Genomic DNA, 57,671 nt, shown 5'->3' with positions numbered 1-57,671 from the left:
CGGGCATCGCGGCCGACTCGGACGCGGAGAAGAAGTTCCCGGTCTCCCACCGCTGGGGCCACGCCCTGATCCACCAGGCGACGTGGAACGCCGAGTTGGACAAGCGGCCGGGCGGCGCGGGCACGGTCCCGCCCCAGTCGATGCTCCAGGAATGCCTGAACCGGACGGAGGCCCACCTGTGGGGCGTGCTGACGAACGGGCGTCAGGTGCGACTGCTGCGGGACTCCAGCGCGCTGGCCACCGCGTCGTACGTCGAGTTCGACCTGGAGGCGATCTTCGACGGCGAGCTGTTCAGCGAGTTCGTCCTGCTGTACCGGCTGCTGCACGTGTCGCGGTTCGAGGTGACGGAGGGGGCGGCGCCGTCCACGTGCTGGCTGGAGGCGTGGCGGACGGCCGCGATCGAGACGGGCACCCGTGCCCTGGAGAACTACCGCGACGGCGTCCAGCAGGCCCTCGCCGCACTCGGCACCGGCTTCCTGCGCCATCCCGACAACACGGAACTGCGCGAGAACCTCGATTCGGCGGCACTCCAGTCGGCGCTGCTGCGGCTCGTCTACCGGCTGATCTTCCTGTTCGTGGCGGAGGACCGTCGGGCGCTGCCCTCTCCGAACGCCGACGAACAGGCCCGCGATCGCTACACCCGATACTTCTCCACGACCCGGCTGCGTGAGCGGTCCCTGCGTCGGCAGGGCACCGCGCACAGTGACCAGTACGAGGCCCTCCAGCTCGTGCTGACCGCCCTGGGCGACGAACAGGGGCACCCGGAACTGGGCCTGCCGGGTCTCGGCGGCCTGTTCAACGACACGGCGGCCGACGCACCGCTCGCGGGCGCCCGGCTCGCCAACCGGCACTTCCTGGAAGCGGTGCGGCACCTCGCCCGGGTCCGGGACGCCGACGCCGCGCGCTGGCGGGCCGTGGACTACCAGCACATGGGCGCCGAGGAACTCGGCTCGGTGTACGAGGCCCTGTTGGAGCTGGTACCGAAGTACAGCGCGTCCGACCGCACGTTCGCGTTGGTGGACCGGGCGGGCAACGACCGCAAGAAGACCGGGAGTTACTACACCCCCGCAGCGCTCACCGAGACACTTCTCGACTCGACGCTGGACCCGGTGATCGACGCCGCCGTGAAGCGCGGCGAGCAGCGGGCTTCCGCTGAGGGCCGCCCCGATCCCGCCGACACCATCGTCGAGGAGCTGCTGTCCCTCACGGTGTGCGACCCGGCCTGCGGTTCGGGCCACTTCCTGGTGGGCGCCGCCCGCCGCATCGCCAAGCGGGTCGCCTCCGTGCGCGAGCGCAACCCGGAGCCCACGGCCGAGACGGTGCAGCACGCCCTGCACGAGGTCGTGGCGCGGTGTGTCTACGGCGTGGACCTCAACCCCATGGCGGTGGAGCTGGCCAAGGTCTCCCTGTGGCTGGAGGCCATGGAGCCGGGCCGTCCTCTGGGCTTCCTCGACGCCCACATCCGCCACGGCAACGGTCTGATCGGCGCGACTCCCGCGCTGATGCGGGACGGAATTCCCGACACGGCCTTCAAGAAGGCCGAGGGCGACGACGAGGCTTGGGCGAAGATGTTGCGCGCCCGCAACGAGCAGGAGCGCGCGGGGCAGGGCGGCCTCTTCGACGTCGAGTCGGAGACCCGGGTCGCCAACACGGCCTTCGCGTCCGGGCTGCGCCGCATCACATCCGCGCCCGCCCACACCCTGGCCGATGTACGCCGCAAGGAGGCCGCGTTCGAGGCGTGGGCGGCCTCCGGTGAGTATCTGCATGCGCTCCACCTGGCCGACGCGTGGTGCGCCGCGTTCGTCTGGGTCAAGCGGGAGGACGCGCCGCCGGCCATCACCCACAAGGTCTTCCGGGGCCTTGAGGATCCCGAGGCCGACGCGGCTCCGCAGTCGACACACGACGAGATCGCCCGTCTGCGCGACCAGTACACCTTCTTCCACTGGCACCTGGAGTTCCCGGAGATCTTCACTGTCCCGGACGAGAGCTCGGCGGAGGCGGCGAAGGTCGACACCGCGACGGGCTGGGCCGGCGGGTTCTCATGCGTCGTGGGCAACCCGCCGTGGGACCGGTCAGAGTTCGAGGACAAAAAGTACTTCAGTGTCGTAGAGCCCTCCATCGCAGAATTGGCTGGGTCCGCACTCCGTAAGGGGATCACTACGTGGCTCGAAGAAAACCCTGAAGGCGCAACTCGGTACTGGGAGGTACGTCGCAAGCTGAAGTGCACCTTCATGTTCGCCGCAAACTCAGGTGTATTTCCACTTTGCGCCAAAGGACTCACGGCCGGAGGCGTCACAAAACTGCAGACAGATCAACTGTTCACTGAATTGTTCGCAGCCACATGTAGCCCGGAGGGACGTTTCGGGTCCATCATCCCGACAGCCATCGCAACAAACGCAGGCGGCCAGTTCCTTTTCGGCGACTTCACCCAGAGGGGGGTTTTGTCATCCCTCTACGATTTCGAAAACCGACGCCCAAAGAGTTCTGCACTACCAAAGGGTGGCCGGTGGTTCGAAAGTGTGGACTCCCGCTACAAGTTCTGCTTGCTCTCCCTCACAGGCCGGGCTGCACGGGAACCCGCCGCACGCTTCGGTTTCTTCCTCTCCGAGGTCACGGATCTTGACGACACGAACCGCGTTTTCGCACTCACTCCAGAAGACCTCGCACTGATCAATCCGAACACCGGAACGCTGCCGATCTTCCGAAATCGTAAGGACGCTGATCTCACCTCCGAGATTTACCGCCGTCTCCCCGTGCTGCAAAACGAGAGTTCACCCGGTGGCGACCCTTGGCACATCACCTTCAAGTACCTCTTCCGCAGCACCAATGATGGCGACGTATTCCGCTCACGGACCGAGCTGGAGCAAAGGGGATGGGAACTCTCCGGTAACGTGTTCACACGGGGAGCCGACCGCATGGTCCCTCTCTACGAGGCGAAAATGGTGGACTTCTTCAACCACCGAGCCGCCGACGTCGTCAAGAGCGAAACAGCCGTCAGTCGCCAAAATCAGCCTCAGTACCTGACAGGCGAAGAATTGGGCTCTGCGGATCGGTCACCTCAGCCACTTTCCTGGGTGCAGGATTCAGGACTCATCAGCACCACACGCAATGGAAAAGCGGTCAAAGTACCGGGAGTACGGTTGAGGCTGGAAGAAGCAGGCTGGGACCGTGCCTGGTTGTGTGGCTGGTGCGACGTAACTGCGTCGACGAACGAACGCACTTCCATCCCGGCCTTCCTTCCGCGAATGGCTGCACTTCACACGTATCCCCTCATGTTCCCGGGGGTGGCGCCGGGTCTGGTCGCCGGGCTCATCGCCACCCAGTCCTCGCTGGTCTTCGACTTTGTCAGCCGCCAGAAGATCAGCGATGCCCATATGAAGCTGTTTGTCTGGAAGCAACTGCCCGTCCCCACCCCCACATCCCTCGAACCTCACATCCCCTATCTCCTCCCTCGCGTCCTGGAACTCGTCTACACGGCATACGACATGAGCCCTCTCGCTCGCGATCTGGGTGACGAGGGCGAGCCGTTCTGTTGGGACGAGCCCCGTCGGACGCAGCTGCGCGCGGAGCTGGATGCCTACTTCTTCCACCTGTACGGCATCTCGGCCAAGGACACGGACTACATCCTGGAGACGTTCCAGTCGGAGTCGGGCGGGCTCAAGAACAACGAGATCGCCAAGTACGGCGAGTACCGCACCAAACGCCTGGTCCTCGCCGAATACGACCGCATGGCACGGGTCGGCCTCACCCTTGAAAACCCCCTCGTCGACGGCGAGACCTACACATCCACCCTCACCCCGCCCCCGGGCCACGGCCCCCGCCACCCGGCGAAGACCTCGGACGGAACCACAGCATGAAGTACAAAGACGAAGACCAGATCAAGCAGGCGCTTGGAATCGAATCCTGGAGAAATCTCTCCAAGGACAAGATGGTCAAATTCGTGGCCATGATGCCGGACATGGATACTGAGGTTGCGCTAAAAATCGTTGAACAGTTTCCTGAGTTCAAGGATTTTGCCCTGAATGTTATGGATGTGATCAAGAAATCACATGAATCCACCCTCTCGGCCAACAAGCAGAGCCAAGAGTACGTCCACTTGGCCTTTCAGGACCTCAGGGAGACCCTCAAGAGGGAGCTCGACAGGGGTGAGTTGACCTGGGAGCAGCGGAGGGAAATCCTCGAAAAAATGCAGCAGGCCGTGAGGGAAGAATCTCAGAAGGACAGCGAAAACAAACGTTTCCTGGACGAGGCACTCAAGAAAGTTGTGGTGGTCGGCGGTGCCGCAATCGCCCTGGGTGTGGCTTTTGTTGGTGGTCGAATAATGGCCCAAAGCCAGGACGATTCCGAAGACGAGTTGGAAAATTGACCTCAAGGATGGAGCGGCCTCAACGCAGTCGCTTCCCCAAGGTACCGCTTAGCTCGACATGAACCAGGCGAGTCCCGTCGGCACTCATGATGCTCCTCTCAGTCGAGATGAAGGGGAGCCCGCTCGGGTCTCCGACCGAGGCAGGCGCCCCCAACGTCCACTGAAGCGGTGTCCCGGCGGTGAGCGTGACCACGCCACCGCCGGGAGGAACGCGACTCAGGCCCCGGCCGCGAACCCAACGAACCACGACCACTCCTCACGGCCGACGGCGAAGTGAGGTCGTTTCACGTCCTTGGAGTCCCGTACGTGGATGGCCTGTTCGGTAATGGCGACCTCGATGCAGCTGTCACCTTGTGCACTGCTGTAGCTGGACTTGTACCAGTCGAGTTCAGGCGTGCTCATAGCGCTCCTCGCATCCGCTCCAGCAGGCCCCTGGAGTCCTTCGGGGTAAGGGCCTGCGAGCGCAGTCTCGCATAGCGCATGTGGAGCTTGCTGACCTGTTTCAGGTCAGCGATCAGGCGGCCGTTCTCCTGTCCTTCCGCGTAGGCGCGCCAGCTGGCGTCCGGGGTCTCCAACAGTTGGATCGGTCCAGCCATGCATGCGTGATACTCGCTGTCCGCCGGCATGACCTGAAGCGTGACGTTCCTGGGCGCAACGAGCTCCAGCACGTAGTCGATCAGCTCACGCGTCACCTCGGCACCGCCGAGACGTCGCATGAACAAGGACTCTTCCACGATGAAGTCGAACGTCGTGTTGGGCCGCTCCTTGAGCAGACGTTGGCGCTCCAAGCGCGCCTGCACCGTAGCCTCCAAGTCATCGTCGGCCATGGGCGGGATGTCGTTTTCGCAAAGAGCCCGCATGTAGCCCTCCGACTGCAGCAGCCCGGGAACCAGCCGACACTCATACGTGCACAGGCTCACCGCCGTACGCTCCAGCCTGGCCCACCGCCGAAACCAAGCCGCCAGCCCCGCCTCCCCCCGCGTCAGAAACCTCGCCGAGTGCCGCAGCGCCCCCGTGTTCCCCAGCGCCTCCTCCGCCCGCTCGACGAACGACGCGTCCGGCATGCGCCGCCCCAACTCCACCGATTCCACCGTGTGCTTGGAGAACCGCACCAGCTCCCCGAACTGCGCCCGACTCAGCCCCGCGTGCTCGCGCAGCGCCTGGACGACGGCCCCGAACGTCCGCAGACTGTCCGACGGATCCGGCTCCCGCTCGCACTCCCCGCCCGGCACCGCCGGTTCGACATGGTCGGTCGTCATTCGAGGCCCACCTCCAGGTACTCGCACACCAGGTCCCTCTGTGGAAACGCCCGGGACGAATCAAAGGACACTCGTACAACCCACCCGCCACGCCCGTACGCTGACGCACCGTACGGGCCACACCAACGGGCCGCGCGCACCGGCAACGCGTCGAATCGTTGGCGTAACGGTGGCGAAGCGACTGCTGTTGAACATGGCGCGCGCACGGAATGAGATCCGGGCTCGCCTCCATCCGCACCAGAGAACAAGAGCGCCTCCGTGAACCCGTACAACACCACCCCGCTCGCACCCCCGTCCCGGCCCTGGTGGAAGACCACTCCCGCCCTGCTCGGCCTCCTGGCCCTGGTAGCCCTGATCGGGGCACTGAGCTTCGGGCTCGGCCTTCTCGTGATGATCGCCGCCATGGTGGCGGTATGGGTCCTGCCCGCATGGCGCTGGTACGCCCGGCTCGGGGCCACGGTCGGCGCGTTCTTCCTGCTGCTGATCAGCGCAAGCGTGAGCGGGCAGCTCGACGACAACGGGGCCGACAAGTCCGAGGCCAGGGCGCAGGACGCGAAGCCCGCGGACGTCGCGAACTCCGAAGGCACGCCGTCCCCGGATGTGTCCAAGACCCCTGAGTTCGCCGACTACACGGGCAAGCCACTGGACGAGGCCGAGAAGCGGGCACGTTCGGCAGGCCTCGCCCCCGACCATCATGACGCCGCCGATGAGGACCGGGTGATCATCATGCGGTCCGGCTGGACGGTGTGCTTCCAGAAGGCCGGCACCGTGGCGAGGAGCATCGAGTTCGCCGCCGTCAAGACCGGCGAGCCCTGCCCCGCCAAGGACGGTGGCCCACTCCCGTGGCCGACGATGCCGGACCTCGTAGGCGACACCTACAACACGGCCGTCAAGGAGCTGGACCAGGCGGGCATCGACCTCGACCGCGTCACGCTCGACGACGTCTACCTCGACATCGACGCTCCCACGGCCGAGGAGGCCGCCGAGGAAGGCGACGAGTGGCGGGTGTGCTTCCAGGCCCCTGACGAGGACGCCAAGGTCACCTCCTCGACCACGGTCCGCCTCGACCTCGGCAAGTGGACCGACGTCAATCTCGTACGGGACTGTCCGTCTGTGAAGGACACGACGTACAAGATTCCCGCCAACGACCCTGAGTACAACGACAGTGACGACAACAGCACCACCGGGGGCGGCGACTCGGCCGACGACAACTCCTCGTCATCCGGCGGCTCCACCGGCGGTAGCGGCGGCGTCGGCGTCGTCCACCCCGGCTCGTACTGCTCCCCGCCCGGAGCCACCGGCGTCACCAAGAAGGGCACCCCGATGGTCTGCGGCCCCGGCTCGGACGGCCGCGACCGCTGGCACTCCTGACCCGTACACCCACGAGCGGCGCCCGGACGGCCCGAATACAGGCACACCGTGAGGGAGGGTGAAGCCCGGCCGGGCTTCACCCTCCCCACAGCCTCAAGGCCTGGCACATCGCCCAGACCGATGCCGCAGACCCGCACAGACCCTGTTGAGGGAGCTGAAGCTGCCCGGGGTCAGCTCGTCCCATTCCAGTGAACACCGGAGTCAAAGCCACTCCACCGGTTACAGCGATCGCCAAGGGTCTTACACGCGACGGGCAACCGACTCCGTAAACCGGACCATCGCCCGGTGGTACGTCGCCTTCCCCGGGTTCGGGAACCGGACATTGTGGCGGTGGTAGCGGTGGAAGGCGATGATCAGCGCCGCGTGCTCGATCTCGAGGGGGAGGATCGCGCGGTCCACTGCGGTGAGGGGGCGGCTCTTCTCGTAGCCGCCGAGGAGAGCGTGGAGACGGTCGGTGGCGAGAAGGCCTGCTTCGTCCTGGGCAAGGCCGACAGCTGCCATGCCCAGGTCGAGCAGGGGGTCGTCGAGAGAGATCGTCTCCCAGTCCAGGACGGAGAGTCCGCCGTCGTCACGGACGATGACGTTGTCGTCGAAGAGGTCTCCGTGAATCAGGCAGGGCGCGCGGAGGTTGCCGGCCTCGGCGTCGCGGACGCGGTCGAGCCGGGACGTCAGCCACTGGGCGAACTCCTGGTCGGCGAAACCGGGAATCGCAGCCAGGTGCTCCGAGGAGAGGCGACGAGCGCTGAGCGGGACGTCGTCCAGCCCTTCGGCGTCCGGGGCAAGGGCGTGCAGACGGGCGAGGAGGTCACCCGCCTCGGCGAGGAGAGCGAGCGGCAGTGGTTGCTGAACGGCGCCGGCGATCCACTTCTTCAGAACGAGGAGGCGGTCGCCGATCGGGGCGATGAGTGAGCCGTCCGTGGTGGGGACGACCTCGCTGGTCGGCAGGCCGAGCCGGTGGAGGGCCTGGGTATGACGGGCGAGGGTGGTCGCGGTTTCCTCGTCGTGGTTGTCGAGCGAGGTCAGCACATACTCACCCTCCTCGGAGGCGAGCCTGAAACTGGAGTTCGCGGCGCCACCGGAGAGCGGGGTGATGGACGCGCCCGTCAGTCCGTACCTGCCGGCAACGGCGGTGAGGTCGATCTGGTCGGCCGTGGTGTAGTGAGCCACAGGTTCAAGCTCCTTGACGTGCTGCTGCTGACTCTCGTCGGCGGTCCTCGACGAGGCCGACCCAGCGTGCCCGTACCTGAGCGGTGGCGTCCAGCCATTCGGCGCGGGGGAGACCAGCGGGCGGTTCCTCGTCGGCCATCAGGTAGGTGAGTTCTGCGAGGTACGCGAACTCGACCCCGTTGACGCAGTCCTCCGTCAGGCGCTCCCGTGCCCGGGCGAGCGCGTCCGGGGCGCCGGCGACGAGGGCGTGCAGGCACTCGGCGAAGCGGACGTAGGCGACGGACGACGTCATTCCGGCCTCCACGGCCTCCACCGCCACGGCCTCGGCACGCGCCGGCAGATCGCGCGCGATGCCCGCGTCCCTCACCAGTCCTGCGATGCGGGTCTGCGCCTCGGCCCACCGGATCGAGACACCTGCGAGGAGTTCCTCGGCCCGGGCGATCTGCTCGGCCGCCCGGGGGCGGTCCTGGAAGGCCGCGGCGAAGGCGAGACATGCCTGCGACAGGGCGGCTTCGCCGACCTGCCCGGCGGCCAGGGCCTGGTCACGGCCGGCAGCGTAGGCGGAGCATGCCAAGGCGATGGATCCCTGCGGCCACCACAGGTCGCCGAGGACACGGTCCTGGCGGCCCTCAGTTCCCAGGTGAAGTGCCGCTTCCCTGGCCTGTGGGAAGTCGCCGATCCGGCGGGCAAGGTGGATCAGCCCCCGGCGGGCGGTCGCGGCGAGGCGGCCTCCCAGGTCGGCGACGCGCTGCATACCGTTCAGGGACTCCTGGAAGTTGCCCAGATCCCGGTCGCACTCGGCCAGGAAGTAGCGCGGCAGTTCCTCCAGACTCGGCGGCAGGACGTCGGCCCGCAGCACGTCGCGGAGCTGCTGCGCAGTGCTGCTGCGGTGTCGGCGCTGCCGCTGGGCGATGGCGGAGAGAGCCGTGGCGAGTGCCTGCGCCGGAGTGGGAGTGGCACCGCCCAGCACGCCGGCGGGCGGTTCGAGGGGTTCCCAGACGAAGTCGTCGACGTACTGGAAGGCGGCGTCCTCGAGCCAGCCGAGCGGAAGACCGAACTGGTGCGACAGGGACAGGCCTTGGCGGAGAGCCGAGACAAGGCGCGCGCGGTGGGATTTGTCCTCATGGCCGAGGGCGTCGAACGCGCGTTGCGCTGCGCGCTGCCAGTCAGCACTGGTCCACCGGTCGTCGCTGGTCGAGTCCGCCTCCCGCACCGCCTCCCGGACCAGGGCGTGCAGGCGGTAGGGCCACGGAGCGCCGGGATCGTGGTCGATGAACGGCCGGTCCACCAGGTTCTGGGCCGGAGCGTCGTGGTCGAAGCCCGCGGCGGCCGAGGCAAGCGGTACGGAGAAGGTCTCCAGGAGACTGACGGACCGCACGACGCGTCGCGCCTCCGGGGGCAGGTCGCGGAAAGTCCGGGCGACCAGAGCGGGAAAGTCGAAGTTGAAGTCGTGCACGGAGGGAGCGTTCCCCGAGCGACGGTACAGATCAAGGAACCGCATCGCCGCCAGGTCGAGGTAGAGCGGCAGTCCGTGCGAGTTCGCCGTGACGAGACGGCGGGTCGCGTCGTCCATCATCGGTCGGCCGTCACGTGTCAGACGCTGCGACAGGTACGTCTCGCAGTCACCGGCGGACAGGTATCCGACCGTGTGCTGCCGGGGCTCCCGCGTCGCGCCCCCGACGAGCTGGGGCCAGCACTGCGGGCCTGCCCAGTCGAGCTGGCCCTCGAGCTTCGGGTCGTCCCACTGCAGGCGGTTGCGGCCCGTGATGACGAACAGGACGTTCGGCATCAGCCACACCACCCGCTGGACAAGGCGCTCCAGGTCGCGGTGCACCCGGTCCCCCACGTCCTCGAAGGTGTCGAGCAGCACCACCAGGGTCGCCCGGTGCTTCGCGGGAAGGCTCGCGAGGTCCCAGGCGAGGAGATGCGGGTAATAGCTGAGCGCATCCTGATCGGGAGCGGCCTCCAAGAGGTCGGCGAAGCGGTTGCACTCCGCAAGCGCCCTGATCCGGTGATGCCTTTCCCTCAACGCACGGACGACGGTCCGTAACCCCTGGCCGACCACCTGGCCCACCGTGCCCGGAAGAGCCACCGCCTGCGCCACGTCCGCCAACGCCGACTGCATCTGCCCGGACAGGTTCCGAGCACCGGGAAGGGAACTCAACCGGGTACGGCGACGGACGTAGTCGTCGAGCGGTTCACCGGCGTGGTTGTGCTCCCAGTACCGCTGCAGGGTCAGGTCGAACGTCGGCATCGGCTGCCCGATCTCCGCCGCGGCCAGCCGGACGGCGAGGATCAGCGACTCGAAATCCATGCCGGAATCGCGCGACAGATCAACACGCACTGGTACGACGGGGCCGATCCTCTCGTCCAGCGGCGGCCAGTGGCCCTCGACGGGAAGTCCTCCCGTCAGATGTCTGGCCACGCACCGGGACAACGTCGACTTGCCGATGCCGCCGACACCGTAGAACGTGAGCACATTACGGCGGGACGCCTCAAGGTCTTGGACGTCGAAGCCGTCGGAACGGACGGCATGGACGTGATGGGAGAGACTGCGCGCCACCGAGTCCCACTCATCACGCCTGTCCGCGAAATAGTCGATCGCCTTGACTTCGCGATCGTTCGAGCGGAACAGCGCCCTCAGATCCGAGCTACTCACCAGCGCCCCTCCGCGTCGACGACGATGACAGAAGAGCAGCATGCCTGACTTACCGTCAAGTCCCGGTGACTCCGGGCAACCACTTCCGGACTGTCCACCTCGGCCTGGACCGCTGGTCCGACGCCGACACGGTGGTCAATCGGGCACGCACTCAGGTCGGCAGCCGCCAGCAAGGCCCGTCCGGATCTCCCAGCCAGACGACCTGATCCCACTCGGTGACGGTCATGCCGAACGCGCTCTGGTCGGGCGAGCCCGCCTTCTGCCAGGTGTCGAGCGCTTCCTCGACCTGGTCCCACAGGCGCAGGGGGCCGTCCTGGTGAACCCTCCAGCCGCTGCCGTCGCCGTCGGGCTCGGTCCATGCCTGCGAGCCGGTCGCCACGTCGACCAGGGCGACGCCGTCCGCAGTACGCACCAACTCGGCGGACGGGGCGCCGAGCTGCGCGACGAACAGTCCGGTCCAGTCGTCCAGCAGGTCCGGGCCGACCCGCGCTTCACGCGTGCGGCCCGGGTGTGCGTAGAACGTGGGGCGAGGCGGCCGCTCGTGCGGACGGGCGAGCATGTACGACACCGGGTCGGCCGTGAAACGGCCGCGCGCGACTCCTTCCTCGTCGAGGACGAGCCGGATCAGGCCGGAGCCGAGCATCCAGCCGCTGATCGTCGTGACGATGCCGCCTCCCGCGCGGAGCTGCCACAGCCACGACGGTGGGACCGTGCGCACCGCGCACGTCGCGATCACCGTGTCGTAGTCCGCACCGTCCTGGTGGCCGAGCAGGCCGTCACCCACGGCGAGATGCGGGGAGCGGCCGGCGGCCTGGAGATGCTGTGCGGCGGCGGCTGCCAGTTCCTCGTCGTACTCGACGGAGTACACGCACTCGTCCCCGATCCGGTGGCAGAGGATCGCGGTGGAATAACCGGTGCCCGTACCGATTTCCAGCACCTTGTCGTCGTCCCGGACCTCGGCGAGTTCGAGCATCCGCACGACGAGTGACGGCAGCGTGCTGGAGGAGGTCGGCCGTCCGGCCAGCGGTCCCGGGGCGTCCCGGGCGCCGGTGCCGTCGACCTGTGTCACCCAGGTGGTGTTCGAGTGGACCATCCGGAACCACTCGTCGTCGCCGAGTTGCTCGCGGCGTACGGGTTCCCATTGAGTGCCGTCGGAACGGAAGACGGCGTCGCCCAGGAACAGTTCTCGGGGCACGGCTTCGACGGCCGCGCGCCATGCCGGGTCGGTGAGCAGGCCCTGTTCGGAGAGTTCGCCGGCGAGGCCTTGGCGGAGGGATGTGGTGCTGGTCATCGGCGGTCCCGGTCGGGGTGCTGGAGTCGGTCGGCGAGGGCTGCGGTGATCCGGTCGGCGAGGGGGTCGGGGAACCATGCGAACTGTCCGTTCGGATTGCACTCGTACCAGTGCCACCGTCCGGCGGCGTCGAGCCCGAAGTCGAAGGCTCCGTAGACCAGGCCGAATGCGGCGAGGTAGTCGTGCACGGCCTTCGCCACGTCGGGCGGTGTGTCGATGAGGCTGTAGTCGAGGTCGTCGTAGTGCCGACGCCAGTCCAGTCCCGGAGAGCCGTCGATCCGCACGGCGAACAGCCGGTTCCCCACTGCGGTGAGCCGGATGTCCGCGACCTTGTCCACACGGCTCTGGAACAGGTGCATCGTGTGGCCGACACCGGCGTCGAGATCGACCATGTCGACTTCTTCGACCCACACCGTCAGGCCTTGGCCGTCCCGGCCGGTGTAGTCGCTGTTGTACAGCGGCTTGCGCGTGCTGGTGGGCGCGCACGATGGTGGAGTCCACCGAGACAGCCCAGTTGAGGTTGTCGTCGGCGTCGGCCTGTGCGACCAGCGCGGTGAACACCCGCTCCCAGGTGCCGTCGATGGTCCACATCCGCAGCCGGTTGTAGACGCCTCGCCAGTCGCTGTACTTCTCGGGGAGGTGGATCCACTGCGATCCCGTCTGGAACTTCCAGGCGATCGCGTCGATCACTTCTCGGTGATCCCGCCACCGGCCACCCCGCCGCGGTGTCCGATCTGGGAGTAACGGCTCGATTCGCGCCCACTGCGCGTCAGTCAACGGCACACACGAACAATGACTGGCGGTGCTGGTTGAAACGGCGCCGCTGTCAGGCGGTCGGCCCAGTGCAGAGCCGCCGCGCGTCCCGCACGAGCGTGTACGTAGCGCCGAGGAAGATCACGGATCCAGCTACGAGCCAGAGAACCGAGGCCCCAGAGCGGTACTCACGAACGGCAAGAACGAGCAGCATCACGCTGACAAGGACGCCGAAGGCCGAGATCAGAGCGCTGATGCGGTTAGCCACATGGACATCATCAACGACAACCTCGGCCAGTGGAAGTGATCCAAGCGAACCGGCCTAGGCGACCCCGGAAGCGTCCTGGGACCGTCGCACGACGGCCGCCCCACGCAGTGCGACGGCACACCAGACGGTTACCAGGAGCAGCGCGGCTGCGGCCAGGCCCGCGACTTCGAGGGGCTCCGGCCGCCAGCCCAGGGACAGCCGGGTGCCGATCATGACGGTGCCGAGGAGGGCCTCCGACGGGGAGTAGACCGGCACCTTGGCCGCCACGAACCGCAGGATGGCGCCCAGCCCCAGGCCGATCACGGCCCAGGCGAGCAGATAGGGCCAGAGCGCTCCCGGCGCGGCGGGCGGCAGGCCGTACTCCTCCGGGCCGATGCGGAACAGGGCGCCCAACCACCCCATCGTCACTCCGGCGGCGGTGACGAGCGCCGCCCACAGCGCATGGCGCCACAGCGGGCCGGACCGCACTCGCTCGTCCTCGTGTTCGTCCTGGGTGTCGACGGGGTTCGTGGTCTCAGGAAGATCCATCACACCCGATGAGACGCTCACCGGCCGCCGAACGTTGCAACGCGGACGGTGTCGCGAGCATGCCGAAAACACCACGGCCCGCCCCAAAGGCCGTAGCTCGTCGGCGACGAGCCCGACATGATCCGAACGAGAGGCCCTAGATCCCGGCCTCGTCCAGGACGAGGTTCTGCCGGGCGGTCGACTACTGGTCGGTCGAGACCCGCTTGTAGACCAGGTTCGCCACTGCGGACCCCTTCCGTACGGAGGATCGGACCCTGCCTGTCGTCAAACCCTGTCAGTAATCACCATCGGATCTGATGGGATTCGAGCCGCCGCGAACCCCCGGATCGCACGGGTTCATTGGACGCGGCGGCCGCCTGTCGGCAAACGATGGCGAGCTCAAGCGGTCAGCGCATCACCGCTGAGTGGAGGCGTCGCGGATATTGAGCATTGCGCGCCAGTGTCAACGTTCCGGCTTCGGGTCAGGCCGGCGGGTCGGGGCGTATCTGGCGAGCATGGTCTGGACGGCCTGTTCGACGGCGTCGTGGATGTCGAAGGCTGCGGGGTTCCAGTCGGTCAGCAGCATGCGCGGCCACAGGACGTAGTTGGCGATCATGCCGAGGAACTGGTTCGCGGCGCTCGCGGCGTCCGGGACATCAGCGTTGCCCGCCTCGTGCTCGGATTCCAAGTAGTGCTGAACGGAGGTGAAGTAGGGCAGTTTGCCGAGCTGGAACTGCATCCGTCCCAGTTCGGGGAAACGAGGCAGTTCGGCGATGACGATCCGGAACAGGGCTGTCATGCCGGGCCGGCCGACCAGGTCGGCATAGCGGTGGCCGACGGTTGTCAGTCCGGAGCGCAGATCTCCGGTCTGTGGCCGCGCGGCAGCGTCGCCGGCGTCACGCTGCCAGGACTCGGTGACGATGGCCTCGAAGAGGGCCGCCTTGGTGGGGAACCGCTTGAACAGGGTGGACTTCGAGACCCCGGCCGCTTCGGCGATCCGGGCCAGTGAGGTGCCGTCGTAGCCACGATCCAAAAACAGTTCTGTGGCTGCGGTGGTGATCGCCTCACGTTTCTGCTGAGCGAGTCTGCGGTGGTGTGCGGAGAGTTCTGCTGCCATGCGGCCAGTATGCCGCAGACCCGAGGCGAGTCACTTGACTCGCCTCGGTAGTCCTGCTTACGGTACGAGAGCAAGGCGAGTCGAGTGACTCGCCTCCTATCTGTGGCGCCGGGTGAATTCCGGTAGCCGCGCGGTGGAGGAACAGTTCATGACGATCGACAAGACCGCTTTGGTGACCGGTGCGAATCGCGGCCTCGGGCGTGGCGCGGCCATCGCTCTGGCCACCCGCGGGGTGCGGGTCCTGGTCACCCACCGCGGTGATGCGGCCGGGGCTGAGAAGACGGTGGAACAGGTGCAGGCGGTGGGTGGGACTGCCGCTGTTCTCCGGCTCGACATCAGCGACGTCTCCTCTTTCGCGTCCTTCACCTCCGAACTGAGCGAGCAGCTGGAGCGCTGGGGTACTTCGCGGCTCGACATCTTGGTCAACAACGCGGGAGTGGGGATCTTCGGACCGCTGGAGGACGTCACGATCGACGACTTCGACACGGTGATGGGCACCAACGTCCGGGGCACGTTCTTCCTCATCCAGTCACTTGTGCCGCTGCTGGCCCGAGGCGGCCGCGTCATCAACGTCTCGACGTCACTGACCCGCCACACCAGCCCCGCCACCTCGGTCTACTCCGCCTCGAAGGCCGCCGTCGAAGCCTTGAGCCGCACCCTCGCCGCAGAACTCGGCCCGCGCGGAATCCGGGTCAACTCCATCGCCCCGGGACCGACCGCCACCGATTTCAACGGTAGAGCGATGCGGGACGACGCCGAGATGCGCCAGGTTCTGGCCGGACAGACCGCGCTCGGCCGCGTCGGCGAACCTGAGGAGATCGGCGACGCCATCGCCACGCTGGCCTCCGAGGGCCTGCGCTGGGTCACCGCCCAGCGCATTGAGGTCTCCGGCGGCGCCCTCCTCTGACGACCGGGCGACGGCCTATAGAGACGCAGGCAGCGACGGCCCCGACTCACTCCCGGCCGGTCTCGTCCTCGTCCAGCTCCGGCGCATCAGGGTCCCGAAGCGGACGCAGGACGCCGGCGGCGGGGGTCGAGGCGGTGAAGCTGTAGCGGCCGAGCAGGTTCAGGTCGCGGTGCTTGAGCGGGGAGAGCCGGGCGATGTCCTCCTCGCGGAGTTCGTGGCCCTCAGCCTGGAGCTGGGCGACGGCGGCGTCGATGTAACGCGTCGTCCGGAGCACGATGGCGTCGAGGACCAGACCGAGCGCGCCGAGCCGGTCCTCCATGCCGTCGCGGTACGCCTGGTGGATGGTGCCGCGCTTGCCGTGGCACACATCGCGGGCGAGCTTGTGGCGGGACTCCTGCACGGTGAGCCGGCGGTTCATCTGCCGGCGGTAGGTGTCGTCGACCGGGTCGACCACGCGGAGCAGGTGTTCGGTCTTGGCGATGCGCCCGTATTCGGCGAACGCCTGCCCCAGCGGGGTGGGGCGTCCCTCGCGGCCGAGGCGGACTTCCCGTACGCGGTGGCCCTCCTCGTTTCCTCACCGGTGGCCGCACCGAAGGGACGGAGCTGTTCGTGGAGTCATCGTCGGCCGACGGCTCCCTTCGGGTAGTGGCGGCGCAGGTTGGCGGCGAGGATCCGGTCGAGCGTGCGGTCGGACAGGATCCGCACCAGGCGCAGGATCAGGGCGGCGTCCCGGCCGGCGGTGTAGCGGGGGCGGGGACTGCGGGTCGTCACGGTCTTCGCGATGACCCGGGCGGCGGCGTCGGCGGTGAGGCCCGATGCGGTGCCCGAGTCCATCAACTTGTTGTTCGCCTGGACCAGGCTGCCGTAGCGCTCGTCCTGCTCCGGTGTCATCCGGGCGGCCAGGTCGTTGGCCGTCGCAATCCCGCGGGCGGCCATCTCCGTGCGGACGCCGCCGGGCTCGACCACGACCACCTGTACGCCCAGCGGCGCGACCTCCCGGCGGAGCGAGTCGCTGACCGCCTCCAGGGCGAACTTCGCGCCGGCGTACGCGCCGTAGGTGGCCATGGCGACCTTGCCGCCGATCGAGCTGATGTTGATCACGCGGCCCTTGCTGCGCAGCAGCGCGGGCAGGAGGGCCTGCGTGACGGCGATGTGGCCGAACAGGTTGACTTCGAACACCCGCCTCCACTCCGCCATCGGCAGGGCTTCTACCGCGGCGTTCACCTGGACGCCGGCGTTGTTGACGAGCGCGTGCAGCGCGCGCGGGTCGCCGGAAACCCGCGCGGCGAGTGCCTCCACCTGCTCGGACTTGGTGATGTCGAGGATGACCGGCTCGATTCCGGTCGACCGGATGGCGTCGGCGTCACGGTCGCGTCGTACGCCGGCCAGGACGTGGAATCCCTGACGGGCCAGTTCGCGGGCGGCTGACGCGCCCATGCCCGTGGAGGCTCCGGTGATGACGATCAGCTTCTGGGTTTCAGATGACGTTGTCACCTTGGTGACGATACCGATTCAGATGACACTGTCAACTGTATGATGGGCGCCATGGTCACTCGTGCGGAGTCCGCCGCCGCCACCCGCCGCGCCCTGCTCGACGCGGCCGCCGAACTCCTCGACCTCGGCGGCCCCGAAGCGGTCACCTTGCGCGAGGTGGGAGCGCGGGCAGGTGTGACGCGGGGAGCGCCGTACCGGCATTTCGCCGGCAAGGACAGCCTGCTGAGCGCCGTCGTGGCCGAGACCTGGGAACGGCTCGGCGACCAGGTTCACGCCCTGCGGACCGACCTCGCCCTGTCGGCCTCCGAGAGGCTGTGCGGCGCTCTTCGCGCCCTCATCGGTGTCGGCCGGGACCAGCCGCACCTGTACCAGATGTTGTTCAGGCGGCGCGGACACCGTCCCGGGGAGCGCGGTGAAGGTATCGAGCGCGTCCGGCGTCAGCTGTGCGGACCGGAGGGTGACCCGGCCGCGGCCGTCCGTGCGGCCGGACGCTTTCAGGACGAGTTCCTGGCCATCGTCGCCGCCCTCGTGGGAGAGCGGAACGCACGGCACTACGGCGCCCTGCTGCTCACCAGCGCCCACGGCATCGCGGGCATGGAGCTCAGCGGCCACCTCGACACAGACACGTGGCGCACCACCGGCGACGAACTCGTCAACACTCTCGTCCGCATGGTCGCGGGCGACGGCGAAACGGCATAGCAACGCCCATGCCCCGTCGACGGCCGACTCCCCGCCCTCTCACACTGCCCAGTAGAGTCCGAGCGCGGTGAGCCTGTCGGCTGTGAGCTCGGCGCGCCTGCTCTTACCCACAGCGGGCGGCAACCGCCGTACGCCAACTCGACGACCTTCTCCTCACCGGCCTGCGCTCCCCCGAGATCACGGACGACATCGCGCTCCTCCCGAAGATCGAACCCCTCCCGGGCAGAAGCGTCGAGGACTGTCTCCGCATATCCGCGGGCATCTGGCCCGCCAGATCGAGAACCCTGTGCCGATGGCGCAGAACCTGCCGCGGAACAAGTGGGAGCACCGGGAGCACTTTCCCGAGCCGAACCAGTTCCTCGGCAGCTATTTCCATCAGGACTTCTCCGACGAGTACACCTCTCACCGTGAGGCCGTCGGCGACTACTTGGCGGGAGCGTCGGAGACGGACCTGGAGCAACTCGTGAGGGACATCTCGGAACTGCTTGCGCCGGCCGCCACGGACGCGGATCCGAAGCAGGCCGCCTCGGTCCTCGGTATGGACGTGTCACCCCCGCCAGGGGTCGGAATCCGGCAGTGGCTGGACGACGTGGCCGGCATCGCCTCGCGCCGCACGGGGAGGTGAGCCGGGAAGGCGTCCGTGTCGTGCGGTGAGTGCACGCTGAGACGGGGTGCGCAACGCGCTGCTTCCGGTATCGCCGATCTGCACCCAGCGTGACGCCCCACACGCGTACCTGCCACGTTTTGCGCCCGTACGCTCACGCAACGTACGGACCTCACCACTGGAACGCGCCCCCGCGCGCCCGTCACGGTGGTCCCATGAGCACAACCTCGCCCCAGCTTCCCGCCTCCGTGCGGACGTTCGCACAGCAACTGTCGTCCACCCGCCGCGGTGCCCGCCTCGCCCGGCTGCTCACCCATGAGCAGTTGCGCGCCTGGGAGACGTCACCCGACGTCACCGACCGCGCGGAGCAGATCGTCGCGGAGCTGGCGGCCAACGCCGCGCTGCACGGCCGCGTCCAAGGCCGCGACTTCCGTCTCGCCCTCACCCAGGACCCGGCCACCGGCACCCTCCGCATCGCGGTCACGGATACCCGCGGGGACCGGCTCCCTTCCCCCGTGACGGATTTCGCCACGTCGCCGCACGACGAGTCGGGACGCGGCCTGCTCATCGTCGCCGCCCTCGCCGACCGCTGGGGCACGGAACCGTATCCGCCGGGCGGCAAGACCGTCTGGGCCGAGGTGTCCGACCTGGCGGCGAGCACCGCACCACCGCATGCCGCGGAGCACGTCGCGGGCACCCCGGGGAACGTGGCGGAGTGAACAGCCTCTGGCCGGCACGCCGGGGCCCCGCCTCCAGGCTGCGCAACGCCACCTGCGCCCGACCGCGCTCGGTGTCGAACCGGGAACGGTGTCGCCCGGCCGGGGCACGGGTTCGTGAACGGCGTCCCCGTCTCCCGGAGGCACAGCCGGACGGGTCGGTCGGCGGATAGGGTCGCGCATCACGGACGATTCCATCCGGACGAGGAGTAGGTGTGAGCGAGCAGGGCGAGGCCCCCTCCGGTGCGACGCAGTACCCGGAGTTCCGGCTGCGGCTGCCCAACGACGGACCCGAGGCACGGGGGCGACTGCTTTCGGACAAGGGCACCAACGGCAGCCAGAAGTTCGTCGTCCTGGCCGGCTCGCCCGCCCGGGCGGAGGTCGTGCCCTCGTTCCCGCGGCGCATGCCCTCCTCGTACCGGCTGCGGCGGCGTCTGATCGACGAGGGCATCCTGGTCGAATCCGCGCGCCTGCCCGGCTGGCTGGAGACGACGCGGGACGTCGAGTGCAATTCACCGTCCGCTGCGGCCGAGATCCTGGTCGGGCGCAGCGCCAACGGATGGACCGAATGGAAGTCGGCCGACGGGCATCCCCTCGCCGATTTCCTCGACCAGGTCTGGTGGGGACGCACCCGCGCCTGGCTGGTGCGGGGTTCCAACGTCTCGGGTCTCGACCTCGTGCAGCGGCTGTGGCTGCCCGAGGGGGTGGTCTCCCTCTCGGCCCGCCACCTGAGGAAGGACGTCGACCAGGGAAGCAGCAAGGACCGGCTGCGCGCGGCGGTCGACGAGGACTACGCCTCCACCGCGACGTACAACCAGAAGATGCAACTGGTCGAGGACATCCACGCGTTCCTCTCCCGGATGCGGCCCGGGGACACGATGTGCACGATCTCCGGTGGCCGGCTCCACGTAGGTGAGATCTCGGGCCCCGCCGAACAGGTCGACTCCGAGGACGGGCGGTCCAATCTGCGCAGACCGGTCGACTGGGCGGGGCAGGGGCACCCTTACGACACGTTGCCGGAGGAGCTGCAGCAGCGTCTCTCCGCCCAGCATGACGTGGTCGACCTCACCGCGGTCAAGGACCTCATCGACGGCCTCGGACTGAGCGACCAGGACCTGATCGAGGAAGCCGAGGCCACCGACCGCGATCCCAGCGTGGAGATCCCGGCGATCACCGCCCGCCGCGAGCTGGAGCTGCCCCGGCCGACGGAGGAACTGGCCGCCGACCTGCTCGTGCACGACGTGGCCTGGCTCCAGGAGGTTCGCGACCTGCTCTGGGACGAGCGGCAGCTCGTGCTCTACGGCCCGCCCGGCACCGGCAAGACCTACCTCGCGCTGAAGCTCGCCGAGTTCCTCGGCGGCGGCCCCGAGCAGGTCAAGCTCGTGCAGTTCCACCCCTCCTATTCCTACGAGGACTTCTTCGAGGGGTTCCGGCCTCAGGAGGACCCGGAGACCCGCGAGGTGGCCTTCCGGCTCACCGCCGGGCCCCTGCGCGAGCTCGCGGACCTGGCGTCCCGTGAGGGCAACCGCCACATCCCGCACTTCCTGATCATCGACGAGATCAACCGCGCCAACCTCGCGAAGGTCTTCGGCGAGCTGTACTTCCTGCTGGAGTACCGCAACCGGGCAGCGAGGCTGACGTATTCCGGTGACGACTTCGCCCTGCCGCCCAATCTGTTCGTGATCGGCACGATGAACACCGCCGACCGTTCCATCGCCCTGGTCGACTCGGCGATGCGCCGGCGCTTCGCGTTCGTCGAGCTGTCGCCGCGCACCGAGCCGACGAGCGGGCTGCTGCGCCGCTGGCTGGAGAAGGAGGGCAGGGACTTCGAACCGGCCGATCTGCTGGACGCGCTCAACTCCCGTATCGACGAGGCGGACTTCCGGATCGGCCCGTCGTACCTGATGAAGAAGGGTGTCTACCGGGAGGGCGGTCTCGAGCGGACCTGGCGAACGAAGATCCTGCCCCTGCTGGAGGAGCACCACTACGGCGAGGGCCTGGACATCGAGAAGCGGTACGGGCTGGCCGCGCTGCGGGAGTCGCTGGGGTGACGTCGGTGGTGGAGCTCGTCGAGCATGCGCCGGCGGTCGGCGTCACGCTGCCCGACAGCGTGGGGCGGGCGCTCGCAACGCTGCGGATCGTGGATGCCGCGCCGGACCCGTACTCCCCCGGCCGCTGGTCACTGCGGGCGGGGAGCAAGGTCGGGACCGTCACGGTCACGGTTCCGGGACACGACGATCCGCTGACGCTCCGCATCGTTCCCAAGGTGCCGATCGTCCGCCTCTTCTTCCTCCTCGGACACAGCCTCGACCCCGCCGGTGCCTGGCGGGACGGTGAGGTCGAGGTGGCCGAGCACCGGGACCTGTTGCCGGCGCTCGCCCACGCCGTGGAGCGGCAGGTGGACCGGGCCCTGCTGCGGGGGCTGTTGCAGGGCTACCGGGTGACGGAGGAGACCTCGATGGTCGTGCGGGGCCGGATCCGGGAGGCGGAGCAGATACGGCGCCGGTTCGGGGCGACGCTGCCGGTGGAGGTGACGTACGACGATTTCACGACGGACATCGCGGAGAACCGGATCCTGCGGGCGGCCGTCGAGCGGCTGTTGCGGCTGCCGGGCGTGCCGCGCGAGGTGCGCCGGAGGCTGCTGCACCAGCGGGCTCGGCTGGCGGACGTCACGGTGCCGGTGCGCGGCCGGCCCCTGCCCGAGTGGCGTCCGAGCCGCCTCAACACCCGGTACCACCATGCCCTGCACCTGGCGCGGGCCGTGTGGGAGGGCGCCTCACCGGAACACGGGCCCGGCGGGCTGCGCATGGAGGGGTTCCTCTTCGACATGAACCGCCTCTTCGAGGACTTCGTGACCGCAGCCCTGCGCGATGCCCTGCGCGGGTCGGGCCACACCGCCCACTTCCAGGACAGTCACCACCTCGACGAGGCCGCCGCCATCCGCATGCGGCCGGACTTCGTGCTGTACGGACCGGACGGCATCCCGTGCTCCGTCGCGGACGCGAAGTACAAGGCGGAGAAGCGGAGCGGTTACCCGGACGCCGATCTGTACCAGATGCTGGCGTACTGCACCGCCCTCGACCTGAGTGCGGGGCACCTGGTCTACGCGAAGGGCAACGCCTCGCACGTGGTCCACCGGGTGCGCCACGCGGGCATCCTGATCCACCAGCATGCCCTCGATCTGGACCAGGAGCCGGCAGGGTTGCTCGCCGACGTCGCGGAGGTCGCGCGGCGCATGAGGAATGGCTGACGCGACCTCCTGGGGCGACTCCGCTGCTGCGGTAACCGCGGTTACCGCAGCTTCCACTCGCCGGTCTTGTCGGCGAACCCGGAGTCCATGGTGAACTGCACGGTGTCGACCTTCGCCGCCTCGGGAACCTCGAAGACGATCCAGCCGAGGCCCTTGGCGCCGGGCTTGAGCTTCAGAGCGGAGGCCATGGACGGCCCGGCCGTGATGTCCCCGAAGGTGGCGTCGAACTGCTGGCCCTCACTGTCCGCGACCTGGGCGCCGTTGGACGGGCTGTCACTGTAGGCCGCCTCACCGGTGTTGACGAGTTGGAACTGGACGCCGACGAACCGCTTGCCGGAAGCGGGCTCCATGAACTCGTCGGCCGACTCGGCGGGGTCGGCGACCTTGACGACGGTGACGTCGAGCTTGCTGCCCTCCTCGAAGCCCTCCAGGGTGAGGGTGTCGCCGACCTTGGCGACCTCAGGAGAGTCGGACTTCTCCTTCTTGGCGTCCTTGCCGCTGTCCGCCTGGGCGGCGGCGTTCTCCTTCGGCTTGTCGACGACGGTGCTGCCGGTGTCGCAGGCGGTAAGGGTGAGCGCGCCGACAGCGGCGGCAACGGCGGCGGTGATTCGGATACGGGCGTGCATGGTCCCCCCAAGGGTAGTGCTACATGTTCACGTGCACACCCCACCACCTTAGTCACAGCGGGGATGCATGGGTAAACCGTAGCTACCTTCCGTTAATGATGTCAACAGAACATCGGAGCGTGCCCACAAGATGAAGTGACGGTCGGACGGTGTACATCCGATGCGTATGATCAGCCCCGGATGGTCCATTCAGGGTCGGGGGGCACGTGCCGCAGCTTGCGTTCGCCAACAGCTTCTGGGAGAGCTACGACGTTCTCGAGAAGCCCGTCAAGGCCGGTGTGCGCAAGGCGATGCGGAAGTTCCAGCAGCTCACCGTGCCCGAGTTGCAGGCGGACAAGGGTCTGCACCTGGAGTCCGTCGAGAAGGCGCGCGATACGCGGATGCGAACCATCCGCATCAACGACTTCTGGCGCGGCGTGGTCCTCGCCCCGGACGACGGCAGTGACGTCTTCCTGCTGGTGAACGTCGTCCGCCACGACGACGCCTACACCTGGGCCGCCAAGCGGCTGTACACGACGAACTCCGCGACCAGGGCCCTCGAGGTCCGCAACGTGGTGGCGATCGAGCAGTTGACGCCGCAACTGGAGAAGGCCGCCGCCGCTGCCGGTTCCCTGCTGTTCGCCCGGTACTCGGACACGGTGCTGCGTGAACTCGGCCTCGACGACCAGGTGCTCCGTGCGGTGCGCACCGTCATCGACAAGCCCCAACTGGAGGCGTTCGGGACCCTGTTGCCCGAGGACCAGTTCGAGGTGCTGCAGTACCTCGCCGAGGGGTTCAGCCCCGAGGACGTCTACCGTGACGTGGTCGCCGTACGGCGGCCGGTCGCCTCCGGGCCCGACCCGGACGAGAGCCTGGCCGCCGCGATCGCGAACACCACCAGCCGCATCACGCTGGTCACCGGGCCGGAGGAGCTCGCCGGCATCCTGGAGAAGCCCTTCGCGGCCTGGCGGGTGTTCCTGCACCCCTCGCAGCGACGGGTCGCCTACCGGGTGTCCTACGGCGGTCCGGTGCAGGTCACCGGCGGTCCCGGTACCGGGAAGACGGTCGCCGCACTGCACCGCGTCCAGCATCTCCTCGGCCGCTCACCCCACACCCGCGTCCTGCTCACCACGTACACCAACGCACTGGCGGCCTCGCTGCGCGAGAACCTGTCCCTGCTCCTCGACGGCGACGAGCATCTCCTGGAGCGGGTGGACGTGACGACGGTCAGCTCCTACGCGCACGGTGTCGTGAGCCGCCTCGACGGCAAGTCACCCTCCCCCGTCGGCGACCGTGAGGAACGGCAGTTGTGGCAGCGCGTGGTCAAGAAGCTCGGCCTGCCGTGGACCGAGCAGTTCCTCGCCCAGGAGTACCGGCACGTCGTGCTCGCGCAGGATCTGCGGACACTGGACGACTACCGTGCCGTGTCCCGGCGCGGCCGGGGCACCGCCCTGTCATCGAGCAGGCGTGAGCAACTGTGGCCGGCCGTCGATTTGTTCGAGTCGATGCTGCGCGACCAGAAGGGGACCACGTACCTGAAGGTGTGCGCGCGGGCGGCCGAGTTGCTGGCCGCTTCCGCACCCACGCACGACCATGTCGTGGTGGACGAGGCGCAGGATCTGCACCCGGTGCAGTGGCGCGTGCTGCGGGGCGCGGTGGCTCCCGGCAACGACGACCTGTTCCTCACGGGCGACCCGCACCAGCGGATCTACGACTCGAAGGTGTCGCTCGGCTCGCTGGGCATCCCGGTGACCGGGCGTACCCACCGGCTGCGGCTCAACTACCGCAGCACCGAGGAGATCCTGACGTGGTCCACCGGGCTCCTGAGCCCCGTGACCGTGGAGGACCTGGGCGGCGACGGCAACGACACCCTGGCCGGCTACCGCTCGCTGCTGCACGGCCGCAGGCCTCACGTCACCGGGTACGGGGCGGAGCAGGAGGAGGTGGCGGCGCTCGTGGCACGGGTGCGGGACTGGGTGGCGCAGGGCATCCGCCCCTCGGAGATCGGGGTGTGCGCCCGGTTCAACGTCCTGCTGGACAAGGCCTACGACAAGCTCGGCGCGGCCGGTGTGCCGGTGGTCCGGGGCAGGGACAATCCCGGGCGTGACGTGGACGGGGTGCGGCTCGCCACGATGCACGCCATGAAGGGGCTGGAGTTCCGGTGTGTCGCCGTGCTGGGCGTGACGGCCGGCGCGGTGCCGTTCGGGCGGGAGGTGACGCCGGCTGCCGTGGACGCTTTGCAGCACGAGTCCGATCTGCTGCGGGAACGGTGCCTGCTGTTCGTGGCGTGCACCAGGGCCCGGGAGGCACTCGCGGTGTCGTGGAGTGGGGCGGGCAGCCCGTTCCTGCCCCGGTGACTCCGGCACGCCGGCCCTCGTGTCCCGTCAGTCGCCGGGTTCAAGGGCGCCGTTGCTGAGTCCGTCCCGCGCCAGTGCGGCGATCTGCCTGCTGAGTTCGGCCACCCTTCGCGACCGTTCCTCGAATTCCCTGAGTGCGCCGAAGACCGCTCCGTAGCGGCGCTGTGCCGCGATGTCCATCTGGGGGATGCGGGCACCCTTGCCGTCGAACCGGAAGGTGCCGCTGGCGGTGGTGGAGCGGCGGCTGTTGCCGGCGCTGTGCAGGAAGCCCTGGAGGAAGTCCGTGTCGAGCTGGTCGCTGACCGAGACCGGTTCCGGGTCCGCGTACTCGACCAGTCCGGCTTTGATGAGGTCGGCGACGCTCACGCTGGCCCCGTCGAGGGCGCCGGGTCCCTCGCCGGCGACCAGGTGGGGGAGCAGTTCGCTCAAGCGTTGCACCTGATCGGCCAACTCGCGCTTCAGGGCGTCGTATTCGGTGACGAAATCGCGGTGGGACTCGTCTACGTAGCGGCCCGGGGTGAGGTCCACCAGATCGTCCAGCAGGTCGATCTGAGCGACGTCGGTGACCTGCTCGGGGCGCGGCTCCAAGGGCCCGTCCGGGTCGTTGGCCGTGAGGTCGATCATGCGGATGGTGGTGGCGGCGTCGCCCGGTGTCCGTGGCCGCCGCAGCTGCCACAGGTGTACGGGCAGGGAGTGCGCGGCAGCCGTGCCCGGGGCCAGAGCGGTGACCTGGGTCAGGATGCCACGACGGACGAGCTCCGCACGGATGCGACGGCCGGCCTTGCGATAGGCGACCGACGCCGGCATCACCATGACGACCCGGCCCCCCGGCGCGGTGTGTGCGTAGGCGTGCTGCAGCCAGGCGAGCTCGCCCTCGGCTCGGGAAGGCGTGCCGAGTTCCCAGCGCGGGTCGAGGAGCAGTTCCTCCCGCCCCCAGTCGGTGTCGCTCACCGGCGGGTCGCAGACGACGAGGTCCGCCTTGAGGTCCGGCCACTGGTCGGCACGCAGGGAGTCCCCCTGCCTGACCTCGATGGGAGCCGGCTTCGCGAGCTCGGCCCTGCACCGCGCGAACCGTGCGCTGCGGGTGTCCATCTCCTGGCCGTACCGCCTGCTGCCGCGGTTCTTCCCGGTGGTCAGGAGGAGGGTGCCGATTCCGCATGCCGGGTCGAACAGCACCGCGTCGGCCGCAAGGTCACCGGCGCTGTGCCGGACGGCGCGGATGACGCGGGGCGAGGTCACCTGGTCCGACCCGGCCCGCCGCACGGACTCCGTGAACCTTTCGGCCAGCCCGTTCACCACGTCGGCCGGGGAACTCTCCTCCGCCATGCGACGGGCCAGGCGGACCGCCTGTCCGGGCAGTACGGACGACTCCTCGCCCCCGGGGGCGGCGAGGGCCTGCGCGACGTCCGCGAGCCCGCCGAGGATGTCGTCGCCGTAGGTTCCGCGCAGCACCTGCCACAGCTGGACCTCGTCGGTGACGTCCTGCCCCTTGCGCTGCTTGTTCAGCCACGCCTGCACCTCGGCCAGGTCGAAGAGAGGGCTGTTGGCCGCGCCTCCGGCCGGAGCGGGGAAGTCGTCGTACCGCCGCCTCCAGTTGGACACGGCGGCTCGGGTGACACCCGCGATTCGAGCGATCTCGGAACCTGTCACCAACGGGTTCGTCGGAGTGGCCGGAGTCTGTGGCATAACCTCCACCGTACACAGCCCGACTGCCTGCATCAATGCAAGATGGCCGTTGACGGCGTTAACGAGACATATGTGAATCCCTGGACGACGGGCGGAGGACCGGACGCGGGTGGTGGTCCGGTGGGTCAGGCCGCCCGCCGTATCCGGTCTCCGTGCCCGCGGATGATGTCCGCGTACCGGTGGCCGGAGCCCTTGATGGTGCGGGTCTGGGTGGCGTAGTCGACGTGGACGAGGCCGAAGCGTTTGTCGTAGCCGTACGCCCACTCGAAGTTGTCCAGCAGGGACCAGGCGAAGTAGCCGGCGAGCGGGGCGCCCTTGCGGGCGGCGGAGGCGCAGGCGGCGAGGTGCTGCTCCAGGTAGTCCTGGCGCTCCGGGTCGTCGATCGTGCCGTCGGGGCGGACCGTGTCGGGGAAGGCGGAGCCGTTCTCGGTGACGTAGAGCCTGCGGGCGCCGTACTCGTTCGTCAGGCGGAGGAGCAGCGTCTCGAGGCCGCTCGCGTCGATCTCCCAGTCCATGCCGGTGCGCGGCACGTCGGCGCGGCGGACGGTGGCGGCGTGGGGGGCCGGGCCGTCGGGGTCGGCCGCCACCACCTGCGGGAAGTAGTAGTTGAGGCCGAGCCAGTCGAGGGGGGCGGCGATGGTCGCCAGGTCACCGGGCCGCTCCGGGAGTTCGACTCCGTAGACCTCGCGCATGTCGGCCGGGAAGCCGTGGCCGTGCACGGGGTCGAGCCACCAGCGGTTGGTGTGGCCGTCCATGCGGGCGGCGGCGGCCAGGTCCTCGGGGCTGTCGGTGGCGGGGTGGATCGTGGAGAGGTTGTTGACGATGCCCACCTGGGCGTCGGGGGCGGCGGCGCGGATGGCTCGCGCGGCGAGGCCGTGGCCGAGGAGCAGGTGGTAGGAGGCGCGGACGGCCGCCGTGAGGTCGGTCAGGCCGGGCGCCATCTTGCCTTCCAGGTGGCCGATCCAGGCCGAGCACAGGGGCTCGTTGAGGGTCGCCCAGTGGTGTACCCGGTCGCCGAGGCGTGCGGCGGCCGCCGAGGCGTACGCGGCGAAGTGCTCGGCGGTGTCGCGCTCCGGCCAGCCGCCGCGGTCCTGGAGGACCTGGGGCAGGTCCCAGTGGTAGAGGGTGACGGACGGGGTGATGCCGGCGTCGAGCAGGCCGTCGGTCAACCGGTCGTAGAAGTCGAGGCCCTTGGCGTTGACCGGGCCGTCACCGCCGGGGACGATCCGGGGCCAGGCGAGGGACAGGCGGTAGGCGTTGGTGCCGAGGCGGCGCATCAGGTCGATGTCCTCGCGCCAGCGGTGGTAGTGGTCGCAGGCGGTGTCGCCGTGGTGGCCGTTGTCGATCGTGCCGGGGACGCGCGCGAAGGTGTCCCAGATCGACGGCGAACGGCCGTCCTCGGCCACGGCTCCCTCGATCTGGTACGCCGAGGTGGCCGTGCCCCACAGGAAGTCCTCGGGGAGGGCGGCATAGTCGATGGCCACGGAAGTCCTTTCAGGTGCGGGGGAATCGGTCACTTGACGGCTCCTGCCGTCAGGCCGGCGACGAGGTAGCGCTGCAGGAGCAGGAAGCCGGCGACCACGGGGATGCTCACCACGAGCGAGGCCGCCATGATCTGGTTCCAGTACACGTCGTTGAGGGTGGAGTAGCCCTGGAGCCCCACGGCGAGGGTGCGGGTGGTGTCGTTGGTCATCACCGAGGCGAAGAGGACTTCGCCCCAGGCCGTCATGAAGGCGTAGACGGCGACCGCGACGATGCCGGGGATCGCCGCCGGTACGACGACCCGGAAGAGCGCGCCGAGCGGGCCGCAGCCGTCGACCAGCGCGGCCTCGTCGAGGTCGCGGGGCACCGAGTCGAAGTACCCGATCAGCATCCAGATGGAGAACGGGAGGGAGAACGTCAGGTACGTCAGGATCAGGCCGCCGCGCGAGCCGAACAGGGCGATGCCCGTGGCGTTGCCGATGTTGACGTAGATGAGGAACAGCGGGAGGAGGAAGAGGATGCCGGGGAACATCTGCGTCGACAGCACGGTCACGGTGAAGACGCGCTTGCCGCGGAAGGAGTAGCGGCTCACCGCGTAGGCGGAGAAGACCGCGATCACCACCGAGCAGACGGTCGCCGCGCCCGCCACGATCAGCGAGTTCACGAAGTACCGGGCGAGCGGGACCGTGGACCAGATGTCGATGTACGGGCGGATGGTCACCTCGCTCGGCAGCCAGCGGAACTTTCCGGTGACGTCCGCGAGCGGCTTCAGCGAGCTGGAGACCATGACGTACACCGGGATCATCACGAAGCCGGTGAGCAGGGTGAGGAAGATCCGCCGGGACCACAGGAACGAGCGGGGCGGGGCCATGGGCGATGCCGGGGAACCCGGGGTCGCCGGAGGCACCCGGGTCGCCGTCGGTGAACTAGCCATGTGACGGCCTCCGTCGGCGCGAGGTGAGAACGAGGTAGACGCCCGTCACGACGAGCAGGAACAGCAGGAGCAGGACGGACATCGCGGAGCCGGTGCCGAAGTTCCAGGTGACGAAGGACGCCTGGTAGATGTGGACGGAGATGAGGTCCGCGGCCTCGGGGGCGGTCCTGCCGAACAGGACGAACGGCGTGTTGAAGTCGTTGAACGTCCACAGGAACAGGACCAGCACCAGTACCTGGTTGACCGGGCGCAGCGACGGCAGGGTGATGCGGCGGACCTGCTGGATCATCCCGGCGCCGTCGAGGGCGGCGGCCTCGTACAGCTCGCGGGGGATGTTCTGCAGGCCGGCCATGACGATGAGGAAGGCGAACGGCCAGCCCTTCCACACGGAGACGGTCAACAGCGCGACGAAGCTGTTGTCGCCGATCAGCCAGAAGGACGGCTTGTCGGTGAGGCCGAGCTGGTCGTGCAGGACGTGGTTCACCAGGCCGTTGTCGTGCTGGAACATGAACACCCAGGTGATGACGGCGGCGTAGACCGGCAGCGCGTACGGCACCAGGAACAGGGCGCGGAGCAGGCCGCGGCCGCGGAAGGTGTCCTGCATGTAGACCGCGGCGGCGGTGCCGATGAGCCAGCACAGGCCGACCGACAGCACGGTGAAGGCGAGGGTGACGAAGAAGGAGTGGAGCAGGGCCGCGCCCACGGGGGCGTCGAAGTCGACCGACACCTTGTAGTTGTCGAGGGCGGCCCAGGGGGCGGTGCCCCAGTCGCGGATGTAGAACTGGGTGAGCTCCTTGAAGCTCATCACGATGCCGATCACCATCGGCACCAGGTGGACGAGGAGTTCGAGGAGGAGGGCGGGCAGGAGGAGCAGGTACGGCAGTCCGATGCGGCGGATCCGCCCGGTGCGGCGGCGGGGGCCGTGCTCCGCACCGGGGGAGGTCTTCCGCGCGGCGGCCTCTGCGGTGGGGGCAGTGGCGGTCATGGCGGTGTTCGGACTCACTTCTTGGGCATCTGCTGCTGGGCCTTGGTGAGGGCGGCCTTCACCGATGCGGTGGTCACCTCGCGGCCGCCGGCGGCATCCGCGAACAGGTCCTTGACGGCCGTGCCGACGGCGGTCTCGAACTGGGACTCGTCGGGGACCTGCGGGAGGGCCACGGCGCTCTGGGCGAGGGTGTCCTTCAGGACGGAGTTGGCCGGGGAGTTGAAGGCGGGATCCTCCTGGGCCGCCTTGACCGGCGGGATGGAGCTGTAGGCCGTGTTGAGGAGCTTCTGTTCGGCGTCGCTGGTCATGAACTTCACGAAGTCGGTGGCGCCGTCGATGTTGTCGCTGTTCTTGAAGACGGCGAGGTTGATGCCGGCGACCATCGAGTTGACCTGCTTGCCCGCGCCCGGGGTGCCGGACTGCACGGGCACGGGGGCGATGCCGTAGGCGTCGTCGGCCATGCCCTGGGACTTGAGGTTGGCGGAGGCGGACTGCCAGAGCAGCATCGCCGTCCTGCCCTTGGCGAAGTCGCTGACGGACTGGTTCTGGGCGTACTCGGCGTTGCCCGGGGCGATGATCTTGTCCTTGGCCATGAGGTCGACGTACTGCTTGACCGCGGTGACCGCGCCGTCGTTGGTGAAGTCGGGCTTGCCGTCGGCGGTGAAGAAGTCGGCGCCGTGCTGCTTGGCGAAGACGAAGGCGTGGTGGATGTTCTCGGAGGGGTTCGAACCCTCCATGCCCATCCCCCACTTGCCGTCCTTGGAGACCTTCTTCCCGGCGGCGACCAGTTCGTCCCAGGTGGCGGGGGGCGCGTCGACACCGGCGTCGGCGAGCATCTGCTTGTTGTAGTAGAGGGCGTACGCCATCGAGTACAGCGGGACCGCGGCCGGGTCCTGGCCCTCGGCGCCGGTGGAGCCGAGGGCGGAGTCGACGAAGCGGTCCTTGCCGCCGATCCTGTCGAAGTTCTTCGCGTCCCACGGCAGCAGCGCGCCGGTCGCCTGGAGCGAGGCGGACCAGGTGTTGCCGATGTTGAGCACGTCCGGTCCCTGGCCGGAGGTGGTCGCGGTGAGGATCCGGTTCAGCAGGTCGGACCAGGGCACGACCTCCAGTTCGACCTTGATGCCGGTCTGCTTCTCGAACTTGTCCAGCTCGGGCTGGAGCACCTTCTTGTCGATCTCGACGCTGGCGCCCTGGTTGGAGGCCCAGTAAGTGAGTTCCCCGGGCGATTCGTTGGACCCGCCGGAGGTGGATCCGCCGCCGCAGGCCGTGGCGGTGAGGGCGAGAGACAGGATGACGGCGCCTGTGGCCGCGGCTCGGATGCTGCGCATGGCTTCTGATGGGCCTTTCCGCGAGGGCAGGGATGCGAGGGGTGCAACGGAGACGCAAGGAGGACGCGGGAGGGACGCCGGGAAGGCGGCTCATGGCTTAATTTAGGACGTGAGTTAAACCCTTGGAAGGGGCGCCGTCAAGGGTTTGGACACAGTCACCCAACTCTCGCCGCACCTCTTGACTCATCTGTTCCACGGATGAACCATCAGCGGCGAAAGAGCGCTCCCACCTCCCCCACACCGTTCACTTCCTGAACCAGGAGAGCCGCCCATGACCTCCGACTCCCCCTCCGCCCAGCCGCCCGCCGACGGCCCCCGTGCCTCCGTCCGCCGCCGGGCCGTGCTCGGAGCCGCAGCCGCCGCGCCCGTACTGGCCGCACTGACCACCACCGCCTCCGCCGCACCGGCCGCCTCCGCCACGCCGGCCGTCCCTGACACCGCGAAGAAGCGCGGGAAGCCGCGTCGGCTGCGGGCCGGCGGCGATCTCGGCCCGAACGTGATCGTCTTCGACCCGTCGACCTCGGGCATCCAGGCGAAGCTGGACGAGGTCTTCGCCCGGCAGGAGGCGGACCAGTTCGGCCCGGGTCGCTACCAGTTCCTCTTCAAGCCGGGCACCTACAACGGGCTCAACGCCCAACTCGGCTTCTACACCTCGATCTCGGGCCTCGGACTCTCCCCCGACGACACCACCATCAACGGCGACGTGACGGTCGACGCCGGCTGGTTCGACGGCAACGCCACGCAGAACTTCTGGCGTTCGGCGGAGAACCTGGCCCTCGTCCCGGTCAACGGCACCAACCGATGGGCGGTCGCCCAGGCGGCCCCGTTCCGCCGGATGCACATCCGCGGCGGCCTCAACCTGGCGCCCGCCGGCTACGGCTGGGCCAGCGGCGGCTACATCGCCGACAGCCGGATCGACGGCGAGGTCGGCCCGTACTCGCAGCAGCAGTGGTACACCCGGGACAGTTCGGTCGGCGGGTGGACCAACGCCGTGTGGAACATGGTGTTCTCGGGTGTCGAGGGCGCCCCCGCGCAGAGCTTCCCGGAACCGCCGTACACCACGCTCGACCGGACGCCGATCTCCCGCGAGAAGCCGTTCCTTTACCTGGACGGCACCGGCTACCGCGTGTTCCTGCCCGCGCTGCGCCGCAACGCACGCGGTGTCACCTGGGGCAACGGTACTCCGCGCGGCACCTCACTGCCCCTGGACCGTTTCTACGTGGCGAAGCCCGGCGACTCCGCGGCCACCCTCAACCAGGCACTCGACCAAGGCCTCAACCTGCTGCTGACCCCGGGCATCTACCACGTCGACCAGCCGGTCCGCGTCAAGCGCGCGGGCACGGTCGTCCTCGGGCTCGGCTACGCCACCCTGATCCCCGACAACGGCTCCACCGCCCTCCAGGTGGCCGACGTCGACGGCGTACGTCTGGCGGGCTTCCTCGTCGACGCCGGACCGGTCAACTCCCGCACGCTGGTGGAGATCGGCCCGAACGGCGCGTCCCGCGACCACTCCGCCGATCCGATCACCGTCCAGGACGTGTTCATCCGGATCGGCGGCGCGGGCCCCGGCAAGGCGACCACCAGCATGGTGATCAACGCCCGGCACACCATCGTCGACCACACCTGGGTCTGGCGTGCCGACCACGGCGAGGGCGTCGGCTGGGAGACCAACCGCTGCGACTACGGCGTCGTCGTCAACGGCCACGACGTCCTGGCGACCGGCCTGTTCGTGGAACACTTCAACAAGTACGACGTGCAGTGGAACGGCGAACGAGGGCGCACGATCTTCTTCCAGAACGAGAAGGCGTACGACGCTCCGAACCAGGCCGCCATCCAGAACGGCTCGATCAAGGGCTACGCCGCGTACAAGGTCGGCGACCGTGTCACCACCCACGAGGGCTGGGGCATGGGGAGTTACTGCTACTACAACGTCAACCCGACGATCGTGCAGCACCACGGCTTCGCCGCCCCGAACCGCCCGGGGGTCCGCTTCCACCACCTGCTGGTCGTGTCCCTCAGCGGCAACGGGCAGTACGAGTGCGTCATCAACGACACCGGCGCACCCACGTCGGGCACGAACACCGTGCCGTCGAAGGTGGTGTCCTACCCCTGAGCCCGGCGTCCGGTGCCCGCCACGACCGGCGCCGGCGGTCGCGGCAGGCACCGGTGTGACGCCGGTGGCGGCCCCTCCCGGGGTGAGTGACCGGGAGGGGCCGCCGTTCCTGCGTGCCTGCTACCGCGCGGATGCGGATGCGGGCGAGGGCTCCGACGCGGGCGCCGGGGCCGGCGCGTAGCCCGTGGGACGGGTGGTGAAGGTGCCGCGGCCCTGTGTCCGACTGCGCAACCGGGTCGCGTAGCCGAACAGTTCGGCCAGCGGCACGGTGGCGGTGACCGTCGCGGTGACAGCCGCGCCACCCGTCCGGGTGTCCGAACCGGTCACCCGGCCGCGGCGGGCGGCCAGATCACCGAGCACCCCGCCCACCGCGTCCTCGGGCACGGTGACGGTGACCTCGACCACCGGTTCCAGCAGCACCATCGCGCAGACCCGCAGGGCGTCCCGCAGACCGGACCGGCCGGCGGTCCGGAACGCGGTGTCCGACGAGTCCTTCACATGGGTGGCCCCGTCGGTGAGCGTGACGCGCAGACCGGTCACCTGATGACCGTCCAACGGCCCCTCGGCCAGGGCGTCCCGGCAGCCGGCCTCGACCGCACGGACGTACTCCTGCGGCACGCGCCCGCCGACGACGGCCGAACGGAACTCGAAACCGGAGTCCGGGGTGTCCAGCGGCTCGACGTCGAGCACGACGTGGGCGAACTGTCCCGCCCCACCGTCCTGTTTGACGTGCCGGTACACGAAGCCGGACACCCCACGTCCGACGGTCTCCCGGTAACCGACCCGGGGTCGGCCCACGGCGACGGCCAGGCCCTGATCGCGCCGGATCTTCTCCACCGCGACCTCCAGGTGCAGTTCCCCCATGCCGGACAGCACCGTCTGACCGGTCTCCCGGTCGGTCCGTACCACCAGCGAGGGGTCCTCCTCGACGAGCCGCGCGAGTGCCGACGCCAGACGCCCGGTGTCCGTGCCCCGGCGCGCCTCGACCGCCACGGAGACGACGGGCTCGGCGACCCCCGGAGGTTCCAGGACCAGCGGGGCGGACGGAGCGCACAGGGTGGAGCCGGCCCGGGCCGACTTCAGCCCGACGACGGCGACGATGTCCCCGGCGACCGCCCGGTCCAGCGGGGCGTGCCGGTCGGCCCGGACACGCAGGATGCGGCCGATGCGCTCGGTGCGGCGTGCGGTCGCGTCCCACACGGTGTCTCCCTTCTCGATCGTGCCCGAGTACAGGCGCAGGTAGGTCAGCCGTCCGGTGGCCGTGGCGTTCACCTTGAACGCGAGGGCGGCGAGCGGTGCCGCCGGGTCGGCGGCCCGTTCCTGCTCTCCGGCCCGTTCCTGCTCTCCGCCGTCGTCGTGCGTCCCGCGCACGGGCGGCACGTCGAGCGGCGACGGCAGGTAGGCGAGGACGGCGTCCAGCAGCGGTTCGATCCCGCGGTTGCGGTAGGCCGAGCCGCACAGCACGACGACCCCCTCACCGCTGCGGGTCAGGTCGCGCAGGGCGGCGGCGATGGTGCCGGCGCCGAGCGATCCCGTGGCGCAGAACTCCTCCAGTGCTCCCGGGTGCAACTCGGCGACGGCTTCCTCGAGGAGCCTGCGCCGACGGTTCGTCTCCTCCCGCAGGTCGTCCGGCACGGGGCCTTCCTGGGCGGCCGCGGCAGCGTCGTCGTCGGTCCAGGTCAGGGCACGCAGACGCACCAGGTCGACGACGCCGGTGAAGGCGTCCTCGGCACCGACGGGCAGCTGCACGACCAACGGCACCGGGTGCAGCCGTTCACGGATCGAGGCGACGGCGGCGTCCAGCTCGGCGCCGGCACGGTCCATCTTGTTGACGAACGCGATGCGCGGCACACCGTGCCGGTCGGCCTGCCGCCACACCGACTCGCTCTGCGGTTCCACCCCGGCGACCGCGTCGAACACCGCGACCGCGCCGTCGAGGACCCGCAGCGAGCGCTCGACCTCGTCGGCGAAGTCGACGTGGCCGGGGGTGTCGATCAGGTTGATCCGGTGACCGTCCCAGGCGCAGCTGACGGCAGCGGCGAAGATCGTGATGCCCCGGTCGCGCTCCTGCGGATCGAAGTCGGTGACGGTGGTGCCGTCATGAACCTCGCCCCGCTTGTGCGTGGTGCCGGTCGCATACAGGATCCGCTCGGTGACGGTGGTCTTGCCGGCGTCGACGTGGGCGAGGATGCCGAGGTTGCGGACGGTGGCGAGGGGGTTGGTGTGCATGGGGTTGCGCATGGCCCGTGGCCTTCCGGTGCTGTGGGACAGGGCAGCGCGATTCCGGGACGAAACGAACGGCAGGCGAGCAGGCGTGAGAACGCCTCGGACGTGAACGCGTCCACGACCCGAACCGTCAGCTGCGTCGGCTCGTCACGACATCCGGCGCCGGCCGCGCAGCGGGCACCGGACGGCCGAGGACACCAGGATCACCATGGACCGCGAGGAGGACCAGGAGGACCGGGAACGGGAAGCGACAGCAGCGGCGCGAACACGCACGGCCGAACTCCCCTCACCGGTCTCGGACATGCGGGCCCGTTACAAAGGCCCGCGCTTACCGGTTCTCGAGTGTAGGGAGGGGTGGGAGGAGGGGCCACGGCTTTTCCCACCACGGGCGAGGCCGCCATGGTTCACCGGTTCCGCTCCTCCGCCCCCACATGTCCGATCCGCGCTCGATCGTGCGAGACGAACCCTTTCCGGCCGGCCACTGCTCTGGAACGTCGGTACGGCCGATGGCAGGGCAACCGAGAAGTACACCGTGACGCTCCCCGAAGAGCCGGCCGAGGCCATCCGCGCCGGCGTAGTAGGTCCCGGTGGGTTCAGCCGCTATGTCACACACGCCATGGGGCGCCGGCGGAAGCAGGGCCGGCTGGGGGAACCTGTCGACTGGTTGGAGACGGAGTACGGCTCTGTGGCCGAGGACGAACCGGCCGCCGCCGAGGCCGAGCTCCGGGAGGACGGCCTGCGCAAGCTCTGCGGCGACCGCGTGGTCGTGTCGTCATGAGCCTGTGACGGCTCGGACGGCGACACCGTCGCGTCTATGTGCGCGAGCGGTTCGTGAGCCCCTGCCCACAGAAGCCGGGGCACACCAAGATCTCCACCGAACCCCGGGCGGTTCAGTTCCTGCGGGGCAGGACCAACAAGGCGTCTCCGACGGGGCGTTCACCGGCGGCGTCGGACGGGTCGTTGATGACACGGCCGTCGGCCACCATCGTGGTCGAGCCGCCGCCGTCGAGGTTGACCGCGTCGCGCAGTCCGAGCGCCTTGGCGACTCCGGCGCTCTCGCCGATGCTGAGCCCGAGGGCGTCGGTGCCGCGCCCGTCGGCGGTGACGAGCACGGTACGGCCGGCGGCGTCCACTCCGGCCAGTGTGCGCGGGTTGCGCTTGTGCACCCAGCCGTAGTACCAGCTCGGGTCGCCCGGGTGCACCATGCCGTCGGTGGCGGGCGTGACGTGGAGCCTTCCGTCGCGGACCAGTTCGGGGCCGGCGTTCAGGACGTCGGTGCGGGGTGAGGGCGAGAACCGGTGTCCGCGTTCGTCCAGCAGGGTCGCCTTGACGCGCAGGCGGTCGCCGACGCGCGCGAGTCCGGTCAGCTCGGCGACGTGCCGACCGGTCGCCTGGACGGAGCTGCCGCCGTCCGGGAGCGGCCCGCCACGGGGTGAGCGCAGCTCGACGACCCGGTCCCGGGCGTCCAGTACGGCCTCGAGCCCCTCGCCCTGCGGCGTGTGCCGGCCGTAGTCCGGTGTGAAGGCGACGAGTTCGTCGGGGTTGGTGCAGGTGACGTCGTGCAGGGGCAGTGCGGTCGGAAGGTCGCCTTCGGTGCCGCCGCAGTTCCTGATCAGGCCCGGTACGCGGTTGACGCCGTTCAGGCGCAGGGAGGAGTCACGACCGACGACCTGTCCTCGCCAGGTGAGCCGGGCGATCTCCGTCCGTCGGCCGTTGTCGTGGACCACCAGGCTGGGGCGCCCGCTCACCGGTTCGCTCAACAGGCGTCCGTCGTACACGCCCACGCCGGCCGGATCGCCCGGCGCGCCCGCTTTCGGGTCGAGGACGAAGAACCCGGCGTTGACCGCCGCGGTCGCGCCGGCCGCCTTCGCCAGGTCGCTGGTGGTCTCGCGGTTCTCCAGGTCCGGACCGTACGAGGCCTCCAAGTCGCCGCGGAACGTGCGCGGGTCGATGGTGAGCACGTCGACCCGCCAGGGGCCGCGGTCCGTGGCGGCGCCGTCCCAGCCGGTGTACACGGCGGCTCCCGCGTGACCGGCCGCCCTCAGTCGTGCTCGTTCGGATGTCGCGGCGGACTGCGAGTCGTAGGAGCCGATGCGGACCCGCCATCCCAGCGTGCCACCGGCGTAGTCGGCCGTCTTCGCCGTCGTCACCTTTTCGACCCGGGCGGTGAAACCGTCCCGTTCGAGTTCGGCGGCCAGTTCGTCGGCACTCGCCCTGTCCTTCAGGGCGGTCGGCGGCGCGTCGGGGTCCGGTGAGGTGTCGCCGCCGGGGATGGAGACCTCGACCGTCCAGTGCAGCGCCGGGGCGTCGGCGCCTCGCACGATGCGGGTGAGGGTGACGCCCGGCTGCAGGGTGGTCGTGGTACGGGTCTCGGTCAGACCGGACGGGCCCAGGGGCAGGGCGGCGTGGTGACGCTGCTGTGATTCCAGGGGCGACGCCGGCACCGCCAGCACGCCCACCGTGACGAGGGCGCCGAGAACGGCACCCGCGCCGGACAGTCTCTTCTTCACCTGCACCGCCTGGAAGGATGGTATGAGGATGTGACCGCGGTTCGCCGGTACCCGTCCCGGAAGACGCGCTGCCGCTGGACCGCGGACCGGATGCGAACGCGCACCATCCCCCCGCCTCGTGCCGACACCACTACGGAGAGCCGACTGCACGCGCTGCACCAGTATCGACCTGTTCCGGCGCACGTCAAGATCCTCGAGAGCGGGACCACGGCACTGCGCATCCGTGGGGGAGGCTGCGCCGGGCCCTGCGTGCCCGGCGCGAGGACCGGCACCGCGCCGATGCCCTGCTCTCGCCCGTCGGCAACCTGGTGGAGGACTGCGGGGACCGGTGACGGTCGGCCGAGGAGGCCGAGCCCGCACCCGGCGCTCCGGGGCGGTGTCCCGGCGCCGGTCGGCGTGCTGTGATCCGCCGGGCGCGGTCAGGGCACGCGGATCGCCGAGATGTCGAACTCGAGCTCGATCTTCTCGCTGATCATCAGGCCACCGGTCTCCAGCTTCGCGTTCCAGGTGAGGTCCCACTGGCTGCGGTTGACGATGGCCGTGCCGTCGAAGCCGATCCGCTCGACGCCGAAGGCGTCGACCACCAAGCCCGTGTAGAGGAGGTCGATGGTGACCGGATGCGTGCGGCCCTTGACGGTGAGGGCGCCCGTCACCTGGAAGCGGTCCTCACCGACCTGCTCGATGCAGGTGCTGCGGAAGTCGATGGTCGGGTAGCGCTCGACGTCGAGGAAGTCGGCGCTGCAGAGGTGGCGGTCGCGCTGCGCGACGCGGGTGTCGACGGTGTCCGCCCGAACGACCACCCCGGCTCCGGAGCCCTCCGGTCGTTCACCGTCCAGGCGGAGCCAGCCGTCGAAGTCGGTGAAGCTCCCCCGGACCCGGGTGACCATGGCGTGCCGGGCGGCGAACCCGATGGTGCTGTGCGCCTGGTCGAACAGCCATTCCCCGGAGATCTTGGCCAGGGAGGGGTCGGCGGCGAACGTCCGGACGCCTGTGCCCGTCGGCGGGGGCGGCGACGGTGTCGGCTTGGTGTCGGCAGACCGTGCGTTGCGGAAGAGGGAGCGGAGGACCATCAGATCTCCCGGGGAGGGTGCATGACAGCCACATGAGCGGCTTCAGGAGACCGCCATTCAACAGGTGTAGGGCACACCGAGACGATCTTGTCCGGATTCTTTCTCAAGTTGAGATCTTCGGCGTGGGCCGGGACCGGCGGCGTGACTGGAGGGGGCCGCGACTCCGGCGGTCCGTGGTGAGCCGCGCCGAGGCCCCGGGCGCGGACCCGGCGCCTCCCGCCGGAACGGCGCTTCAGCCGTTCCCGGCGAGGAAGGCCTCCACCTCGTCGCGGCGGGCGAGCGAGGGCTGGGCGCCTGCTCGGGTGGTGCTGATCGCGGCGGCGGCGCAGGCCCAGCGGGCCGCCTGTTCGAGGGTGCGGCCCTCGGCGAGGGCGACGGCGAGCGCGCCGCAGAAGGAGTCACCGGCTGCGGTGGTGTCCACGGGCCGGACGCTGAACGCCGGAATGTGCAGGTGCGAGGCGCCTTCGAGGAGGAGCACCCCGTCGCCGCCGAGGGTGACGATCACCGCGGCCGTCCCGGTCAGCTTGCGTGCCGCGACGACGACGTCGTCGATCGTCTCCGGTACGGACGTGCCGGTGAGGGCCGCCAGTTCCGTGCGGTTGGGGACCAGCACGTCGACGTGGGACGGAGGGACGGCGCCGGCGACGGCGGGGGCCGGGTTGTGGAGCACGATGCCCCCGGCCAGCCGCGCGGCGGCGTGGTTGGCCTCGTCCGGGACCTCCTGCTGGAGGACGGTCACGGTCGCCTTCCGCAGCAGGTCCGCCGCGGCCTCGCAGTCGGCGGCGCCCAGACGGGAGTTGGCTCCGGGGCTGACGATGATGGAGTTCTCGCCCACCGGGTCGACGGCGATCAGGGCCCGGCCGGTCGGCACTCCGGGGGTGCGGGCGATGTGCGTGGCGTCCACGCCCTCCGCCCGGACGGCGTCGAGCATCACGTCGGCCGCGTCGTCCTCGCCGACCCGGCCGACGAAGGCGACGTTCCCGCCGAGCCGGGCGGCGGCGACGGCCTGGTTGGCGCCCTTGCCACCGGGGTGCTGGGCCATGTCACCGCCGAGGACCGTCTCACCGGGGACCGGATGCCGGGGAACCGGCGCGACGAGATCCAGGTTCAGGCTTCCGACGACTGCGATCACTGTTCTACCTCTGGGGTGCGGGTGCTGCGGGTGTCCTCGGCCGAGGACGCGCGGGGTGCGCTGGAGGCGCGTACGACGAGTTCGGGGGCGAGGCGCACCGACCGGCGCGGCCCGTCCTTCTGCCCGGTCAGCCGATGGCCGAGCAGGTGCACGGCTTCGGTGGCCAGTGCGCGCACGGGCTGGCGGACGGTGGTCAGGCCCGGGTCGGTGAGGTCCGCCATGGGGATGTCGTCGAAGCCGGTGACGGCGATGTCGCCCGGGACGTCCACACCGAGTTGCCGAAGCCGTTGCAGCGCGCCGATCGCGATGAGGTCGTTGGCGCAGACGACGGCGTCCGGCCGGGACGGCAGGATCCGGTCCACCGCGGCCCGTCCCCACTCCAGCGAGAAGTCGCCGAGTTCGACCGGTCCGAAGCCGTGCGGGCCCAGGGCGTCGGCCTCGGCCCGGTATGCCGCGAGCCGCTCGACCGCCGCCGAGCCGGTTCCGCCGGCTCCCACGAAGCAGATTCGGCGGCGGCCGGTGGAGACCAGGTGGTCGAGGACGAGCGCCATACCGGTGGCGTTGTCGGTCGTGACCAGGTCGGCGATGCCGGGGCCGCAGCCGCGGTCCAGCAGCACCAGCGGCACGTGGGCCGCGGCCCTCGTCACCGCGTCCCGGCTGTGCTTCTCGTCGGCGGCGACGACCAGCAGGGCGTCGACCTGCCGGTCCAGGAGGTCGGTGATCCGGGCGGCCTCGGCCTCGGGGTCGTCGTCGCAGTCGGCGAGCAGCACGGCACGCCCCTCGGCGTGCAGGGCGTGCTCCACCTCCCGCACGAGGGAGGGGAAGAAGGGGTTGGTGATCTGCGGCAGGACGAGACCGATGGTGCCGGTGGAGCGGCTGCGCAGGGCGCGGGCGACCTGGTTGGGCCGGTAGCCGAGCTTCTCGGCCGCCTCCCGTACCCTGCGGGCCGTCTCGGCACCGACCGGGCGGGTTCCGGCCAGGACCCGGGACACCGTGGCGACGGAGCAGCCCGACGCGCGGGCCACCTCTCTCAGGGTGACGTCGGTCACCGTACGGCCCCCTTCGGTCGGTTCGGCTGTGCTGGGCCCGGTGGGGCTCCACCGGGCCGAAAGCGGCCCCCCGGAAACAATTTCGGCAAACGTTACCACCAGGAAACCTCCCAGCCCCGGCTCATTTTTGGCGAAGTGTGTGATGTCCGACATTGACAACAGGGAATGCTTGGGTGAGATTCTCGGAGAACGTTTTCCCACAGTGTGGCCGGAGTGGTGGGCAGCGATGTCCGCTCCTGTGGCCGGCGACAGCGGTCCCGTACGTGTCGATTCCCCGGCAACGCGGCGGAGACCGCTGCCACCCCCGGCGCCGGACACGTGAGCCGACGCACCCTCCCCAGTGGCCCGTCCGCGGTCGCTTCGGAGATCCACCTCCTCACAGACCCGCCAGAGCAAAGGGGCTCTTCCGATGACCAGGAAAATCATCCTCGACTGCGACCCCGGACACGACGACGCCATCGCACTGCTGCTGGCGCACGGCAACCCCGACATCGACCTGGTGGCCGTCACGACCGTGGTCGGGAACCAGACGCTGGAGAAGGTGACCCGCAACGCCCTGTCCGTGGCGCGCATCGCCGGGATCACCGGCGTGCCCTTCGCCGCCGGCTGCCCGCGGCCGCTGGTACGGGCCATCGAGACGGCGCCGGACATCCACGGCGAGACCGGTCTGGACGGGCCCGTGCTGCCCGAGCCGACCCTCGAGCTGGACCACCGGCACGCCGTCGACCTCATCATCGACACGGTGATGTCGCACGAGCCCGGCGAGATCACCATCGTCCCGACGGCGGGCCTGACGAACATCGCCCTGGCCGCGCGCAAGGAGCCCCGTATCGTCGAGCGCGTCCGCGAGGTCGTCCTGATGGGCGGCGGCTACCACGAGGGCAACTGGAGCGCGGTCGCCGAGTTCAACATCATCATCGACCCCGAGGCCGCCCACATCGTCTTCAACGAGAGCTGGCCGGTCACGATGGTCGGTCTCGACCTGACGCACCAGGCGCTGGCGACGCCCGAGGTCGCCAAGAGGATCGCCGCGGTCGGCACCAAGCCCGCCGAGTTCGTCGGCGAACTGCTGGACTTCTTCGGCGCCACCTACAAGGAGGCGCAGGGCTTCGAGCACCCGCCCGTGCACGACCCGTGCGCGGTCGCGTACGTGATCGACCCGAACGTCATGACGGTGCGCAAGGCTCCCGTGGACGTCGAACTCACCGGCGGCCTGACCCTGGGCATGACCGTGACGGACTTCCGGGCACCGGCTCCGGCCGACTGCCACACCCAGGTCGCGGTCGAGCTCGACCGCGAGCGGTTCTGGGACCTCGTGGTGGACGCCCTCGAGCGGATCGGCGACGTCGAGGCATGAGCGCACCCACCACCACGAGCCGGCCCGACGAGGCATCGGGCCGGCGCACGACCCGGGTGGGCGTGCTGATGGCCGCTCTCCTCGCCGCCTGTTTCGCCTTCCAGCTCAACGCGAGCATGCTCAGCCCCGCGCTGAAGAACATCGAGGAGAGCTTCGGCGCCAGCTCGGCCGAGATCGGCCTCACCCAGACCGCGTTCTTCACCTCGGCGGCCCTGTTCTCGCTCTTCCTGCCGAGGCTGGGCGACGTCATCGGCCGCCGCAAGGTCCTGGCCGGCATGCTGGCCCTCATGGCCGTCGGCTGCGTCGTCGCCGCCCTGGCGCCGAGCGTGCCCGTGCTGTTCGTCGGCCGCATCATCCAGGGTGTGTCCGGCCCGGTCGTCCCCCTCTGCCTGATCATGCTGCGGCAGGAGGTCACCGAGCCGAAGAGGTACGGCACCCTGCTGGGAGTGATCACCGCCGTCAACGGCGGCATCGCCGGTGTCGACGCCCTCGCCGGGGGCTACCTCGCCGACAACCACGGCTTCCGGTCGGTCTTCTGGACCATGGGCGTCGTAGCGGTCCTCGCCGCCGTTCTGGTCGCCACCCTGACCCCCGAGACCAAGGCGCCCGCTGCGGACCGGATGGACTGGCCGGGTGTCGCGCTCCTCGTCGTGTCCGTCGGCGCGCTGCTCACCGCGCTGAACGAGGCCGGCAAGCTCGCCGACGCCGACTGGCTCCTCGTCGCCGTCCTCGTCGTCGTCGGCGCGGTCGCCTTCGCCCTGTTCTGGCGGACCGAGGACCGCAGTACGCACCCGCTGGTCGCCACCCGGCACCTGAAGCAGCGCTCGACCTGGGCGACCCTGCTGACCACCCTGCTGACCATGACGGGCGTGTTCGCCGTCATGAACGGGCTGATCCCGGCACTCGCCCAGGACGGGAACGCCGGACTCGGCATGAGCGCCGAACAGTCCGCGTGGTGGACCCTCACGCCGTACGCCCTGGCCGGCCTGGCCATGGGGCCTCTCGCCGGCCGGCTCGCCGCCACGCACGGGTACGGCCGCATCCTGCGGCTGGGGCTGATCGGGGCCGTGGCGGGCGTGGTCCTGATGATCCTCACGCTCGACTCCCAGTCCCGCGCCATGCTGCTGCTGACCTCGGTCCTGGTCGGCATCGCCTACGCGGGTGTGGCGAACATCGTGCTCAACGGGCTCGGCATCGTCCTGTCCCCCAAGGAGAATCCGGGATTCCTGCCCGGTCTGAACGCGGGGGCGTTCAACCTCGGCGCCGGTCTCAGCTTCGCGCTGCTGTACGCGGTCAAGACGGCGGCCCTGCCGGACGACCCCACGTCGCCCGCCGACTACACCGCCGGCATGATCGCCGGAGTGGTCATCCTGGCCGCCGCCTTCGCGACGTCCTTCATGATCCCGAAGCCGGTGGAGGCCGAAGCGCGCGACGACTGAGTCAGCCCTTCCGGTACCGCCGCGACCCGGCGGCGGTCCGGTCCGGCGACCTGACAACGGCCTGCGGCACGGGTCCGGGGATTCCTCCCGGATCCCGTGCCGCAGGCCGTTCGCCGTTCGCCGTTCGCCGACCGCTCCGGGTTTGCGTCGGGCCGCTCCCGTTTGTCCCGGCGCGCTCACTCGGCCCAGAAGCACCCACGGGGTCGGCCGCAATCACCCGCCCGGAGCCGCTCTCGACCACCGTCCAGGCCATTGACGTGGGGAAAGGGGACCGGCTCCCGTGGTCCGCCCGCTCACGCTCGGGGCGCCCGGCACCTCAGGCTCATCTCACATCTTGATACACACCGACTGACAAGTGAGATGTTTGGGAACCTTAAGTTGCCTGTACCGTACACACGGATTCTCCCCGGGGAAGACCCGTTGTCGGGCGGGCCGCCGACACCTACCGTCGGCGCCTGTTCTCCGCCCTCGTGCGAAAGACCGAGACATGCCCGCACCAGCCACCAGCACAGCCCAGGCCCCCGCCAACTCGCGGTCCCGCGTCCTCGTCGCGAGCCTCATCGGCACGACGATCGAGTTCTACGACTTCTACATCTACGCGACCGCCGCGGTCCTGGTCTTCCCCTCGCTCTTCTTCCCGAACAGCGACCCGACCACGGCGCTGCTGTCGTCCTTCGCGGTGTTCGGCGCCGCCATGGTCGCCCGGCCGATCGGCGCCATCGTCTTCGGGCACCTCGGCGACCGGCTCGGCCGCAAGGGCACGCTGGTGGCGTCGCTCCTCACCATGGGCATCGCCACCTTCCTCATCGGCATGCTGCCCACCTATGAGCAGGCCGGCTGGATCGCCACCGCGCTGCTGGTGCTGATGCGGCTCGCCCAGGGCTTCGCGCTCGGCGGCGAATGGAGCGGCGCCGCGCTGGTCGCCACGGAGAACGCCCCGAAGAACAAGCGCGCCCTCTACGGCACGTTCCCGCAACTGGGCGCCCCGCTCGGCTTCATCATCGGCAACGGCCTCTTCCTGATCATCGGCGCGCTCCTGCCGTCCAGCGCCGGCGCCGACCCCTCGCAGCCCTCCGAGGCCTTCCTGAGCTGGGGCTGGCGCATTCCGTTCCTGTTCTCGGCCGTGATGGTCGTGATCGGCCTGTGGGTGCGGATGCGCCTGGTCGAGGCGCCGGTCTTCTCCAAGACCCGGGAGGCCGGGCTGGTGCGGAAGCTGCCGCTGGCCACCGTCTTCCGCAGTCACTGGAAGCAGCTGGTCCTCGGCACCTTCTTCATGCTGGCGACGTACGTGCTCTTCTACCTGATGACCACGTTCTCGCTGAGCTACGGCCGTACCGCGACGGACGCCGCCGTGCCCGGTCTGGGGTACAGCTACACGACCTTCGTCCTGATGATGATCTTCGGGGTGCTGTTCTTCGCCGCGTTCACCCTGATCTCGGGCCCGCTCGCCGACAAGTACGGCCGTCGCGCCACCCTGATCTGGGTCACCGCCGCGATCCTGGTCTTCGGGCTGGTGTGGGTGCCGCTGATCGGTATGGGCACGCTCGGTGTGGTGCTGTGGCTGGTGCTCGGCTTCACGCTGATGGGCATGACCTTCGGCCCGATGGGCGCGCTCCTGCCGGAGCTGTTCCCGACGAGCGTGCGCTACACCGGCTCCGGCATCTCGTACAACGTCAGCTCGATCCTCGGCGCGGCCGTCGCCCCGTTCATAGCGGTGGCGCTGTGGGAAGCCGGCGACGGCTCGCCGTGGCTGGTCGGCGTCTACCTCTCCTCGATGGCGCTGCTGACCCTGGTCTCGCTGCTCATCGGCAAGGAGACCAAGGACATCGCCCTGGACGAGGGAGAGACCCCGGCCGGCAACGACGCCACCGACCGGGACGGGTCCCCCGCCGCCACCGCGGCCCGCTGAACCGTCCGCGTCCCACTGCGGCCCTCTTCCCCCGCGTGCATGGGGGGAAGAGTGCCGCAGTGTCGTCTTCGCGGGCGCTTCGCGAACACGAAGAAAGGGCCTCAACCGTTGGGTTGAGACCCTTGCTTTCACATCGCCACAGCGAGTGTCCGAGGGGGGACTTGAACCCCCACGCCCGTTAAAGGGCACTAGCACCTCAAGCTAGCGCGTCTGCCATTCCGCCACCCGGACCAGGTGTCTTGCCGCCGTGTCGGGAGTGATCCCTGCGGCGACGTGGACAACCATACCAAGGTTTCGCAGTGCCTTTCACCTGCGTTTCCGTGCCCCTGGACGGAGGGCCGGACCGCGACGGGCCCAGCCCTCCGGCCCTCGTCACGGCATGAGCTGGTACTCCGGGAAGTTGCCCGGCAGCCGCTCTCCCGCCGGGCCCCGGGTCACGGCACGTACGAGGAGTTCGCCGCCGACGAACGCGCCGCGCCAGGACGCGCCGAACCCGCCGAACAGCTCGTCGCGGTCGCCCCGGGAGCGTGGGGTGCCGTGGCCGACCTTGAAGGCGCGGATCTGCGGGGCGAGCCGGTCGTAGGTGGCCCGGTCGTCCGTGGACAGGGTGGCCACCAGCGCGCCGTTGGACGCGTTCATGGCGGCGAGCAGCTCCGCCTCCGTGTCGACGAGGACGATCGTGTCGACCGGTCCGAACGGCTCCGCGTGGTGCAGCGGGGACGAGCGGGGCGGGGCGAGGAGCGTCACGGGCTGGACGTATGCCGAGGTGTCCTGGCCGGGCAGGAAGCGGGCGTCCTGCGACCGGCCCCGGTGCAGGGGCACGGCGCCACGCTCCACGGCCTCGGCGACCTGGTCGTGCAGTTCCTTCGCCTTGGCCGCGTTGATCACCGGTCCGAAGTCCAGGCGCGGGTAGGGGTCGTCGGGGTGTTCCACGGCGAGCGGGTGACCGATCCTGAGGGTGCGGACCGCGGGCAGGTACGCGGCCAGGAAGTCGTCGAACAGGTGCCGTTGGACGACGAAGCGCGGGTACGCCGTGCAGCGCTGCTTGCCGTAGTCGAAGAGCTTGGGTACGGCGGCCGCGAACGTGTCCCAGTCCGAGTGGTTCCAGATGCCCCAGGTGTTGAGTCCTTCCTGTTCGAGGATGTGCCGCTTGCCGAGGTCGGCGACGGCCGTGGCCACGGCGGCGCCGGTGTCGCGGCCGCCGACGAAGGAGACGCAGCCGATCTCGGGCGCCCTCAGCAGAGCCTCCGACAGTTCGCTCCCGCTGCCGCTGACGAGGGTCACGGGGATTCCCTCGCGGGCGGCGAGCGCCGAGGCCAGGGTCAGGCAGGCGACACCGCCGTCGGTCGGGGTCTTGGCGATGACCGCGTTGCCCGCCAGTGCCTGGACCAGCAGGGCGTGGACGAGCACGCTCATCGGGTAGTTCCAGCTCGCGATGTTGGACACCGGCCCGTCCAGTGGGGCCCGGCCGGCGAGCATCCCGTCGATGCCGTCGACGTACCAGCGCACGCCGTCGATGGCCCGGTCGACGTCCGCCTGGGCGAGCCGCCAGGGTTTGCCGATCTCCCAGACAAGGAGGAGGGCGAGCAGTTCGCGGTGCTCGGTGAGGGCGTCGAGGGTGGCGCTGACGCGGGCCCGGCGTTCCGGCAGCGGGATGTGCCGCCAGGCGCGGTGCTGGCCGAGCGCGGCGTGTACGGCGTGCCGGGCGGTGACCAGGTCCAGGCGCGGCGGGCCCGCGACGGGGCTGCCGTCGACGGGGCTGGCGGCTGGCAGCGCCCGGCCGTCGGCCTGCCAGGCGGCGTTCCAGAGGTTGAGGACCCGGTCGTCCCGGAAGGCTTCCGGGGCGACGGCGAGGCAGCGCTGCCAGGCATCGGTCCAGGAGGTGCCGGCTTTGAGGGTGAGGGTGGATGTCATGCGGTTCGCTCCGCTCTCGGTGCACAGTCGAGAGGAGGGGGCCCGGGGGGCCGCCCCTGGCTGGTGTCGGCTATTGGTCACGGTCCGGCTTCGAGGACGGCGAGTACGTGTCGTGCCGTCTCCGTGGGGGTGCCGCCCACCCGGACGCCGACGGCTTCCAGGGCGTCCTGCTTCGCCTGAGCCGTGCCCGAGGAGCCGGAGACGATCGCGCCCGCATGGCCCATGGTACGGCCCTCGGGTGCGGTGAAGCCCGCGATGTAGGCGACGACCGGCTTGGTGACGTGCTCGCGGATGTAGGCCGCCGCGCGTTCCTCGGCGTCGCCGCCGATCTCGCCGATGAGGACGACGAGGTCGGTGTCGGGGTCGTCCTGGAAGGCGGCGAGGCAGTCGATGTGGGTGGTGCCGACGACGGGGTCGCCGCCGATGCCGACGCAGGTGGAGAAGCCGATGTCCCGCAGCTCGTACATGAGCTGGTAGGTGAGGGTGCCCGACTTGGAGACCAGTCCGACGGGGCCCGGCTTGGTGATGTCGGCCGGGATGATGCCGGCGTTGGACTGTCCGGGGGTGATCAGGCCGGGGCAGTTGGGGCCGATGACGCGGGTGCCCATCCGCCGTGCGTAGGTGGTGAAGGCGACGGAGTCGTGGACGGGGATGCCCTCGGTGATGACGACGGCCAGGCCGATTCCGGCGTCGGCCGCTTCGACGACGGCCGACTTGGCGAAGGCCGGCGGTACGAAGACGACCGTGACGTCGGCTCCGGTCGCCTGTATACCGTCGGCGACCGACCCGAAGACGGGGACGGCCCGGTCGTCGAAGTCGACGGTCCGGCCGGCCTTGCGCGGGTTGACTCCGCCGACGACGTCGGTGCCGGCCGCGAGCATGCGCCGGGTGTGCTTCATGCCCTCGCCGCCGGTCATGCCCTGGACGAGGACCTTGCTCTCCTTGGTGAGGTGGATCGCCATTGTCCGGTCTCCTCAGGCTGTGGTGGCGAGTTCGGCCGCGCGGCGCGCGGCGCCGTCCATGGTGGTGACCTGCTCGACGAGCGGGTGCGCGTGTGCGTCGAGGACGGCGCGGCCCTGGGCCGCGTTGTTGCCGTCGAGGCGTACGACGAGCGGCTTGGTCAGCCGGACGGTGCCGAGGGCCCGGACGATGCCGTCGGCCACCGCGTCGCAGGCGGTGATGCCGCCGAAGACGTTGACGAAGACGGACTTCACGGCCGGGTCGGAGAGGACGACCGAGAGTCCGTCCGCCATGATCTGCGCCGACGCCCCGCCGCCGATGTCGAGGAAGTCGGCGGGCCGGGCCCCGCAGCCGGCGACGACGTCGAGGGTCGACATGACCAGGCCGGCGCCGTTGCCGATGATGCCGACCTCGCCGTCCAGCTTGACGTAGTTGAGGCCCTTCGCCGCCGCGGCCGCCTCCAGCGGGTCCTCGTGGGCGGTGCCCTCGGCGCCCCAGCGGGCCTGCCGGAAGCGGGCGTTGTCGTCGAGGGTGACCTTGCCGTCGAGGGCCATGATCCGTCCGTCGCCGGTGCGGACGAGCGGGTTCACCTCGACGAGCAGGGCGTCCTCGCGGACGAGGACCTCCCACAGGCGGACCAGGACGTCGACGGACTGCGGTGGCAGGCCCGCCGCGTCGGCGATGCGGGCGGCGGTCGCCGAGGTGACGCCCTCGGCGGGGTCGACGGGGATGCGGGCGACGGCCTCGGGGCGGGTGGCGGCGACCTCCTCGATGTCCACGCCTCCTTCGGCGGAGGCGATCGCGAGGAAGCGGCCGGCCGCGCGGTCGAGGACGTAGGAGACGTAGAACTCGTCCTGGATGTCGACGGGCCGGGCGAGCATGACCTTGCCGACGGTGTGGCCCTTGATGTCCATGCCGATGATCTGGCGTGCCGTCAGTTCGGCGGCGGCGGGGTCGGCGGCGAGCTTCACTCCGCCCGCCTTGCCGCGCCCGCCGGTCTTGACCTGCGCCTTGACGACGACCCGTCCGCCGAGCCGGCGGGCGATCCCGCGGGCCTGTTTGGGCGAGTCGGTGACCTCGGCGGCCGGTACCACGATGCCGTGTTCCTCGAAGAGTTCGCGTGCCTGATGTTCGTACAGGTCCATTTCGGCTCCTGTCTGCGAAGTCGCCGGAAGGTCGCGGTGAGGGAGGGAGACGGCCCGGAGTCCGGCGGTGGAAAAGTGCCGCGCACCCCCTGGACACCTCCCATGGGATGCGGGATAACAAGCTTCATACAGTATTCGTCGACTGTATGCAATGTACTGCGGGAGCGGTGCACGAGAGCGTTCCCACCCCCTATGAAGGGACAGGACTTCGCCATGCCCGACGACACACAGGACCTGGTCTCCGGCGGTCACCTCGTCGCCAAGGCCCTCAAGGCCGAGGGCGTCGACCGCATCTACACGCTGTGCGGCGGCCACATCATCGACATCTACGACGGCTGCGTCGACGAGGGCATCGAGGTCGTCGACGTACGTCACGAACAGGTCGCCGCGCACGCGGCCGACGGCTACGCACGCATCACCGGCAAGCCGGGCTGCGCGGTCGTCACCGCGGGCCCGGGCACCACCGACGCCGTCACCGGGGTGGCCAACGCCTTCCGGGCCGAGTCCCCCATGCTGCTGATCGGCGGTCAGGGGGCCCTGACCCAGCACAAGATGGGGTCCCTGCAGGACCTGCCGCACGTCGACATGATGAGTCCCATCACCAAGTTCGCGGCGACCGTGCCGCACACGGCGCGGGCCGCGGACATGGTGTCGATGGCCTACCGCGAGTGCTACCACGGCGCTCCCGGCCCCTCCTTCCTGGAGATCCCGCGCGACGTCCTGGACGCCAAGGTGCCGGCGTCCGCGGCGCGCGTGCCGCGCCAGGGCGCCTACCGCGCCTCGACGCGTTCGCCCGGCGACCCCGAGGCCGTCGAGAAACTCGCCGACCTGCTGGCGCACGCCGAGAAGCCGGCGATCCTGCTCGGCAGCCAGGTGTGGACCACCCGGGGCACCGAGGCGGCCATCGAACTCGTCCGCACCCTCAACATCCCCGCGTACATGAACGGCGCGGGACGCGGCACCCTGCCGCCCGGCGACCCGCACCACTTCCAGCTGTCGCGCCGGTACGCCTTCACGAACGCCGACGTCATCGTGATCGTCGGCACGCCCTTCGACTTCCGCATGGGCTACGGCAAGCGGCTCTCCCCCACCGCGACGGTCGTGCAGATCGACCTCGACTACCGCACCGTCGGCAAGAACCGCGACATCGACCTCGGCATCGTCGGCGACGCGGGACTGGTGCTGAAGTCGGTGACCGAGGCGGCTTCCGGACGCCTCAACGGGGGCGCGTCCAAGCGCAAGGAGTGGCTGGACGAACTGCGGGCGGCCGAGCAGACCGCGCTGGAGAAGCGGCTGCCGCAGCTCAGGTCGGACGCCTCTCCCATCCACCCGTACCGGCTGGTCGGCGAGATCAACGACTTCCTCACCGAGGACTCGATCTACATCGGCGACGGCGGCGACATCGTCACCTTCTCCGGGCAGGTCGTGCAGCCCAAGTCGCCCGGCCACTGGATGGATCCGGGCCCGCTCGGCACGCTCGGCGTCGGGATCCCCTTCGTGCTCGCGGCCAAGCAGGCGCGGCCCGACAAGGAGGTCGTCGCCCTCTTCGGCGACGGCGCCTTCTCCCTGACCGGCTGGGACTTCGAGACCCTCGTCCGCTACGACCTGCCGTTCGTCGGCATCGTCGGCAACAACTCCTCGATGAACCAGATCCGTTACGGCCAGGCCGCCAAGTACGGCAAGGAGCGGGAGCGGGTCGGCAACACCCTCGGCGACGTCCCGTACGACAAGTTCGCGCAGATGCTGGGCGGTCACGGCGAGGAGGTCCGCGACCCCGCCGACATCGGCCCCGCGCTGCGCCGGGCCCGCGAGTCGGGCAAGCCGTCCCTGATCAACGTCTGGGTGGACCCGGACGCGTACGCCCCCGGAACCATGAACCAGACGATGTACAAGTGAGGTGACCCCGGTGACCACCGAGACCGCCATGAACGCACGCACCGCCAAGGCCCTGGACGGCGTCCGCGTCCTGGACATGACGCACGTCCAGTCCGGGCCCTCCGCGACCCAGCTGCTGGCCTGGCTCGGCGCGGACGTCGTCAAGCTGGAGGCCCCGACCGGGGACATCACGCGCAAACAGCTGCGCGACCTCCCCGACGTCGACTCCCTCTACTTCACGATGCTCAACTGCAACAAGCGGAGCATCACCCTCAACACCAAGACCGAGCGCGGCAAGGAGATCCTCACCGAGCTGATCCGGCGCTCGGACGTCATGGTCGAGAACTTCGGGCCGGGCGCCGTCGACCGGATGGGGTTCACCTGGGACCGCATCAAGGAGATCAATCCACGGATCGTCTATGCCTCCATCAAGGGGTTCGGCGACGGTCCTTACACCGCCTTCAAGGCGTACGAGGTCGTCGCGCAGGCCATGGGCGGGTCGATGTCGACCACCGGGTTCGAGGACGGGCCGCCGCTGGCGACGGGCGCCCAGATCGGGGACTCGGGCACGGGCATCCACGTGGTGGCGGGCATCCTCGCCGCACTGTTCCAGCGGGAGTCCACCGGGCGCGGGCAGCGGGTGAACGTGGCCATGCAGCACGCGGTGCTCAACCTCTGCCGGGTGAAGCTGCGCGACCAGCAGCGCCTGGCCCACGGCCCGCTCGCCGAATATCCCAACGAGGACTTCGGCGACGAGGTCCCCCGGTCCGGGAACGCGTCCGGCGGCGGGCAGCCCGGCTGGGCGGTCAAGTGCGCACCGGGCGGCCCGAACGACTACGTGTACGTGATCGTGCAGCCCGTCGGCTGGAAGCCCGTCAGTGAGCTGATCGGCCGGCCGGAGCTGGCCGACGACCCCGACTGGGCGACGCCGCAGGCCCGGCTGCCCAAGCTCGGCAAGATGTTCCAGCTGATCGAGGAGTGGTCCTCGACGCTGCCCAAGTGGGAGGTGCTGGAGCAGTTGAACGCGCACAACATCCCATGCGGGCCGATCCTGTCCACCAAGGAGATCATCGAGGACGCCTCGCTGGCGGCGAACGGGATGGTCGTCACCGTCCCGCACCCCGAGCGCGGCGAGTTCGTCACCGTCGGCAGCCCGCTGAAGCTCTCCGACTCCCCCGTCGACGTGGTCGCCTCCCCGCTGCTCGGCGAGCACAACGAAGAGGTGTTCGTCGGCGAACTCGGCCTCGGCGACGAGGAACTGCGCCTGCTCAAGTCGAACGGGGTGATCTGACGTGATGGCCGAGGACCGCACGCTCCGGGTGCGCGCGCTGCTCGAGGCGGTGCGCGCCGAGGGGCGCACCGCGCTCACCGCGCCCGAGGGCAAGGTGCTGGCGGACGCGTACGGGATCGCCGTACCGGGTGAGGAACTGGCGACGGACGTCGACGAGGCCGTGGCGTACGCGGCGCGGTTCGGCGGGCCTGTCGTGATGAAGATCGTCTCACCGGACATCCTGCACAAGACCGACGCCGGCGGTGTGATCGTCGGTGTGGAGGGTGCGGCCGATGTGCGGGCGGCGTTCTGCCGGATCGTGGAGAGCGCGCGCGCGTACGACCCGGCCGCCCGGATCGACGGCGTGCAGGTGCAGGAGCTGCTGCCGCAGGGACAGGAGGTCATCGTCGGGGCGGTCACGGACCCGACGTTCGGGAAGGTGGTGGCGTTCGGGCTCGGCGGGGTGCTCGTCGAGGTGCTGAAGGACGTCACCTTCCGGCTCGCCCCGGTGGACGCGGACGAGGCGCTGTCGATGCTGGACTCGATCCGGGCGGCGGAGGTCCTGCGCGGGGTGCGCGGGCAGGCCGGTGTGGACCGGTGGGCGGTCGCCGAGCAGATCCGCCGGGTGTCGGAACTCGTCGCGGACTTCCCGGAGATCGCCGAGGTGGACCTCAACCCGGTGATCGCCACGCCGGGCGGCGCGGTCGCCGCCGACATCCGGGTGATCCTGGCGACCGAGATCCCGAAGGAGCGCCGCCAGTACTCGCGTGAGGAGATCCTCGCCTCCATGCGGCGGCTGATGCAGCCGCGTTCGGTCGCCGTGATCGGCGCCTCCGCCGAGCCGGGCAAGATCGGCAACTCGGTGATGCGCAACCTGGTGGACGGCGGCTTCGCCGGGGAGATCCATCCGGTGAACCCCAAGTCCGATGACATTCTGGGCCGCAAGGCGTACAAGAGTGTCACGGACGTCCCCGGTGAGGTGGATGTGGCGGTCTTCGCGATTCCCGCCAGGTTCGTGGCCGCGGCGCTGGAGGAGGTGGGGCGCAAGGGGATTCCGAACGCGGTCCTCATTCCCTCCGGGTTCGCGGAGACCGGTGAGCAGGAGCTCCAGGACGAGATCGTGGCGATCGCCGAACGGCACGGCATCCGGCTCCTCGGCCCCAACATCTACGGCTACTACTCGACGTGGCAGGACCTGTGCGCCACGTTCTGCACGCCGTACGACGTCAAGGGCGGAGTCGCGCTGACGTCGCAGTCGGGCGGCATCGGGATGGCCATCCTGGGGTTCGCGCGCACCACGCGGACGGGTGTGTCGGCGATCGTCGGGCTGGGCAACAAGTCGGACCTGGACGAGGACGACCTGCTGACCTGGTTCGGGCAGGACCCGCGCACCGACTGCATCGCCATGCACCTGGAGGATCTCAAGGACGGGCGGGCGTTCGTGCGGGCCGCGCGCGAGACGGTGCCGAAGAAGCCGGTCGTGGTGCTGAAGGCGGGCCGTACGGCGGCGGGCGCGAAGGCCGCGGGTTCGCACACCGGCGCGCTGGCGGGCGACGACGCCGTGTACGACGACATCCTGCGGCAGGCCGGGGTGATCCGCGCGCCGGGTCTCAGCGACATGCTCGAGTACGCGCGCGCGTTGCCGGTGCTGCCCGCCCCCAAGGGCGACAACGTCGTGATCATCACGGGGGCGGGCGGCAGCGGGGTGCTGCTGTCGGACGCGGTGACGGACAACGGGCTGTCGCTGATGGAGATCCCGCCGGACCTGGACGCGGCGTTCCGCGCGTTCATTCCGCCCTTCGGGGCGGCCGGCAACCCGGTGGACATCACCGGGGGCGAGCCGCCGTCGACGTACGAGGCGACGATCCGGCTGGGTCTTGAGGACCCGCGCATCCACGCGCTCGTCCTCGGCTACTGGCACACCATCGTCACGCCTCCCATGGTGTTCGCGGAGCTCACCGCGCGGGTGGTGGCGGAGTTCCGTGAACGGGGCGTCGAGAAGCCGGTGGTGGCGTCGCTGGCGGGCGACGTGGAGGTCGAGGAGGCGTGCCAGTACCTCTTCGAGCGGGGCGTCGTGGCCTATCCGTACACGACCGAGCGGCCGGTGGCGGTGCTCGGGGCGAAGTACCGCTGGGCGCGTGCGGCGGGGTTGTTGGGGGGCGGTTCATGAGGTGAGCGGCCCGGGGGGCCGGCCGACGGTGCGCGTCGGCCGGCCCCGGGACCCGAACGCGCACGAAAGGCATTGGACAGGGGGCGCTGGCCAGAACTTTCGACGCAAGGGGTGCGACACGACATGACAACGACCGATCTGCGCAAGCCGGTTCCCTACCGGGAGGTGGCCGACGCGAACGGACGCGTCTACCGCCTCGGTGAGACCGACATCGACATCATGGGCCGCAAACGCAAGTGGATGGTCATCCTGCCGTGGATCGGCATGATGGGCATCTCCTCGGCGGAGTACGCGTTCGCTTCCGCCGAGGACACGCTGCACACGGCCCATTCATGGAGCAGCGCGCACATCTTCTGGATGCTGGGCGTGTGGGTGTTCTTCCAGGCGGCGGTGGCCTTCCCTGCGGGCAAGCTGCGGGAGAGCGGGAAACTGCCGGCCCGCTGGGCGATGATGTGCGGCGCGGTGGGGACCCTGCTGGGCTATGTCTCGCTGGCCTTCGCACCGCATGTGATCGTCGCATATCTCGGCTTCGGCATGTTCAGCGGTATAGGTGCCGGCATGGTGTACGCGACCTGCGTGAACATGGTCGCCAAGTGGTATCCGGAGCGCAAGGGCGGCAAGACCGGCTTCGTGAACGGCGGTTTCGCCTACGGTTCGGTGCCGTTCGTCTTCATCTTCACCGGCTACATGGACCTCACCAACTTCCGCTGGGTGCTGGTCGCGGTGGGTGTGTTCCTGGCCGGTGTGGTGGCGGGAGCGGGCTACTTCTTCAAGGACCCGCCGAAGAACTGGTGGCCGGCCGACATCGACCCGCTGCGGAAGCCGACCGACGCGCGCACCCGGCGCGCGATGGAGAAGAACCCGCCGGCCGTCCACCAGTACACCCCCATGGAGGCGTGGCGCACCGGCCGGGTGGGCCTGATGTGGTTCTGCCTCCTGTGCACGTCCGGGGTGAACATCTTCGGTATCGCCTTCCAGGTGCCCTTCGGTGACGACGCGGGCTTCGCGGGCGGCATCGTGGCGACCGCCATGTCCCTGAAGGCGATCGTCAACGGCACCGGCCGCGGTGTCATCGGCTGGCTCTCCGACCGGTACGGCCGCAAGCAGTGCCTGATCTTCGTCTGCATCGTCCTCGGGCTGTCCCAGTACGGCATCCTGTTCTCCGGGAACATCGGGAACCTGCCGCTGTTCCTGCTGTTCTCGTCGATCTCCGGGTTCGGCGGCGGCGCCATCTTCCCGATGTTCGCCGCGATGACCGCCGACTACTTCGGTGAGAACAACAACGCCACGAACTACGGCCTGGTGTACTCCTCGAAGCTCGTCTCCGGTCTGCTCGGATCCGGTATGGGCGCCGTCGTGGTGGCGAGCTGGGACTACGCGGGCGCGTTCGTCCTGGCCGGTTCGATCTCCCTGTTCGCCGGTTGCGTGGCGGTGTTCCTGCACCCCCCGGGGCGGCCCAAGCCCAAGCGGGTCAGCCCGAACCCGCAGCCGCTCGGTGACGAGGCGGCCTGACCCCACGGACCGCCGAAGCCGCATACCGTCCCTGCCCCACGGCACGGCACGAGAGCTTCGTCCACACGGACCGGGCGGGGGCCCCCCCCGCGCGGGGGGGGGGGGGGCGGCGGGGGGGGCCGCGCGCCCCGCGGGGGGGCGGGGGGGGGGGGGCGCCCCGGGGGGGGGGGGGGGGGGGCGGGGGGGGGGGGCCCCGGGAAGGGGGTGTGCTAGGG

At 69.7% G+C, this 57,671-nt stretch carries 43 protein-coding genes, 1 tRNA gene and 2 pseudogenes (1 of these 46 running past the window's edge); 20 read left to right on the top strand and 26 right to left on the bottom strand.

Annotated elements, in window-relative coordinates; all coding sequences use genetic code 11:
* A protein-coding gene (locus tag ACIF80_RS28060; protein ID WP_399809797.1) for an Eco57I restriction-modification methylase domain-containing protein crosses the window boundary here: on the top strand, positions 1–3,857 show its 3' portion. It extends 334 nt beyond the left edge of the window; only the last 3,857 of its 4,191 coding nucleotides appear in the window; its start codon lies beyond the left edge, outside the window; its stop codon occupies positions 3,855–3,857.
* Positions 3,854–4,366, top strand: a complete 513-nt coding sequence (locus tag ACIF80_RS28055; protein WP_399809796.1) for a hypothetical protein — start codon at positions 3,854–3,856, stop codon at positions 4,364–4,366. The genes ACIF80_RS28060 and ACIF80_RS28055 overlap by 4 nt, the downstream gene beginning before the upstream one ends.
* Positions 4,367–4,582: 216 nt before the next feature.
* Here the strand turns inward: ACIF80_RS28055 and ACIF80_RS28050 are convergent, their stop codons facing one another.
* Positions 4,583–4,768 carry a DUF397 domain-containing protein gene (locus tag ACIF80_RS28050; protein ID WP_399809795.1) on the bottom strand — a complete coding sequence of 62 codons (186 nt, stop codon included), beginning with the start codon at positions 4,766–4,768 and terminating at the stop codon, positions 4,583–4,585.
* Positions 4,765–5,625: a Scr1 family TA system antitoxin-like transcriptional regulator gene (locus ACIF80_RS28045; RefSeq protein WP_399809794.1), complete on the bottom strand. Its 861-nt coding sequence runs from the start codon at positions 5,623–5,625 to the stop codon at positions 4,765–4,767. Before ACIF80_RS28045 ends, ACIF80_RS28050 begins: the two co-directional genes overlap by 4 nt.
* Before the next feature lie 258 nt (positions 5,626–5,883).
* Here ACIF80_RS28045 and ACIF80_RS28040 point away from each other — a divergent pair, with 258 nt between their 5' ends.
* Positions 5,884–6,996, top strand: a complete 1,113-nt coding sequence (locus ACIF80_RS28040) for a PASTA domain-containing protein (protein WP_399809793.1) — start codon at positions 5,884–5,886, stop codon at positions 6,994–6,996.
* 240 nt (positions 6,997–7,236) lie between these two features.
* Here ACIF80_RS28040 and ACIF80_RS28035 read toward each other — a convergent pair whose 3' ends face one another.
* The 5 genes and pseudogenes from ACIF80_RS28035 to ACIF80_RS28015 form a co-directional block, all read right to left on the bottom strand.
* Positions 7,237–8,163 carry a phosphotransferase gene (locus tag ACIF80_RS28035; RefSeq protein ID WP_399809792.1) on the bottom strand — a complete coding sequence of 309 codons (927 nt, stop codon included), beginning with the start codon at positions 8,161–8,163 and terminating at the stop codon, positions 7,237–7,239.
* 4 nt (positions 8,164–8,167) lie between these two features.
* The gene (locus tag ACIF80_RS28030) at positions 8,168–10,822 is read right to left on the bottom strand and encodes an ATP/GTP-binding protein (RefSeq protein WP_399809791.1); all 2,655 of its coding nucleotides are present in this window, start codon (positions 10,820–10,822) and stop codon (positions 8,168–8,170) included.
* A gap of 151 nt (positions 10,823–10,973) precedes the next feature.
* The gene (gene tgmC, locus ACIF80_RS28025; RefSeq protein WP_399809982.1) at positions 10,974–12,113 is read right to left on the bottom strand and encodes an ATP-grasp peptide maturase system methyltransferase; all 1,140 of its coding nucleotides are present in this window, start codon (positions 12,111–12,113) and stop codon (positions 10,974–10,976) included.
* Positions 12,110–12,505: a hypothetical protein gene (locus ACIF80_RS28020; protein WP_399809994.1), complete on the bottom strand. Its 396-nt coding sequence runs from the start codon at positions 12,503–12,505 to the stop codon at positions 12,110–12,112. Before ACIF80_RS28020 ends, tgmC begins: the two co-directional genes overlap by 4 nt.
* A gap of 37 nt (positions 12,506–12,542) precedes the next feature.
* Positions 12,543–12,896: pseudogene (locus ACIF80_RS28015) on the bottom strand (IS5 family transposase); the annotation flags it as partial.
* A gap of 19 nt (positions 12,897–12,915) precedes the next feature.
* On the opposite strand from ACIF80_RS28015, the gene ACIF80_RS28010 reads away from it, so the two are divergent.
* Positions 12,916–13,173: a hypothetical protein gene (locus tag ACIF80_RS28010; RefSeq protein ID WP_399809789.1), complete on the top strand. Its 258-nt coding sequence runs from the start codon at positions 12,916–12,918 to the stop codon at positions 13,171–13,173.
* Between the two features lie 15 nt (positions 13,174–13,188).
* On the opposite strand, the gene ACIF80_RS28005 is transcribed toward ACIF80_RS28010, so the two are convergent.
* Together ACIF80_RS28005 and ACIF80_RS28000 are read right to left on the bottom strand one after the other, a co-directional pair.
* On the bottom strand, positions 13,189–13,662 hold the full coding sequence (locus ACIF80_RS28005) for a hypothetical protein (RefSeq protein ID WP_399809788.1): 474 nt from the start codon (positions 13,660–13,662) through the stop codon (positions 13,189–13,191).
* A gap of 442 nt (positions 13,663–14,104) precedes the next feature.
* A complete protein-coding gene (locus ACIF80_RS28000) occupies positions 14,105–14,758 on the bottom strand; it encodes a TetR/AcrR family transcriptional regulator (RefSeq protein ID WP_399809787.1) in 654 nt (217 codons plus the stop codon).
* 148 nt (positions 14,759–14,906) lie between these two features.
* Between ACIF80_RS28000 and ACIF80_RS27995 the strand changes: the two genes are divergently transcribed.
* Positions 14,907–15,665 carry an SDR family NAD(P)-dependent oxidoreductase gene (locus tag ACIF80_RS27995; protein ID WP_399809786.1) on the top strand — a complete coding sequence of 253 codons (759 nt, stop codon included), beginning with the start codon at positions 14,907–14,909 and terminating at the stop codon, positions 15,663–15,665.
* 46 nt (positions 15,666–15,711) lie between these two features.
* Here the strand turns inward: ACIF80_RS27995 and ACIF80_RS27990 are convergent.
* A pseudogene (locus tag ACIF80_RS27990) lies at positions 15,712–16,200 on the bottom strand (Tn3 family transposase); the annotation flags it as partial.
* 80 nt (positions 16,201–16,280) lie between these two features.
* The gene (locus ACIF80_RS27985) at positions 16,281–17,159 is read right to left on the bottom strand and encodes an SDR family oxidoreductase (RefSeq protein WP_399809784.1); all 879 of its coding nucleotides are present in this window, start codon (positions 17,157–17,159) and stop codon (positions 16,281–16,283) included.
* Positions 17,160–17,210: 51 nt separating this feature from the next.
* Between ACIF80_RS27985 and ACIF80_RS27980 the strand changes: the two genes are divergently transcribed.
* From ACIF80_RS27980 to ACIF80_RS27960, 5 genes are all read left to right on the top strand, one after another.
* Positions 17,211–17,858, top strand: a complete 648-nt coding sequence (locus ACIF80_RS27980; protein WP_399809782.1) for a TetR/AcrR family transcriptional regulator — start codon at positions 17,211–17,213, stop codon at positions 17,856–17,858.
* 292 nt (positions 17,859–18,150) lie between these two features.
* Positions 18,151–18,483, top strand: coding sequence for a contact-dependent growth inhibition system immunity protein (locus ACIF80_RS27975; RefSeq protein WP_399809780.1), 333 nt, complete (start codon positions 18,151–18,153; stop codon positions 18,481–18,483).
* A gap of 194 nt (positions 18,484–18,677) precedes the next feature.
* Entirely contained in the window at positions 18,678–19,181 is a 504-nt protein-coding gene (locus ACIF80_RS27970) for an ATP-binding protein (RefSeq protein ID WP_399809778.1), read from the top strand.
* Between the two features lie 212 nt (positions 19,182–19,393).
* On the top strand, positions 19,394–21,229 hold the full coding sequence (locus ACIF80_RS27965; RefSeq protein ID WP_399809777.1) for a DUF4357 domain-containing protein: 1,836 nt from the start codon (positions 19,394–19,396) through the stop codon (positions 21,227–21,229).
* Positions 21,226–22,428, top strand: a complete 1,203-nt coding sequence (locus ACIF80_RS27960) for an McrC family protein (protein WP_399809775.1) — start codon at positions 21,226–21,228, stop codon at positions 22,426–22,428. The genes ACIF80_RS27965 and ACIF80_RS27960 overlap by 4 nt, the downstream gene beginning before the upstream one ends.
* A gap of 41 nt (positions 22,429–22,469) precedes the next feature.
* On the opposite strand, the gene ACIF80_RS27955 is transcribed toward ACIF80_RS27960, so the two are convergent.
* On the bottom strand, positions 22,470–23,054 hold the full coding sequence (locus ACIF80_RS27955; RefSeq protein ID WP_399809773.1) for a DUF4352 domain-containing protein: 585 nt from the start codon (positions 23,052–23,054) through the stop codon (positions 22,470–22,472).
* A 206-nt stretch (positions 23,055–23,260) separates the two neighbouring features.
* On the opposite strand from ACIF80_RS27955, the gene ACIF80_RS27950 reads away from it, so the two are divergent.
* A complete protein-coding gene (locus ACIF80_RS27950; RefSeq protein ID WP_399809772.1) occupies positions 23,261–25,390 on the top strand; it encodes a UvrD-helicase domain-containing protein in 2,130 nt (709 codons plus the stop codon).
* 27 nt (positions 25,391–25,417) lie between these two features.
* On the opposite strand, the gene ACIF80_RS27945 is transcribed toward ACIF80_RS27950, so the two are convergent.
* From ACIF80_RS27945 to ACIF80_RS27925, 5 genes are all read right to left on the bottom strand, one after another.
* Positions 25,418–27,076: an N-6 DNA methylase gene (locus ACIF80_RS27945; protein ID WP_399809770.1), complete on the bottom strand. Its 1,659-nt coding sequence runs from the start codon at positions 27,074–27,076 to the stop codon at positions 25,418–25,420.
* 125 nt (positions 27,077–27,201) lie between these two features.
* Positions 27,202–28,560: a GH1 family beta-glucosidase gene (locus ACIF80_RS27940; RefSeq protein WP_399809769.1), complete on the bottom strand. Its 1,359-nt coding sequence runs from the start codon at positions 28,558–28,560 to the stop codon at positions 27,202–27,204.
* Positions 28,561–28,589: 29 nt separating this feature from the next.
* Positions 28,590–29,429: a carbohydrate ABC transporter permease gene (locus ACIF80_RS27935; protein WP_399809980.1), complete on the bottom strand. Its 840-nt coding sequence runs from the start codon at positions 29,427–29,429 to the stop codon at positions 28,590–28,592.
* A gap of 55 nt (positions 29,430–29,484) precedes the next feature.
* The gene (locus tag ACIF80_RS27930; protein WP_399809768.1) at positions 29,485–30,477 is read right to left on the bottom strand and encodes a carbohydrate ABC transporter permease; all 993 of its coding nucleotides are present in this window, start codon (positions 30,475–30,477) and stop codon (positions 29,485–29,487) included.
* A gap of 14 nt (positions 30,478–30,491) precedes the next feature.
* Positions 30,492–31,805: an ABC transporter substrate-binding protein gene (locus tag ACIF80_RS27925; RefSeq protein WP_399809767.1), complete on the bottom strand. Its 1,314-nt coding sequence runs from the start codon at positions 31,803–31,805 to the stop codon at positions 30,492–30,494.
* A gap of 271 nt (positions 31,806–32,076) precedes the next feature.
* Between ACIF80_RS27925 and ACIF80_RS27920 the strand changes: the two genes are divergently transcribed.
* A complete protein-coding gene (locus tag ACIF80_RS27920) occupies positions 32,077–33,918 on the top strand; it encodes a coagulation factor 5/8 type domain-containing protein (protein WP_399809765.1) in 1,842 nt (613 codons plus the stop codon).
* 120 nt (positions 33,919–34,038) lie between these two features.
* On the opposite strand, the gene fusA is transcribed toward ACIF80_RS27920, so the two are convergent.
* On the bottom strand, positions 34,039–36,147 hold the full coding sequence (gene fusA / locus ACIF80_RS27915) for an elongation factor G (RefSeq protein ID WP_399809978.1): 2,109 nt from the start codon (positions 36,145–36,147) through the stop codon (positions 34,039–34,041).
* Positions 36,148–36,676: 529 nt separating this feature from the next.
* Here fusA and ACIF80_RS27910 point away from each other — a divergent pair.
* Positions 36,677–36,922: a hypothetical protein gene (locus ACIF80_RS27910; RefSeq protein ID WP_399809764.1), complete on the top strand. Its 246-nt coding sequence runs from the start codon at positions 36,677–36,679 to the stop codon at positions 36,920–36,922.
* A 112-nt stretch (positions 36,923–37,034) separates the two neighbouring features.
* Here ACIF80_RS27910 and ACIF80_RS27905 read toward each other — a convergent pair whose 3' ends face one another.
* From ACIF80_RS27905 to ACIF80_RS27890, 4 genes are all read right to left on the bottom strand, one after another.
* Positions 37,035–38,603 carry a phosphodiester glycosidase family protein gene (locus ACIF80_RS27905; RefSeq protein ID WP_399809976.1) on the bottom strand — a complete coding sequence of 523 codons (1,569 nt, stop codon included), beginning with the start codon at positions 38,601–38,603 and terminating at the stop codon, positions 37,035–37,037.
* Positions 38,604–39,073: 470 nt separating this feature from the next.
* Positions 39,074–39,724: a YceI family protein gene (locus ACIF80_RS27900; RefSeq protein WP_399809763.1), complete on the bottom strand. Its 651-nt coding sequence runs from the start codon at positions 39,722–39,724 to the stop codon at positions 39,074–39,076.
* A gap of 232 nt (positions 39,725–39,956) precedes the next feature.
* Positions 39,957–40,856 (bottom strand): ribokinase, encoded by a 900-nt coding sequence (gene rbsK / locus ACIF80_RS27895; protein ID WP_399809762.1) that lies wholly within the window; start codon positions 40,854–40,856, stop codon positions 39,957–39,959.
* Positions 40,853–41,905, bottom strand: a complete 1,053-nt coding sequence (locus ACIF80_RS27890) for a LacI family DNA-binding transcriptional regulator (protein ID WP_399809760.1) — start codon at positions 41,903–41,905, stop codon at positions 40,853–40,855. The genes rbsK and ACIF80_RS27890 overlap by 4 nt, the downstream gene beginning before the upstream one ends.
* A gap of 409 nt (positions 41,906–42,314) precedes the next feature.
* Here ACIF80_RS27890 and ACIF80_RS27885 point away from each other — a divergent pair, with 409 nt between their 5' ends.
* From ACIF80_RS27885 to ACIF80_RS27875, 3 genes are all read left to right on the top strand, one after another.
* Positions 42,315–43,262: a nucleoside hydrolase gene (locus ACIF80_RS27885; RefSeq protein WP_399809758.1), complete on the top strand. Its 948-nt coding sequence runs from the start codon at positions 42,315–42,317 to the stop codon at positions 43,260–43,262.
* On the top strand, positions 43,259–44,701 hold the full coding sequence (locus ACIF80_RS27880; RefSeq protein WP_399809757.1) for an MFS transporter: 1,443 nt from the start codon (positions 43,259–43,261) through the stop codon (positions 44,699–44,701). Before ACIF80_RS27885 ends, ACIF80_RS27880 begins: the two co-directional genes overlap by 4 nt.
* Positions 44,702–45,188: 487 nt before the next feature.
* Positions 45,189–46,610 carry an MFS transporter gene (locus tag ACIF80_RS27875; RefSeq protein WP_399809756.1) on the top strand — a complete coding sequence of 474 codons (1,422 nt, stop codon included), beginning with the start codon at positions 45,189–45,191 and terminating at the stop codon, positions 46,608–46,610.
* 146 nt (positions 46,611–46,756) lie between these two features.
* On the opposite strand, the gene ACIF80_RS27870 is transcribed toward ACIF80_RS27875, so the two are convergent.
* The 4 genes from ACIF80_RS27870 to sucC all read right to left on the bottom strand — a co-directional run bounded on the left by ACIF80_RS27870 (position 46,757) and on the right by sucC (position 50,629).
* Positions 46,757–46,841 (bottom strand) — tRNA-Leu (locus ACIF80_RS27870).
* Between the two features lie 141 nt (positions 46,842–46,982).
* On the bottom strand, positions 46,983–48,524 hold the full coding sequence (locus ACIF80_RS27865) for an aldehyde dehydrogenase family protein (protein WP_399809754.1): 1,542 nt from the start codon (positions 48,522–48,524) through the stop codon (positions 46,983–46,985).
* Positions 48,525–48,601: 77 nt separating this feature from the next.
* The gene (gene sucD, locus ACIF80_RS27860; protein WP_399809753.1) at positions 48,602–49,486 is read right to left on the bottom strand and encodes a succinate--CoA ligase subunit alpha; all 885 of its coding nucleotides are present in this window, start codon (positions 49,484–49,486) and stop codon (positions 48,602–48,604) included.
* 12 nt (positions 49,487–49,498) lie between these two features.
* Positions 49,499–50,629: an ADP-forming succinate--CoA ligase subunit beta gene (gene sucC, locus ACIF80_RS27855; protein WP_399809751.1), complete on the bottom strand. Its 1,131-nt coding sequence runs from the start codon at positions 50,627–50,629 to the stop codon at positions 49,499–49,501.
* 213 nt (positions 50,630–50,842) lie between these two features.
* On the opposite strand from sucC, the gene ACIF80_RS27850 reads away from it, so the two are divergent.
* The 4 genes from ACIF80_RS27850 to ACIF80_RS27835 all read left to right on the top strand — a co-directional run bounded on the left by ACIF80_RS27850 (position 50,843) and on the right by ACIF80_RS27835 (position 57,456).
* Positions 50,843–52,525, top strand: coding sequence for a thiamine pyrophosphate-binding protein (locus tag ACIF80_RS27850; RefSeq protein ID WP_399809749.1), 1,683 nt, complete (start codon positions 50,843–50,845; stop codon positions 52,523–52,525).
* Between the two features lie 28 nt (positions 52,526–52,553).
* The gene (gene frc, locus ACIF80_RS27845) at positions 52,554–53,795 is read left to right on the top strand and encodes a formyl-CoA transferase (protein WP_399809974.1); all 1,242 of its coding nucleotides are present in this window, start codon (positions 52,554–52,556) and stop codon (positions 53,793–53,795) included.
* Between the two features lie 4 nt (positions 53,796–53,799).
* Positions 53,800–55,944 (top strand): acetate--CoA ligase family protein, encoded by a 2,145-nt coding sequence (locus tag ACIF80_RS27840; RefSeq protein ID WP_399809748.1) that lies wholly within the window; start codon positions 53,800–53,802, stop codon positions 55,942–55,944.
* Between the two features lie 123 nt (positions 55,945–56,067).
* Entirely contained in the window at positions 56,068–57,456 is a 1,389-nt protein-coding gene (locus tag ACIF80_RS27835; RefSeq protein ID WP_399809746.1) for an OFA family MFS transporter, read from the top strand.
* Positions 57,457–57,671 lie beyond the last annotated feature (215 nt).

It is taken from the genome of Streptomyces sp. NPDC085927 (genome assembly GCF_044540975.1).
Classification (GTDB): domain Bacteria; phylum Actinomycetota; class Actinomycetes; order Streptomycetales; family Streptomycetaceae; genus Streptomyces; species Streptomyces hirsutus.
The sequence above is the reverse complement of the archived record's forward strand: the minus strand, read 5'-3'. Positions and strand labels throughout refer to the sequence as shown.

Bases quoted from the DNA above. Each gene is read 5' to 3' on its own strand.
- ACIF80_RS28055 (WP_399809796.1), top strand. From the start codon at position 3,854: ATGAAGTACAAAGACGAAGACCAGATCAAGCAGGCGCTTGGAATCGAA.
- ACIF80_RS28050 (WP_399809795.1), bottom strand. From the start codon at position 4,768: ATGAGCACGCCTGAACTCGACTGGTACAAGTCCAGCTACAGCAGTGCA.
- ACIF80_RS28045 (WP_399809794.1), bottom strand. From the start codon at position 5,625: ATGACGACCGACCATGTCGAACCGGCGGTGCCGGGCGGGGAGTGCGAG.
- tgmC (WP_399809982.1), bottom strand. From the start codon at position 12,113: ATGACCAGCACCACATCCCTCCGCCAAGGCCTCGCCGGCGAACTCTCC.
- ACIF80_RS28020 (WP_399809994.1), bottom strand. From the start codon at position 12,505: ATGGTCGATCTCGACGCCGGTGTCGGCCACACGATGCACCTGTTCCAG.
- ACIF80_RS28005 (WP_399809788.1), bottom strand. From the start codon at position 13,662: ATGGATCTTCCTGAGACCACGAACCCCGTCGACACCCAGGACGAACAC.
- ACIF80_RS28000 (WP_399809787.1), bottom strand. From the start codon at position 14,758: ATGGCAGCAGAACTCTCCGCACACCACCGCAGACTCGCTCAGCAGAAA.
- ACIF80_RS27995 (WP_399809786.1), top strand. From the start codon at position 14,907: ATGACGATCGACAAGACCGCTTTGGTGACCGGTGCGAATCGCGGCCTC.
- ACIF80_RS27980 (WP_399809782.1), top strand. From the start codon at position 17,211: ATGGTCACTCGTGCGGAGTCCGCCGCCGCCACCCGCCGCGCCCTGCTC.
- ACIF80_RS27975 (WP_399809780.1), top strand. From the start codon at position 18,151: ATGGCGCAGAACCTGCCGCGGAACAAGTGGGAGCACCGGGAGCACTTT.
- ACIF80_RS27970 (WP_399809778.1), top strand. From the start codon at position 18,678: ATGAGCACAACCTCGCCCCAGCTTCCCGCCTCCGTGCGGACGTTCGCA.
- ACIF80_RS27955 (WP_399809773.1), bottom strand. From the start codon at position 23,054: ATGCACGCCCGTATCCGAATCACCGCCGCCGTTGCCGCCGCTGTCGGC.
- ACIF80_RS27945 (WP_399809770.1), bottom strand. From the start codon at position 27,076: ATGCCACAGACTCCGGCCACTCCGACGAACCCGTTGGTGACAGGTTCC.
- ACIF80_RS27935 (WP_399809980.1), bottom strand. From the start codon at position 29,429: ATGGCCCCGCCCCGCTCGTTCCTGTGGTCCCGGCGGATCTTCCTCACC.
- ACIF80_RS27930 (WP_399809768.1), bottom strand. From the start codon at position 30,477: ATGACCGCCACTGCCCCCACCGCAGAGGCCGCCGCGCGGAAGACCTCC.
- ACIF80_RS27925 (WP_399809767.1), bottom strand. From the start codon at position 31,805: ATGCGCAGCATCCGAGCCGCGGCCACAGGCGCCGTCATCCTGTCTCTC.
- ACIF80_RS27920 (WP_399809765.1), top strand. From the start codon at position 32,077: ATGACCTCCGACTCCCCCTCCGCCCAGCCGCCCGCCGACGGCCCCCGT.
- fusA (WP_399809978.1), bottom strand. From the start codon at position 36,147: ATGCACACCAACCCCCTCGCCACCGTCCGCAACCTCGGCATCCTCGCC.
- ACIF80_RS27900 (WP_399809763.1), bottom strand. From the start codon at position 39,724: ATGGTCCTCCGCTCCCTCTTCCGCAACGCACGGTCTGCCGACACCAAG.
- ACIF80_RS27885 (WP_399809758.1), top strand. From the start codon at position 42,315: ATGACCAGGAAAATCATCCTCGACTGCGACCCCGGACACGACGACGCC.
- ACIF80_RS27880 (WP_399809757.1), top strand. From the start codon at position 43,259: ATGAGCGCACCCACCACCACGAGCCGGCCCGACGAGGCATCGGGCCGG.
- ACIF80_RS27875 (WP_399809756.1), top strand. From the start codon at position 45,189: ATGCCCGCACCAGCCACCAGCACAGCCCAGGCCCCCGCCAACTCGCGG.
- ACIF80_RS27865 (WP_399809754.1), bottom strand. From the start codon at position 48,524: ATGACATCCACCCTCACCCTCAAAGCCGGCACCTCCTGGACCGATGCC.
- sucD (WP_399809753.1), bottom strand. From the start codon at position 49,486: ATGGCGATCCACCTCACCAAGGAGAGCAAGGTCCTCGTCCAGGGCATG.
- sucC (WP_399809751.1), bottom strand. From the start codon at position 50,629: ATGGACCTGTACGAACATCAGGCACGCGAACTCTTCGAGGAACACGGC.
- ACIF80_RS27850 (WP_399809749.1), top strand. From the start codon at position 50,843: ATGCCCGACGACACACAGGACCTGGTCTCCGGCGGTCACCTCGTCGCC.
- frc (WP_399809974.1), top strand. From the start codon at position 52,554: ATGAACGCACGCACCGCCAAGGCCCTGGACGGCGTCCGCGTCCTGGAC.
- ACIF80_RS27840 (WP_399809748.1), top strand. From the start codon at position 53,800: ATGGCCGAGGACCGCACGCTCCGGGTGCGCGCGCTGCTCGAGGCGGTG.
- ACIF80_RS27835 (WP_399809746.1), top strand. From the start codon at position 56,068: ATGACAACGACCGATCTGCGCAAGCCGGTTCCCTACCGGGAGGTGGCC.